56 protein-coding genes and 1 riboswitch (1 of these 57 cut by a window edge) are annotated in these 55,972 nt (G+C 75.0%); of the genes, 8 read left to right on the forward strand and 48 right to left on the reverse strand.

The annotated features are described in order from the left end of the window. Positions 1–677: 677 nt before the first annotated feature. Positions 678–1,964, reverse strand: a complete 1,287-nt coding sequence (gene tyrS / locus ACSNN9_RS02650; protein WP_436671081.1) for a tyrosine--tRNA ligase — start codon at positions 1,962–1,964, stop codon at positions 678–680. A gap of 82 nt (positions 1,965–2,046) precedes the next feature. On the opposite strand from tyrS, the gene ACSNN9_RS02655 reads away from it, so the two are divergent. Beyond that, positions 2,047–2,454, forward strand: a complete 408-nt coding sequence (locus ACSNN9_RS02655; RefSeq protein WP_358093899.1) for a PaaI family thioesterase — start codon at positions 2,047–2,049, stop codon at positions 2,452–2,454. Positions 2,455–2,458: 4 nt separating this feature from the next. On the opposite strand, the gene ACSNN9_RS02660 is transcribed toward ACSNN9_RS02655, so the two are convergent. From ACSNN9_RS02660 to ACSNN9_RS02670, 3 genes are all read right to left on the reverse strand, one after another. Continuing rightward, positions 2,459–3,778: a hemolysin family protein gene (locus ACSNN9_RS02660; RefSeq protein ID WP_436671017.1), complete on the reverse strand. Its 1,320-nt coding sequence runs from the start codon at positions 3,776–3,778 to the stop codon at positions 2,459–2,461. A gap of 131 nt (positions 3,779–3,909) precedes the next feature. Further along, positions 3,910–4,554, reverse strand: coding sequence for a hypothetical protein (locus ACSNN9_RS02665; RefSeq protein WP_436671018.1), 645 nt, complete (start codon positions 4,552–4,554; stop codon positions 3,910–3,912). A gap of 53 nt (positions 4,555–4,607) precedes the next feature. Next, the gene (locus tag ACSNN9_RS02670; protein ID WP_436671019.1) at positions 4,608–5,090 is read right to left on the reverse strand and encodes a GNAT family N-acetyltransferase; all 483 of its coding nucleotides are present in this window, start codon (positions 5,088–5,090) and stop codon (positions 4,608–4,610) included. Positions 5,091–5,285: 195 nt separating this feature from the next. Here ACSNN9_RS02670 and ACSNN9_RS02675 point away from each other — a divergent pair, with 195 nt between their 5' ends. Continuing rightward, entirely contained in the window at positions 5,286–5,555 is a 270-nt protein-coding gene (locus ACSNN9_RS02675; RefSeq protein ID WP_436671020.1) for a hypothetical protein, read from the forward strand. Here ACSNN9_RS02675 and ACSNN9_RS02680 read toward each other — a convergent pair. Continuing rightward, positions 5,525–6,001, reverse strand: a complete 477-nt coding sequence (locus ACSNN9_RS02680; RefSeq protein ID WP_436671021.1) for a cyclic nucleotide-binding domain-containing protein — start codon at positions 5,999–6,001, stop codon at positions 5,525–5,527. The two genes, ACSNN9_RS02675 and ACSNN9_RS02680, sit on opposite strands and share 31 nt — an antisense overlap. Before the next feature lie 210 nt (positions 6,002–6,211). On the opposite strand from ACSNN9_RS02680, the gene ACSNN9_RS02685 reads away from it, so the two are divergent. The 3 genes from ACSNN9_RS02685 (at position 6,212) to ACSNN9_RS02695 (ending at position 10,944) form a co-directional block, all read left to right on the forward strand. Further along, complete coding sequence (locus tag ACSNN9_RS02685; RefSeq protein WP_436671022.1) at positions 6,212–8,989, forward strand: cation-translocating P-type ATPase; 2,778 nt, start codon at positions 6,212–6,214, stop codon at positions 8,987–8,989. Between the two features lie 49 nt (positions 8,990–9,038). Beyond that, positions 9,039–9,935: a universal stress protein gene (locus ACSNN9_RS02690; protein WP_436671023.1), complete on the forward strand. Its 897-nt coding sequence runs from the start codon at positions 9,039–9,041 to the stop codon at positions 9,933–9,935. Positions 9,936–10,062: 127 nt separating this feature from the next. Continuing rightward, positions 10,063–10,944, forward strand: coding sequence for a universal stress protein (locus ACSNN9_RS02695; RefSeq protein ID WP_436671024.1), 882 nt, complete (start codon positions 10,063–10,065; stop codon positions 10,942–10,944). Between the two features lie 47 nt (positions 10,945–10,991). Here ACSNN9_RS02695 and ACSNN9_RS02700 read toward each other — a convergent pair whose 3' ends face one another. From ACSNN9_RS02700 to ACSNN9_RS02710, 3 genes are all read right to left on the reverse strand, one after another. Continuing rightward, complete coding sequence (locus tag ACSNN9_RS02700; RefSeq protein ID WP_436671025.1) at positions 10,992–11,615, reverse strand: FMN reductase; 624 nt, start codon at positions 11,613–11,615, stop codon at positions 10,992–10,994. After that, on the reverse strand, positions 11,612–12,709 hold the full coding sequence (locus ACSNN9_RS02705) for an LLM class flavin-dependent oxidoreductase (RefSeq protein ID WP_436671026.1): 1,098 nt from the start codon (positions 12,707–12,709) through the stop codon (positions 11,612–11,614). Before ACSNN9_RS02705 ends, ACSNN9_RS02700 begins: the two co-directional genes overlap by 4 nt. A gap of 190 nt (positions 12,710–12,899) precedes the next feature. After that, entirely contained in the window at positions 12,900–13,529 is a 630-nt protein-coding gene (locus tag ACSNN9_RS02710) for a DNA-3-methyladenine glycosylase (RefSeq protein WP_436671082.1), read from the reverse strand. 105 nt (positions 13,530–13,634) lie between these two features. On the opposite strand from ACSNN9_RS02710, the gene ACSNN9_RS02715 reads away from it, so the two are divergent. Both ACSNN9_RS02715 and ACSNN9_RS02720 read left to right on the forward strand, forming a co-directional pair. Then, positions 13,635–14,051 carry a DNA-binding protein gene (locus ACSNN9_RS02715; RefSeq protein WP_436671027.1) on the forward strand — a complete coding sequence of 139 codons (417 nt, stop codon included), beginning with the start codon at positions 13,635–13,637 and terminating at the stop codon, positions 14,049–14,051. Positions 14,052–14,101: 50 nt separating this feature from the next. Further along, complete coding sequence (locus tag ACSNN9_RS02720) at positions 14,102–14,458, forward strand: MmcQ/YjbR family DNA-binding protein (RefSeq protein WP_357872506.1); 357 nt, start codon at positions 14,102–14,104, stop codon at positions 14,456–14,458. 39 nt (positions 14,459–14,497) lie between these two features. Here the strand turns inward: ACSNN9_RS02720 and argH are convergent, their stop codons facing one another. From argH to rpe, 25 genes are all read right to left on the reverse strand, one after another. After that, complete coding sequence (gene argH, locus ACSNN9_RS02725) at positions 14,498–15,961, reverse strand: argininosuccinate lyase (protein WP_436671083.1); 1,464 nt, start codon at positions 15,959–15,961, stop codon at positions 14,498–14,500. 14 nt (positions 15,962–15,975) lie between these two features. Next, entirely contained in the window at positions 15,976–17,181 is a 1,206-nt protein-coding gene (locus ACSNN9_RS02730; RefSeq protein ID WP_436671028.1) for an argininosuccinate synthase, read from the reverse strand. Next, complete coding sequence (locus ACSNN9_RS02735) at positions 17,178–17,693, reverse strand: arginine repressor (RefSeq protein ID WP_436671029.1); 516 nt, start codon at positions 17,691–17,693, stop codon at positions 17,178–17,180. The genes ACSNN9_RS02730 and ACSNN9_RS02735 overlap by 4 nt, the downstream gene beginning before the upstream one ends. Further along, positions 17,690–18,667 (reverse strand): ornithine carbamoyltransferase, encoded by a 978-nt coding sequence (gene argF / locus ACSNN9_RS02740; protein WP_436671030.1) that lies wholly within the window; start codon positions 18,665–18,667, stop codon positions 17,690–17,692. The genes ACSNN9_RS02735 and argF overlap by 4 nt, the downstream gene beginning before the upstream one ends. Next, a complete protein-coding gene (locus ACSNN9_RS02745; RefSeq protein WP_436671031.1) occupies positions 18,664–19,923 on the reverse strand; it encodes an acetylornithine transaminase in 1,260 nt (419 codons plus the stop codon). The genes argF and ACSNN9_RS02745 overlap by 4 nt, the downstream gene beginning before the upstream one ends. Beyond that, the gene (argB, locus tag ACSNN9_RS02750) at positions 19,920–20,861 is read right to left on the reverse strand and encodes an acetylglutamate kinase (RefSeq protein ID WP_436671032.1); all 942 of its coding nucleotides are present in this window, start codon (positions 20,859–20,861) and stop codon (positions 19,920–19,922) included. Before argB ends, ACSNN9_RS02745 begins: the two co-directional genes overlap by 4 nt. After that, positions 20,858–22,030, reverse strand: a complete 1,173-nt coding sequence (gene argJ / locus ACSNN9_RS02755; protein WP_436671033.1) for a bifunctional glutamate N-acetyltransferase/amino-acid acetyltransferase ArgJ — start codon at positions 22,028–22,030, stop codon at positions 20,858–20,860. The genes argB and argJ overlap by 4 nt, the downstream gene beginning before the upstream one ends. Positions 22,031–22,136: 106 nt before the next feature. Continuing rightward, the gene (gene argC, locus ACSNN9_RS02760; protein ID WP_436671034.1) at positions 22,137–23,138 is read right to left on the reverse strand and encodes an N-acetyl-gamma-glutamyl-phosphate reductase; all 1,002 of its coding nucleotides are present in this window, start codon (positions 23,136–23,138) and stop codon (positions 22,137–22,139) included. A gap of 170 nt (positions 23,139–23,308) precedes the next feature. Then, positions 23,309–25,855: a phenylalanine--tRNA ligase subunit beta gene (gene pheT / locus ACSNN9_RS02765; RefSeq protein ID WP_436671035.1), complete on the reverse strand. Its 2,547-nt coding sequence runs from the start codon at positions 25,853–25,855 to the stop codon at positions 23,309–23,311. Positions 25,856–25,894: 39 nt separating this feature from the next. Continuing rightward, a complete protein-coding gene (pheS, locus tag ACSNN9_RS02770) occupies positions 25,895–26,983 on the reverse strand; it encodes a phenylalanine--tRNA ligase subunit alpha (protein WP_436671036.1) in 1,089 nt (362 codons plus the stop codon). Between the two features lie 212 nt (positions 26,984–27,195). Beyond that, entirely contained in the window at positions 27,196–28,041 is an 846-nt protein-coding gene (locus tag ACSNN9_RS02775; protein ID WP_436671037.1) for a TrmH family RNA methyltransferase, read from the reverse strand. Between the two features lie 32 nt (positions 28,042–28,073). After that, the gene (gene rplT, locus ACSNN9_RS02780; RefSeq protein WP_030335718.1) at positions 28,074–28,466 is read right to left on the reverse strand and encodes a 50S ribosomal protein L20; all 393 of its coding nucleotides are present in this window, start codon (positions 28,464–28,466) and stop codon (positions 28,074–28,076) included. 31 nt (positions 28,467–28,497) lie between these two features. After that, positions 28,498–28,692, reverse strand: a complete 195-nt coding sequence (gene rpmI, locus ACSNN9_RS02785) for a 50S ribosomal protein L35 (protein WP_007458415.1) — start codon at positions 28,690–28,692, stop codon at positions 28,498–28,500. A 19-nt stretch (positions 28,693–28,711) separates the two neighbouring features. Then, on the reverse strand, positions 28,712–29,335 hold the full coding sequence (gene infC, locus ACSNN9_RS02790; RefSeq protein WP_436671038.1) for a translation initiation factor IF-3: 624 nt from the start codon (positions 29,333–29,335) through the stop codon (positions 28,712–28,714). A gap of 336 nt (positions 29,336–29,671) precedes the next feature. Continuing rightward, a complete protein-coding gene (locus tag ACSNN9_RS02795) occupies positions 29,672–30,145 on the reverse strand; it encodes a PH domain-containing protein (RefSeq protein WP_436671039.1) in 474 nt (157 codons plus the stop codon). Next, on the reverse strand, positions 30,142–31,182 hold the full coding sequence (locus ACSNN9_RS02800; protein WP_436671040.1) for a DMT family transporter: 1,041 nt from the start codon (positions 31,180–31,182) through the stop codon (positions 30,142–30,144). Before ACSNN9_RS02800 ends, ACSNN9_RS02795 begins: the two co-directional genes overlap by 4 nt. Continuing rightward, complete coding sequence (gene hisG / locus ACSNN9_RS02805) at positions 31,179–32,024, reverse strand: ATP phosphoribosyltransferase (RefSeq protein ID WP_357872539.1); 846 nt, start codon at positions 32,022–32,024, stop codon at positions 31,179–31,181. The genes ACSNN9_RS02800 and hisG overlap by 4 nt, the downstream gene beginning before the upstream one ends. A gap of 45 nt (positions 32,025–32,069) precedes the next feature. Continuing rightward, positions 32,070–32,333 (reverse strand): phosphoribosyl-ATP diphosphatase, encoded by a 264-nt coding sequence (locus ACSNN9_RS02810; protein WP_088947482.1) that lies wholly within the window; start codon positions 32,331–32,333, stop codon positions 32,070–32,072. A 106-nt stretch (positions 32,334–32,439) separates the two neighbouring features. Beyond that, entirely contained in the window at positions 32,440–32,937 is a 498-nt protein-coding gene (gene ribH / locus ACSNN9_RS02815) for a 6,7-dimethyl-8-ribityllumazine synthase (RefSeq protein ID WP_436671041.1), read from the reverse strand. A 2-nt stretch (positions 32,938–32,939) separates the two neighbouring features. Next, positions 32,940–34,205 (reverse strand): bifunctional 3,4-dihydroxy-2-butanone-4-phosphate synthase/GTP cyclohydrolase II, encoded by a 1,266-nt coding sequence (locus ACSNN9_RS02820; protein ID WP_436671042.1) that lies wholly within the window; start codon positions 34,203–34,205, stop codon positions 32,940–32,942. Beyond that, positions 34,202–34,900: a nicotinamide riboside transporter PnuC gene (gene pnuC, locus ACSNN9_RS02825; protein ID WP_436671043.1), complete on the reverse strand. Its 699-nt coding sequence runs from the start codon at positions 34,898–34,900 to the stop codon at positions 34,202–34,204. The genes ACSNN9_RS02820 and pnuC overlap by 4 nt, the downstream gene beginning before the upstream one ends. Beyond that, the gene (locus tag ACSNN9_RS02830; protein WP_436671044.1) at positions 34,900–35,586 is read right to left on the reverse strand and encodes a riboflavin synthase; all 687 of its coding nucleotides are present in this window, start codon (positions 35,584–35,586) and stop codon (positions 34,900–34,902) included. Before ACSNN9_RS02830 ends, pnuC begins: the two co-directional genes overlap by 1 nt. A 1-nt stretch (position 35,587) precedes the next feature. Continuing rightward, on the reverse strand, positions 35,588–36,649 hold the full coding sequence (ribD, locus tag ACSNN9_RS02835; protein WP_436671045.1) for a bifunctional diaminohydroxyphosphoribosylaminopyrimidine deaminase/5-amino-6-(5-phosphoribosylamino)uracil reductase RibD: 1,062 nt from the start codon (positions 36,647–36,649) through the stop codon (positions 35,588–35,590). A gap of 159 nt (positions 36,650–36,808) precedes the next feature. Next, positions 36,809–36,983: riboswitch (FMN riboswitch) on the reverse strand. 81 nt (positions 36,984–37,064) lie between these two features. Further along, positions 37,065–38,021, reverse strand: coding sequence for a GGDEF domain-containing response regulator (locus ACSNN9_RS02840; RefSeq protein ID WP_436671046.1), 957 nt, complete (start codon positions 38,019–38,021; stop codon positions 37,065–37,067). Position 38,022: 1 nt separating this feature from the next. Then, the gene (rpe, locus tag ACSNN9_RS02845) at positions 38,023–38,703 is read right to left on the reverse strand and encodes a ribulose-phosphate 3-epimerase (protein WP_436671047.1); all 681 of its coding nucleotides are present in this window, start codon (positions 38,701–38,703) and stop codon (positions 38,023–38,025) included. 319 nt (positions 38,704–39,022) lie between these two features. Between rpe and ACSNN9_RS02850 the strand changes: the two genes are divergently transcribed. After that, positions 39,023–39,913 (forward strand): septum formation family protein, encoded by an 891-nt coding sequence (locus ACSNN9_RS02850; RefSeq protein ID WP_436671048.1) that lies wholly within the window; start codon positions 39,023–39,025, stop codon positions 39,911–39,913. Between the two features lie 40 nt (positions 39,914–39,953). Here the strand turns inward: ACSNN9_RS02850 and ACSNN9_RS02855 are convergent, their stop codons facing one another. The 15 genes from ACSNN9_RS02855 to carB all read right to left on the reverse strand — a co-directional run. Next, positions 39,954–41,702, reverse strand: a complete 1,749-nt coding sequence (locus tag ACSNN9_RS02855; RefSeq protein ID WP_436671049.1) for a M28 family peptidase — start codon at positions 41,700–41,702, stop codon at positions 39,954–39,956. A gap of 225 nt (positions 41,703–41,927) precedes the next feature. Then, on the reverse strand, positions 41,928–43,526 hold the full coding sequence (locus ACSNN9_RS02860) for a transcription antitermination factor NusB (RefSeq protein ID WP_436671050.1): 1,599 nt from the start codon (positions 43,524–43,526) through the stop codon (positions 41,928–41,930). Beyond that, entirely contained in the window at positions 43,523–44,449 is a 927-nt protein-coding gene (gene fmt / locus ACSNN9_RS02865) for a methionyl-tRNA formyltransferase (protein ID WP_436671051.1), read from the reverse strand. The genes ACSNN9_RS02860 and fmt overlap by 4 nt, the downstream gene beginning before the upstream one ends. A 4-nt stretch (positions 44,450–44,453) precedes the next feature. Continuing rightward, entirely contained in the window at positions 44,454–45,014 is a 561-nt protein-coding gene (gene def, locus ACSNN9_RS02870; protein ID WP_358090139.1) for a peptide deformylase, read from the reverse strand. Between the two features lie 220 nt (positions 45,015–45,234). Further along, positions 45,235–46,218, reverse strand: a complete 984-nt coding sequence (locus ACSNN9_RS02875; RefSeq protein WP_436671052.1) for an AAA family ATPase — start codon at positions 46,216–46,218, stop codon at positions 45,235–45,237. Between the two features lie 254 nt (positions 46,219–46,472). Next, entirely contained in the window at positions 46,473–48,656 is a 2,184-nt protein-coding gene (locus tag ACSNN9_RS02880; RefSeq protein WP_436671084.1) for a primosomal protein N', read from the reverse strand. A gap of 71 nt (positions 48,657–48,727) precedes the next feature. Beyond that, positions 48,728–49,921, reverse strand: a complete 1,194-nt coding sequence (metK, locus tag ACSNN9_RS02885; RefSeq protein WP_358090145.1) for a methionine adenosyltransferase — start codon at positions 49,919–49,921, stop codon at positions 48,728–48,730. An 88-nt stretch (positions 49,922–50,009) separates the two neighbouring features. Beyond that, positions 50,010–51,218: a bifunctional phosphopantothenoylcysteine decarboxylase/phosphopantothenate--cysteine ligase CoaBC gene (coaBC, locus tag ACSNN9_RS02890; protein ID WP_358090148.1), complete on the reverse strand. Its 1,209-nt coding sequence runs from the start codon at positions 51,216–51,218 to the stop codon at positions 50,010–50,012. 14 nt (positions 51,219–51,232) lie between these two features. Then, positions 51,233–51,496, reverse strand: coding sequence for a DNA-directed RNA polymerase subunit omega (rpoZ, locus tag ACSNN9_RS02895; RefSeq protein WP_007075826.1), 264 nt, complete (start codon positions 51,494–51,496; stop codon positions 51,233–51,235). A 16-nt stretch (positions 51,497–51,512) separates the two neighbouring features. After that, entirely contained in the window at positions 51,513–52,076 is a 564-nt protein-coding gene (locus ACSNN9_RS02900) for a guanylate kinase (protein WP_436671053.1), read from the reverse strand. Between the two features lie 25 nt (positions 52,077–52,101). Next, a complete protein-coding gene (mihF, locus tag ACSNN9_RS02905; protein ID WP_007458370.1) occupies positions 52,102–52,419 on the reverse strand; it encodes an integration host factor, actinobacterial type in 318 nt (105 codons plus the stop codon). 176 nt (positions 52,420–52,595) lie between these two features. Further along, positions 52,596–53,435: an orotidine-5'-phosphate decarboxylase gene (gene pyrF / locus ACSNN9_RS02910; protein ID WP_436671054.1), complete on the reverse strand. Its 840-nt coding sequence runs from the start codon at positions 53,433–53,435 to the stop codon at positions 52,596–52,598. Between the two features lie 108 nt (positions 53,436–53,543). After that, on the reverse strand, positions 53,544–54,818 hold the full coding sequence (locus ACSNN9_RS02915) for an adenosylmethionine--8-amino-7-oxononanoate transaminase (protein ID WP_436671055.1): 1,275 nt from the start codon (positions 54,816–54,818) through the stop codon (positions 53,544–53,546). Then, on the reverse strand, positions 54,815–55,834 hold the full coding sequence (locus ACSNN9_RS02920) for a quinone-dependent dihydroorotate dehydrogenase (protein WP_436671056.1): 1,020 nt from the start codon (positions 55,832–55,834) through the stop codon (positions 54,815–54,817). The genes ACSNN9_RS02915 and ACSNN9_RS02920 overlap by 4 nt, the downstream gene beginning before the upstream one ends. A 19-nt stretch (positions 55,835–55,853) precedes the next feature. Next, positions 55,854–55,972, reverse strand: partial view of a carbamoyl-phosphate synthase large subunit gene (gene carB / locus ACSNN9_RS02925; protein ID WP_436671057.1) — the final stretch only. Its footprint extends 3,283 nt past the window's final position; the window shows 119 of its 3,402 coding nt (coding positions 3,284–3,402); its start codon lies beyond the right edge, outside the window; it ends in the stop codon at positions 55,854–55,856.

Raw genomic sequence — 55,972 nt, forward strand, 5'->3', positions numbered from 1 at the left:
CGTTCGTCCTGAGCCAGGATCAAACTCTCCAACAAAAACTTGTTGAAAAACTGTCCCGACAACAAAAAGTGTTGCCAAAGGAATCCAAACCAGCCAAACCGAAGCCTGACCAGTCCGGGGTATAAATCAATTTGGCACTGGCTTATCAAGCACCCTGTTGAGTTCTCAAAGAACAACCACACACCGCCCAGAAACCCCACACCGTGGAGCCCCCGACCCGGGGCATTTCGTTCGCGTCCCCGCCGCTTCCCGCGCCGGGCACTTTTACTACGTTACCCGCTGGTTTCCGCCGTGTCAAACCGCTTCGCAGCGATCCGCACCACTTCAATCCCATTTCCGGGCACCACTCCACAACGGCTCACGCCGTCGTCAAAAGTGGCTTCCAGCAGGCCGGCCGCCGCGGTCACCCGCGAACTCGCCCGGTTCCCCACCGGCGATGAACCATACCCGGTCGGCTCCGCCCCACCAAATCCGCCTCGCGACAGACCCAGGGGCACCGCCCGGTCCAGGCACCGAAGAGCACAACCCCTCAGCCCCGAAGCTCATTCCCGCGCCCGGCCTCCGGGATCTTCGCCCCGATTCGTCCGTTCCGCGCTGGCAGAGAGAAAGTTACGCCCCCGGCGGATTGATCGTCAAATCCGCCGGGGGCGTCCCGCGTCACACGGGAGACGTACGGACTAGCCGCGCAGCTCGACCCCGGCGAAGGACCGCTTGCCGCGGCGCAGCACCAGGTACCGGCCGTGCAGCAGGTCCTCGGGGCCCACCGTGGCGTCGGTCGCCGTGACCCGGGTGTTGTTGACGTAGGCGCCGCCCTCGGCGATCACCCGACGCGCCTCCTTGAGGCTCGGCACCAACCCGGAGTCGCGCAGCAGCCCGGCGACGTCGGGCAGCTCGTCGACGTGGACGAGACCGGCCTCGGTCAGCGCCGCCCGCAGCGTCGCCGGCGCGAGCTCGTCCAGCGAGCCACGGCCGAAGAGCGCCTGGCTCGCGGCGACCACCTGCGCCATCTCCCGCTCGCCGTGCACCAGGGTGGTCAGCTCCTCGGCGAGCGCCCGCTGCGCCGCCCGGGCCGCCGGCCGCTCGGCGGTCTCCTTCTCCAGCGCCTCCAGCTCCTCGCGGGAACGGAAGCTGAAGTACCGCAGGTAGCGACCCACGTCCCGGTCGTCGACGTTGACCCAGAACTGGTAGAACGCGTACGGGCTGGTCATCTCGGGGTCGAGCCAGATCGCGCCGCCCTCGGTCTTGCCGAACTTCGTACCGTCGGATTTCGTCACCAGCGGCGTGGTGAACGCCTGCACCGGGCCGGCGCCGCGGCGGCGGATGTAGTCGACGCCGGCGGTGATGTTGCCCCACTGGTCCGAGCCGCCGAACTGGAGCTGGCAGCCGTGCCGGCGGTGCAGCTCGAAGTAGTCGTGCGCCTGGAGCAACTGGTAGCTGAACTCGGTGAAGCTGATGCCGCTCTCCAGCCGCGCCCTGACCACCTCCCGGGCCAGCATCTTGTTGACCGGGAAGTGCTTGCCGACGTCGCGGAGGAACTCGACCACCGACATCTCGCCGGTCCAGTCCAGGTTGTTGACCAGTCGCGCCGCGTTCTCCCCCTCGTACGAGACGAAGGGGGCGAGCTGGTCGCGGATCCGGGCCACCCAGCCGGCGACCACCTCGGGCGGGTTGAGGGTCCGCTCGGCGCTCTCCTTCGGGTCGCCGATCTGCCCGGTGGCGCCGCCGACGAGCAGCAGCGGCCGGTGCCCGGCGAGCTGGAGCCGACGTGCCGTGGCGACCTGCATGAGGTGGCCGACGTGCAGGCTCGGCGCGGTCGGATCGAAGCCCACATAGTAGGCGGTGGACCCGCCGTCGAGCAGCGTGCGCAGCTCGTCGAGGCCGGTGGAGTCCTGGATCAGGCCCCGCCACCGCAGGTCGTCGGTCAGGGAGTCCCGCCCGGGCGGCGGGAAGCTGCTGTCGGTCACGGTCACCGATTCTCCCCCATCAGCGGGGACGGAACGTACCGGGTTTACCGGGCGGTCGGCGGCGTACGCTGGCGGCGCCGTGATCGAGGAGGGGAACGCCGTGGAGATGCCGGATCTGACGGGCGGCTTCGTCGCCCTGCTCGGCCTCAAGCTCGACGAGGTCGACCGGGACCGGGTGGTGATCCGCTGGCAGGTCCGCCCCGAGCTGCACCAACCGTTCGGCATCCAGCACGGCGGCGTGTACTGCTCGGTGGTCGAGACGGCCGCCAGCATCGGCGGGTCGCTGTGGCTGGGCGAGCGGGGACGCGTGGTGGGCGTGTCGAACCAGACCGACTTCCTCCGCGCGGTGCGCGACGGCGAGCTGACCGCCGTGGGCACCCCCGTGCACCGGGGACGCAGCCAGCAGCTCTGGCTGGTGGAGATCACCGACGCCGACGCCCGGCTGGTGGCCCGCGGCCAGGTCCGGCTGCAGAACCTCTATCCGGCCTGACCGGTCAGCTTCGGACCTCGTCCAGCACGGCCCCGGCGTCGTCGGGTGCCGGCTCGGCCTGGCGCCGCAGTCGGACCCCGGTGATGGCGCGGTGGTCGATGTGGGCCACCTCCAGCGTCCAGCCGTCCACCACGACGCTCTCCCCCGCCACGGTGGGGATGTGGCCGAGGCAGGTGAGCACCAGGCCCGCGATGGTGGTGTAGTCGCCGCCGGGGCGGCCGGGCAGCTCGACGCCGAGGTCGGCGAGGTCGTGCACGGGGAAGGTGCCGGGCAGCCACATCGCGCCGTCCGGCTCCGTGCGCACGGAGTGCACGTCCCGGTCGGTCTCGTCGTAGATCTCCCCGACGATCTCCTCGAGGATGTCCTCCAGGGTGACGATCCCGTCGACGGCGCCTCCCTCGTCGACCACCAGGGCGATGTGCTGGCGTTCGGCCTTGAACTGCCGCAGCGCGTCCACCACCGGCAGGGAGTCCGGCAGCAGCATCGGCGGGCGGGCGCACTCGTCGACCGGCCGGTCCTCCGGGACGCCGACGAGGTCACGCAGGTGGATCACGCCGACGGCGTCGTCGAGCCCGCCGTGCCGCACCACCGGCGCCCGGGAGTGGCCGGTGGCGGCCAGCAGCAGCCGCGCCGCCTCCGCCGTGGTGCCGCTGTCGAGCGTGAAGACCTGCAACCGGGGTACGAGCACCGCCCGTAGCTTGCGGTCGGCGATCTCCACGGCGCCGGCGATGATGGTCCGCTGTTCCTTGGTGAAGCCGTGGTTGCCGGAGACGATGTCGCGCAGCTCGTCCGGGCCGATCTCGTCGGGCTCGTGCTTCGGGTTGAGCCCGACGAGGCGTACCACCAGGTCGCTGGTGGCGCCGAGGGCCCAGACCGCCGGCCGGGTCACGGAGGCCAGCAGGTCGAGCGGGCGGGCCACCAGCAGCGCCCACCGCTCCGCCGCCTGCATGGCGATCCGCTTCGGGGCCAGCTCGCCGAAGACCAGGGTGACGAAGGTCAACGCGAGGGTGACCACCACGATCGCGACGGTCTCGGCGGCGCCCCCGAGCGCGCTGAGCAGCGGCACGAGGGGCTTGGCCAGCGACACCGCCGCCGCGGCCGACGCCAGGAAGCCGGCGAGGGTGATCCCGATCTGGATGGTGGCCAGGAAGCGGTTCGGGTCCTTGGCGAGGCGGGCCAGCACGCGGCCGGCGCGGCTGGTGCGTTCCAGCCGCTGGATCTGGCTGTCGCGCAGCGAGACCAGCGCCATCTCGCTGCCGGCGAAGACCGCGTTGAGGACGACCAGGACACCGACCAGGGCCAGTTGGGTCCAGATGCTCTGCACGCCCGGCTCTCCTCACGCGGGACCGGTGCCCGCCGGCACGACGGGCACCGCCGGCCGAAGGTCACGGCCGGCGTAGGCCAGTCTGTGCCCACCGGACCGGCCGGCGAATCCTCCTGCGGCCGGGGATGTGATCAGGCACGCCCGGCCACCGGCGGGGCGGGCAGGTCGAGGACGTACGAGCGGCCCTCGGGGCGGAAGCCGAGCCGGTGGTAGTACGGGGCGACCATGCCGGGCGGGGTGACGACCCGGCGGAAGCCCCGGTCGGTGAAGAGGCTGCTGCGCCGGTAGACGAACTCGCCCGGGGTGAAGTCCCGGAACCGCCGGGTGACGTAGTCGAGGTCGACCTGCGCCACGCCGTCCGCCGCGGCGTGCGACAGCACCACGCCGACCACCTCGTCGGCCCGGACGACCAGGAACGCCGAGCGTTCGGCGGCGGTGCCGGGGGGCCAGCGGAAGCCGGGGTTGAACCGGGCGATGTCGGCGGCGTGCACGTTCAGCGTGTGGGCCAGGAACTGGTCGTCGACCCCGACCTCGACCACCTGGTAGGTGTCCTCGTCGTGGCGGGTGGCGAGCATGCTCCGCAGGTACCAGACGTTGATCACGGCGAGCACGACGTTCAGCCCGACCATGGGCCAGACCTGCACGGCGGCGTTGTAGCCGATCAAAATCAGGCAGCCGACCAGGTTCAGGGCGCGCAGCCGGAGGATGCGCGTCTGCAGCAGCGACCAGACCAGCAGCGCCGAGCCGGTCCAGCCCATCAGTTCCAGCCAGTTCACCCCGCGAGAGTAGTGGGCGCGCGGAGGCGGTGACCGGGCGGGCGGCGGCGGGGTCAGTCGCCGGCGAGCTCCAGCACCCACTCCTCCACCTCGGCGCCCCGGCCGTTGGCGTACCCCCGGTCCTCGCCGATGACGACGAAGCCGCACTTGCGCAACACGGCGAGCGAGGCCCGGTTGTCCTTGGCGGCGCGAGCGTGCACGGGCCGCTGGGGCAGCTCGCGCAGCAGGGCGGCGAGCGCCGCCGTGGCGTGCCCCCGGCCCCAGCGTCGCGGGTCGATCCAGTAGCTGACCTCGGTCCGCTCGCCGACGGGGAAGGCGACCACGTGGCCGACGACCTCGCCGTCGACGACCGCCGTGCGGGAGACGATCCGCTCGTCGGCGCGCACGCGGCGCCAGTGGGCGTCGAACCGCTCCCGGTCGGCCGGGTCCTCCGGCCCGAAGGCCGCCATCCAGTTGGCCTCCGCGTCCTGCTCGTTCGCGAAGAAGGAGGGCAGGTCGTCGTCGCGGACGGGACGCAGGCGCAGCTCGGCGGTCACGGACCCGAGGATAGGGCCGGCCACCGACGACCGGGGCCCAACCTGGCCCCGGTGCGCTCCCGTCTGGCCGCGGCGCCGTCGCGCGGGCGGACCGCCCGACCCGGGCTGGCGACGCGGCCGAGGCGGGACCCGGTCGCGGGTCGGGGTACGCGGGATCTGGGCCCGCGCCGCCGGCGGTACCCGGACAATTGCCGGATGGGACGAGCGGTACGGAACGCGGTGGTCAGAACGAGCGCCACCGGTGCGGTGGCGACGGGCGCGCGGGCGGCGGGGGCGGTGTCGCTGCGTGCGCTGGCCGTGGGGGCGCTGGCCTGCGGCGCCGCCGCCGTGGGGGCGCTGGCGATCGGGCGGCTGGCGATCCGCCGGGCGGTCGTCCGGGAGCTGCGCATCGGCAGGCTGGAGGTCGATGAACTGGTGCTGCGCGGCCGGCCGGATCAGCCGGCGGGCGGGACGTCCACCGGGTAGCCGTAGAGGTCGAGCAGCCGGCCCCGGGCGGCGTGCAGCCGATCCACCACCACGCTCATGAAGCGGGTGGTCAGCTGCCGGCCGAGCGCGTCGTCGGACTCCATCAACCGGCGCACCCCCTCGGCGGTGAACTCCACCGCCGTGCTGCGCTGCGCGGCCACCGCCCCGAACTGCCAGCGGTACGGCGGGAACAGCCACGACCAGCCCAGCACCCCGCCCGGGCCGATGGTCTCGATCTCCACGTCGCCCCGCCCGGGCACCGCGAAGTCGAGCGCCACCCGACCGGAGCGGACCAGCCAGAAGCGCTCGGCCGGCCGGTCGGCCCGGAACAGCCGGTGCCCGGGGTGCCAGACCACCGGCCGGGCGTGGCCGGCGAGCCGGGGCAGCCACGGCTCGGGCAGCCCGGCGAGGAACGGATGCGCGCGCAACACGTCCAGCGTGGTCATGCGGTGCCCCTTTCGTCGGGCGGGGCCGGTGGTGGCCGGGTGCCTGCGACGGGTCGTCCGGCTTCCATTGCAGCGCGCGGCGGGGCGTGGGCGGCAGGGCCGTTGGTCCCGGATCGCGCGGGCGGACTGCCCTGGCGGGCGCCGTCCGGCGGGGCGAGGGTGGGACCGGGACGGTGCGCCGCGGCGGCGCCCACGGCAGGGCGGAGGGTGATGTGGGACGGTCCGGAGCACGGCGGCCCCGGGGGCGTACCGGTGGCCGCTGACCTGTCGACCGGGCCGGCCGGGCTCGCTTCGGCGGAGGCCGCCGCCCGGCTGCGCGCGGACGGGCCGAACGCGGCGGTCGTGCCGGCCCGCCGCCACCTGGGCGGGCGCGTCCTGCACCAGCTCACCGACCCGCTGGTGGCGCTGCTGCTGGCCGCCGCCGTGGTCACCGCCGTGCTGCGCGACTACCCGGACACCGCGGTGATCGTGCTGGTGGTGCTGGTGAACACCGCCATCGGCGTGGCGCAGGAGGTCCGCGCCGACCGGGCGATCGCCGCGTTGGACCAGCTCGCCGCGCCCACGGCCCGGGTCGTGCGGGACGGCCGGGACGTCGTCCTGCCCGCCGCCGACCTCGTCCGGGGCGACCTGGTACGGGTCGAGGCCGGCGACGTCGTCCCCGCCGACCTGCTGCTCGCCGAGGCGGCCCGGCTGAGCGTCGACGAGTCGGCGCTGACCGGCGAGTCGGTGCCGGTCACCCGGGCCGTGGGCGGGGAGGCCAGCGCGGGGACGGTGGTCACCACCGGGCGGGCCACCGGCACGGTGGTACGCACCGGCGCGGCCAGCGCGCTCGGCCGGATCACCGCCCTGGTGGCGTCCACCCGGCCCGCCGCCACCCCGTTGCAGCGCCGCCTCGCGGGGCTCGGCCGGATGCTCGGCTTCGCCGCGGTGGTGCTCTCGGGGCTGGTCTTCGTCATCGGCGTCGTCGGCGGGCGGCCGGTGGTCGACATGGCGGTCACCGCGGTGAGCCTGGTGGTGGCGGCCGTGCCCGAGTCGCTGCCGGCGGTCGTCACCCTCGCCCTCGCCCTCGGTGCCCGCCGGATGGCCGGGGCGCGGGCCATCCCCCGCCGGCTGCACGCGGTCGAGACGCTGGGCTCCGTCACCGTCATCGCCTCGGACAAGACGGGCACGCTCACCGAGGGCCGGATGGCGGTGCAGCACGCCGTCACCGGCGACGGTTCCCGCTACGGCGTCACCGGCAGCGGCTACGCGCCGCACGGCGCGGTGCACCAGCGGGGCGAGCCGGTGGCCGTACCGGACGGCCTGCGCAGCCTGGCGCGCGCCGGGCTGCTCTGCAACGACGCGACCCTGACCCCGCCCACCGACGAGCGGCCGGAGTGGGCCGCCGTCGGCGACCCGCTGGAGGCGGCGCTGGTCGCCTTCGCCGCCCGGTGCGGGCTCGACCCGGAGCTCACCCGCGCGGCGTGGCCGCGGGTCGCGGAGCACCCCTTCGACCAGGAGCTGCGCCGGATGACCACCGTGCACCGCTCCTGCGACCGGCGGTACCTGGTGGTGTGCAAGGGCGCGCCGGAGAACGTGCTGGCCGCGCCGCTGGTCGACGCCTCCGCCGAGGAGCTCGCCGGGCTGACCGCCGCCGCGCACCGGCTGGCCGCCGAGGGGCTGCGGGTGCTGGCGGTCGCGTCCGCCGTGGTGGACGCCCCGCCGGCCGACCCCGCCCGGCCGGTCGGGCTGCGACCCGTCGGGCTGGTCGCCGTCGGCGACCCGCTGCGCCCGGGCGCGGCCGACATCGCGGGCAGCTTCGACGACGCCGGGGTGCGGCTGCTGCTGATCACCGGCGACCATCCCGCGACCGCCGCGGCGATCGGCGGCCAGCTGGGACTCTGGCACGAGGGCGACCCGGTGGTACGCGGGGACGACGGCGACCCGGCGCGGGCGCACCCGCGGGCGCGGGTGTTCGCGCGGACCCAGCCGGAACAGAAGCTCGACATCATCGCCGGCCTCCAGTCGCGGGGGCACGTGGTGGCGATGACCGGCGACGGGGTGAACGACGCCCCGGCGCTGCGCCGGGCCGACATCGGGGTGGCGATGGGCGGCGGCACGGAGGTCGCCCGGCAGGCCGCCGACCTGGTGCTCGTCGACGACGACCTCTCCACGGTGGCCACGGCGATCGGCGAGGGCCGCCGCATCTACGACAACATCCGACGGTTCCTGCGCTACGCGCTCTCCGGCGGGGTCGCCGAGATCGCGGTGATGCTGCTCGGTCCGCTGTTCGGGCTGGCCGTACCGCTGCTGCCGGCGCAGATCCTCTGGGTGAACCTGCTCACGCACGGGGTGCCGGGGGTGGCGCTGGGGGCGGAGCCGGCGGAGCCGGGCACGCTGCGCCGGGCGCCGCGCTCGCCGTCGGAGTCGGTGCTCGGGGCCGGCCTGGGCCGGGACGTGCTGGTCACCGGCGGACTGATCGCCGCCGTGGTGCTCGGCGCCGGCGTGCTCGCCGCGCGCTGGGACCGGCCCTGGCAGTCGGTGGTCTTCGTGGTGCTCGGCCTGGCCCAGCTCGGGGTGGCGCTCGCGGTCCGCGCGCCGCGAGCGCGCGGCGCCGGGCGCGGCAACCGCGCGCTGCCGGTCGCGGTGGCGGTCTCCGCGCTGCTCCAGGTCGCCGGGGTGCTGCTGCCCCCGCTGCGCGAGCTGCTGGGCACCGAGCCGCTCGGCGCGGCGGAGCTGCTGGCCTGCGCCGCCGTCAGCGTGCTGCCCGGGCTGGTGCTGCGGCTGGCCCGCCGGCCGGCCGGCCCCGCCACCTTCGCGGACGCCGCACCGGGAGACGCCGCGCCCGCGGCCACGGCCCCGCCGGACGGCACCGCGGCCGACGCCGCCTCGCCGGGCGTGGGCGCTGCGGCCGGGGCGGGCCGGAGCGGGCGGCGCGCGCCGGGGTCGGACGACCGTCGACCTGCGACTCGGGACCAAGGTCCCACATCTCGGGACGCCCGCCCCTGACCGGTAGCGTGCGGATGGAGCAGGCTGGAGACGGACGAAGGAGGAGTCGATGACCACCAGTACCGGTGTCCCCGTCGTGGTGGGTGTGGACGGTTCGGCCGCCGCACTGGACGCGGTCCGGGTGGCGGCGCGGGAGGCGGCCGACCGGCAGCGCCCGCTGCGGGTCGTGCACGCCTTCATCTGGCCCCTGACGCGCGCCCCGCTCGGGGCCGCGGAGGGCGCGCCGGCCGGTGCCGGGCTGCGCAACCAGGCCGAGCGGTACGTCGCCGAGGCGATCGCCGAGGCCACCAGGACCGCCCCGGACGTGCCGGTGACCGGCTTGGTGGTCGACGGTGCGGCGACCCCCGTCCTGCTCGAGCAGTCCCGGGACGCCGCCCTGCTGGTGCTGGGCCACCGGGGCCTGGGCGGGTTCGCCGGGCTGCTGCTCGGCTCGGTCACCGTGCAGGTCTCCGCCCACGCGCAGGTCCCCGTCCTGGTGGTGCGCGGCGAGCAGCGCGCCGACGGCCCGGTGGTGGTGGGCGTCGACGGCTCCGAGTGTTCCCTCGAGGCCGTCGCGTTCGCCTACGAGGAGGCGAGCCGGCGGGGCGCCCCGCTGGTCGCGGTGCAGGCCTGGCTCTATCCCACGCCGGTCGGCCCGGGCGACGTCCTGCCCCTGGCGTACGACTTGGACGCCTTCGCCGCGGACGAGGAGCGCGCCCTCGCGGAGTCCCTCGCCGGCTTCGCCGAGCGCTACCCCGACGTGTCGGCGCGGCACCGGCTGGTCCGGGGCTCCCCGGGCGGGGTGCTGGTCGAGGAGTCGAAGTCGGCTCAGCTGGTGGTCGTGGGGGCGCGCGGCCGGGGCGCGCTGGGCGGGCTGCTGCTCGGCTCGGTCAGCCACGCGGTGCTGCACCACGCGCACTGCCCGCTGGTGATCGTGCGGCACCCGAAGCGGGCCGACGCGTCCTGACCCGGTCGCCACACCGCGACGCCGTCGCGTCGGCCGCTCCCCCGGCCGGCGCGGCGGCGTCGGCGCAAATGCGGGCGGGTCGGCGGCGCCGCGTCGACAATGACCTGATCGATCTCTGGGAGGGCTGATGAACCGACCCGTGGTGGTGGGTGTGGACGGATCGCCGGCGAGCCTGCTGGCGGCGGAGCACGCCGCGCGGGCCGCCGTGCTGCGGTCCCGCCCCCTGCACCTGGTGCACGGCTACCTGCACCCGCTCGGTTACGGCGTGCCGCTCAACCCGTACGACGTGGGGTTGCCGGCGCCGACCGAGGAGGCGCAGAAGATGTTGGAACGCACGGCCGCCGACCTCGCCGGGCGCTGTCCGGGGCTGACCGTCGAGGTGCGCCAGGTGGCGGGCGGGCCGGGGGCGACGCTGGTCGAGGAGTCCCGGCGGGCCGAGCTGGTGGTGGTCGGCAGCCGGGGGCTGGGCGGCTTCGCCGGGCTGCTGCTCGGCTCGGTCGGCACGCAGGTGGCCGCCCACGCGCACTGCCCGGTGCTGGTGGTGCGGCCCGCCGAGGAGCCCGTCCCGGTCGCCGGGCCGGTGCTGGTCGGGGTGGACGGGTCGGAGCCGGCCGAGCTGGCGGTCGGGTACGCGGCCGACGAGGCGGCGCGCCGCGGCGACGGGCTGGTGCTGGTGCACGTCGAGCCGCCGGACGGGGACCGCCCGGCGCCGGACGAGGTGATCCAGACGCCGGCCGCCGCGCACGCGGGTTCCGCCGAGCTGCTGGCCACCGCCGCGGCGGCCGTCCGCGGCAGCCACCCGGGGCTGGCCGTCGAGGGGCGGCTGCTCCGGGCGCCGAAGGCCGAGCAGGCGCTCGTCGAGGCCAGCGGGGACGCGGCGCTGGTGGTGGTCGGCTCCCGGGGCCGGGGCGGCTTCGCCGGGCTGCTGCTCGGCTCGGTCAGCCAGGCCCTCGTGCAGCACGCGCACTGCCCGGTGCTGGTGGCCCGCCCGTACGCTCACGCCCGCTGACGGGCCCCGACCCGCCGGCCCCGGGCGGGGCCGGCGGGTCGGCGGCCTCAGCGGTCCCGACCGCCGAGGAGCTCGTCGAAGCTCGTGGTGAGGGCGAACGGGTCGGCGGGGCCGGTGGACGGCGGCCGCCGGTGGATCTGCTCGGCCAGCTCGCCGCCGGCGCGGACGATCCGCGCCCGCAGCGCGCCGTCGGCGGCCCCGGCGGACCAGTCCTCCGGAGCGGCGAAGACCGCGGTGGGCACCACGACCGACCGCAGGTGGGCGAACATCGGACGGACGGCGTGCTCCAGCGCCAGCGAGTGCCGGGCCGTTCCGCCGGTGGCGCCGGCCAGCACCGGTCGGTCCGCCAGCGCGCCGGACCCGACCAGGTCGAAGAACGACTTGAACAGCCCGTTGTACGAGGCGTGGAAGATCGGCGTGACGGCGATCAGCCCGTCCGCGCCGGTGACCGTGTCGAGCACCTCCCGCAGCGCGGGCGACGGGAAGCCGGTCAGCAGGTGGTTGACGATGTCGTGGGCGTGCTCGCGCAGCTCGACGGGACGCACGTCGACGTCGTCGCCGCGCCGGGCCAGCTCGTCGCGGGTGGCCGCGGCGAGCTGGTCGGCGAGCAGCCGGGTCGACGAGGGCTGCCCCAGCCCGGCCGAGACCAGGGCGAGGGTGCGGCGGGTCATCGGCCCGCCTCCGCCCCGGCACGGTCCGCGGCGTCCCGCAGCGACGCGTGGGTGGGCGCGGCGGGCACGTGCGCCGGGCGCAGCGACTCGAACTCCTTGCGCAGCACCGGGACGACCTCCTCGCCGAGCAGGTCGAGCTGCTCCAGCACCGTCTTGAGCGGCAGGCCGGCGTGGTCCATGAGGAACAGCTGGCGCTGGTAGTCGCCGACGTAGTCGCGGAAGCCCAGCGTGCGGTCGATGACCTGCTGCGGGCTGCCCACGGTCAGCGGGGTCTGGGCGGTGAACTCCTCCAGCGACGGGCCGTGCCCGTAGACCGGCGCGTTGTCGAAGTACGGCCGGAACTCCCGCACCGCGTCCTGCGAGTTGCGCCGCATGAACACCTGCCCGCCGAGGCCCACGATGGCCTGGTCGGCGGAGCCGTGGCCGTAGTGCGCGTACCGCTGCCGGTAGAGCCCGACCATCCGCTGGGTGTGCTCCTTGGGCCAGAAGATGTGGTTGGCGAAGAAGCCGTCACCGTAGTAGGCGGCCTGCTCGGCGATCTCGGGGCTGCGGATCGAGCCGTGCCAGACGAACGGCGGCACGCCGTCGAGCGGACGCGGCGTCGACGTGAACGACTGCAACGGGGTGCGGAAGCGACCCTTCCAGTCGACCACGTCCTCGCGCCAGAGCCGGTGCAGCAGGTCGTAGTTCTCGATGGCGAGCGGGATGCCGTTGCGGATGTCCTGGCCGAACCACGGGTAGACCGGCCCGGTGTTGCCGCGCCCCATCATCAGGTCCACCCGGCCGTCCGCCAGGTGCTGGAGCATCGCGTAGTCCTCGGCGATCTTCACCGGGTCGTTGGTGGTGATCAGCGTGGTGGAGGTGGAGAGCAGCAGGCGCTCGGTGCGGGCCGCGATGAAGCCGAGCATGGTGGTCGGCGACGACGGCACGAACGGCGGGTTGTGGTGCTCGCCGGTGGCGAAGACGTCCAGGCCGACCTCCTCGGCCTTGAGCGCGATGGCGACCATCGCCTTGATCCGCTCATGCTCGGTCGGCTCGCGACCGGTGGTCGGGTCGACCGTGACGTCGCCGACGGTGAAGACTCCGAACTGCATGACCAGCTCCTCGCGTTGTCCCGGCCGGGGCCGCTGCGGCTCCCGGACGCCCGGCACAACACTATTTGACGAGTCAACTATTCCGCGGCGGGCGGCGACGCCGGTGGCCGGCCTCACGCCGTCCGCGCCGATCGCGCAGCGGCCGGCCCGGGCCGCCGCGCGGGGGCCGCGCGGCGGGCCCGACCGCAGGTCAGCGGCTGCGCGGCACGTGCCGGCGGTAGGCGCTCACGGTCGGGTCGCCGGCGATCCAGAACCGCCACGGCACGTCGTGCGCCCCGGTCACGCCCACCCGCGGCCCGGCGGCGACCGCGTCGGCGGGCACCGGGGCGCCGGCCGGGCGCAGGCGGACGGGGCCGTCGCCGAGCAGCCAGGAGCCGTAGGCGCTCCGGTCGATGCCCAGCGCCGCGCAGAGCCGGGCGGGCCCGCGCGCGAGGTCGACGTCCCGGCGTACGGCGGGGCGCCTGGCCCGGGCCGCCTCGACGCCGTCGACCACCTCGCCGGCGCGCAGCAGCACCGCCGAGGCCTCCCCGTCGGGCCCGGTCACCACGTTCATGCACCAGTGCATGCCGTAGGTGAAGTAGACGTAGGCGTGCCCCGCCGGCCCGAACATGACCGCGTTGCGCGGCGTGCGCCCCCGGTGCGCGTGCGACGCCGGGTCGCCGGCCGTCCCGGCGTACGCCTCGACCTCGGTGATCCGGACGGTGACGTCGCCGGCGGTGAGCCGGCAGCCGAGCAGGCCCCGGGCGGCCGGCACCACCGGGCCGGCGAGCAGGTCGGTCAGCCCCGCGAGGTCGGCGGGGCGACGGTCGGAGTACGCCACCACGGCACCGACCCTATCCGCCCGGGCGGCCGGCCGCCGGACTCGGGCGGCGCGGATCATCAACAAGCCGTTGACAACGCGTTGTTGACATGAGGGGGTGCTGGCATGACCGACTCCTTCACCGCCCCCGACGCCGGCGCGTCCCGGGCGCACCGCACCTACTCGGCGCTGCACCGCATCACCGAACGGCACGCCGGCACCGAGGCGCGGCGACGCCGGCACACCAACCCCTACGTGCCGGACGCCTACGAGGCGGTCGCGCTGGTCACCGCCCTGGCCGCAGGCGGGGCCGAGGTCGAGCCCGGCGAGGAGCCGGTCGACGACGCGGACCTCGTCGCGGCGCTCACCCTCGTCCCACACCTGCGCGCCGAGATCGACGCGATGGAGGCGGGGCTGCTCACGCTGGCCCGGGGCTGCGGGCTGACCTGGCAGCAGATCGCGTTCGGGCTCGGGCTGGGCAGCGCGCAGGCCGCCAAGCAGCGCTTCGAACGGCTCTCCGCCCGCACCGCCGCCACCGACTGACGCCGGCGATGGGCGAGACTGGGCGCGGGATCGGTGTCGAGGAGGACGCGATGACGCGCGAGGAGATGCTGGCGTACTGCCTGGCGAAGCCGGGGGCCCGGCTCGACCAGCCGTGGGAGGGCGACGAGGTGGTCAAGGTCGGCAGCCGGATCTTCGCCTTCCTCGGCTCCGCCGGCGCCGACGACCCGACCGTCGGGGTGAAGTGCGGCCCGAGCCGGGACGTGGCCGACGAGTGGCTGCACCGGCACCCGGGCGACGCGCGGCCGTCGCCGTACATCGGGCGCTCCGGCTGGAACACGCTGCGCCTGGCCGGCGGGATCGACGAGGAGGAGCTGATCGAGGCGGTCGACGCCTCGTACGACGCGGTGGTGGCGAAGCTGCCGAAGCGGGAACGCCCGGCGGGCTGACCCCGCGCGACGCCGGCGGCGTCGCGGGGGGTCGACGGCTCAGCGGGGCACGACCCGCTCGGCGGCCCACTCCCGCCAGCCGGCGAGCTGGTCGGCGGCGGTGGCGAGCTGGTCGGCGACCGGCCCGGGACCGGTCGAGCCGGGCGTGATCCGGGCGGCGAGCGCCGAGCGGACGGAGAGCACGTCGCGCACCGACGGGTCGAGGTGCTCGCTGACGGCCGCCAGGTCGGCGTCGGAGACCTCGTCCAGCGCGCAGTCGCGGGCCACGCAGAGCGCCACCAGCCGGCCGGTGATCTCGTGCGCGTCGCGGAACGGCACGTTGCGGCGGACCAGCCAGTCGGCGACCTCCGTGGCGAGGGAGAAGCCGACCGGCGCGGCGGCGACGAGGCGGTCGGCGCGCACGGTCATCGTGGAGATCATCCCGGCGAGCGCCGGCAGCAGCAGCTCCAGGGTGTCGACCGCGTCGAAGGCCGGCTCCTTGTCCTCCTGCATGTCCCGGTCGTAGGTCATCGGCAGGCCCTTGAGCATGGTGAGCACGCTCATCAGCCCGCCGACGAGCCGGCCGGACTTGCCTCGGGCCAGCTCGGCGATGTCCGCGTTCTTCTTCTGCGGCATGATCGACGAACCGGTGGCGAACGCGTCGTCCAGCTCCACCCAGCCGAACTCCTGCGAGGTCCAGAGCACCACCTCCTCGCCGAGGCGGGACAGGTGCACCCCGATCATCGCGGTGACGAAGAGGAACTCGGCGACGAAGTCCCGGTCGGCGACGGCGTCCATCGAGTTGGCGAAGGACGTGCGGAAGCCCAGCTCCTTGGAGACGGCCACCGGGTCCAGCGGCAGGCCGGAGCCGGCGAGCGCGCCCGCGCCGAGCGGACTGACCGCCGTGCGGTGGTCCCAGTCGCTGAGCCGCTCCAGGTCGCGCAGCAGCGGCTGCACGTGGGCCAGCAGCCAGTGCCCGAAGGTGACCGGCTGGGCGTGCTGAAGGTGCGTCATGCCGGGCGCGGCGGTCTCCACGTGCCGCTCGGCCTGCTCGACCAGGGCCTCGGCCAGCTCGACCAGCCGGCCGGCCACGCCCCGGGCGTGGTCGCGCAGGTAGAGCCGCAGGTCGGTGGCGACCTGGTCGTTGCGGGACCGGCCGGCGCGCAGCTTGCCGCCGAGACTGCCGAGCCGCTCCAGCAGGCCGCGCTCCAGGGCGGTGTGCACGTCCTCGTCGTCGATCGTCGGGCGGAACTGCCCCGAGGCGCAGGCGGCCTCCAGGTCGTCCAGGGCGGCGAGGATCCGGCCCAGTTCCTCCGGGTCGAGCAGGCCGGCCCCGGCGAGCACCCGGGCGTGCGCCCGGGACGCCGCGATGTCGTACGGGGCCAGCCGCCAGTCGAACTGCACGCTCACCGACAGTCGGGCCAGGGCCTCGGCGGGACCGCCGGCGAAGCGGCCGCCCCAGAGGCTCGTGCGGTTGGTGGCGGCGCTGTTCTCGGTCAGGCTCTTGTCGTCCACGCCGCCCATTGTGGTGCCCATGCTCAGCAGCCGCCCAGCCGGGCGTCCCGCGCGGCGGCCATCTTGCTGGGCAGGCCCCAGAGCTGCACGAAGCCCTTCGCCAGGGACTGGTCGAAGGTGTCCCCGGTGTCGTAGGTGGCCATGCCGAAGTCGTAGAGGCTGGCCTCGGAGCGGCGCCCGGTGACGGTGGCCCGGCCGCCGTGCAGGGTCAGCCGCACCTCGCCGGTGACGTGCCGCTGCGCGTCGTCGATGAACGCGTCGAGCGAGGACTTCAGCGGCGAGTACCAGAGTCCGTCGTAGACCAGCTCGCCCCAGCGCTGGTCGACGCCGCGCTTGAACCGGGCCAGGTCCCGCTCCACGGTCACCGCCTCCAGCTCCTGGTGGGCGGTGATCAGCGCGATCGCGCCGGGCGCCTCGTACACCTCGCGGCTCTTGATGCCCACGAGGCGGTCCTCGACCATGTCGAGCCGGCCCACGCCCTGGGCGCCCGCGCGCCGGTTGAGTTCCAGGATCGCCTGGTACGGGGTGACGGTCTCCCCGTCGATCGCCACCGGCACACCGGCGTCGAAGGTGATCACGACCTCGTCGGGGTCGCGTTCCTGCGTCGGGTCGGCGGTGTACGAGTACAGGTCCTCGACGGGGCCGTTCCAGATGTCCTCCAGGAAGCCCGTCTCGACGGCCCGGCCCCACAGGTTCTGGTCGATGGAGTACGGCGACTTCGCCGACACGTCGATCGGCAGCCCCTTCTCCTCGGCGAAGGCGATCGCCTTGTCCCGGGTCCAGGCGTAGTCCCGGGCCGGCGCGACGATCCTCAGGTCGGGCGCGAGCGCGCCGAGGCCGACCTCGAAGCGGACCTGGTCGTTGCCCTTGCCGGTGCAGCCGTGCGACACGATGGTGCCGCCGTGCTTGCGGGCCGCGGCCACCAGGTGCTTGACGATCAGCGGCCGGGACAGCGCGGAGACCAGCGGGTAGCGGTCCATGTAGAGCGCGTTCGCGCGGATGGCCGGCAGGCAGTACCCGGCGGCGAACTCGTCGCGCGCGTCGACCACCTCCGACTCCACCGCGCCGCAGTCCAGGGCGCGCTGCCGGATGGCGTCGAGGTCCTCGCCGCCCTGCCCGACGTCGACCGCCACCGCGATCACCTCGGCGCCGGTCTCCTCGGCCAGGTACGGGATGGCGACGGAGGTGTCGAGCCCTCCGGAGTAGGCAAGTACGACCCGCTCGGTCACGGTGTGGTGCTCCCTTCGACGTTCTCTTCGCGGCGGGCCCAGCCGGCGAGCTTGTCGCCGAGCGCGGCCCCGCCGACGGCCTCGCGGGCCACGACGAGGATGGTGTCGTCGCCGGCGATGGTGCCGACGACCTCGGGCAGGCCCGCTCGGTCCAACGCGCTGGCCAGGTAGTGGGCTGCGCCCGGCGGGGTGCGCAGTACGGCGATGTTGCCGCTCGCGTCGACGCCGTTGAGCAGTTCGCGCAGCAGCCGGACCAGCCGGGCCGGCGCCGCCTCGGCGTCGCGCAGCGGCCGGTGGCCGTCCTCGGGGATCAGGTAGACGGCCCGCCCGTCGCCGCCGCGCGCGGTCACCGCGCCCAGTTCCTTGAGGTCCCGGGAGAGGGTGGCCTGGGTGACCTGGATGCCGTCGCCGGAAAGCAGGTCGGCCAGCTCGGTCTGCGAGTGGATCGCCTTGTCGCGGATCAGCTCGACGATGCGGGCGTGCCGGGCGGCGCGGTTCAGCGGGGCGGTCATGGTGTCTCCCTGGTCGCGGTGGCGCCCGGCGCCGCCGCGTCCGGGGCGGCGGGCGCGGCACCGAGGAGGAACGTCAGCAGCGCCTTCTGGGCGTGCAGCCGATTCTCCGCCTGGTCGAACACGACGCTCTGCGGGCCGTCGAGCACCTCGTCGGTGATCTCCTCGCCCCGGTGCGCGGGCAGGCAGTGCAGCACGACGGCGTCGGGCGCGGCGTGCCCGAGCAGCGCGGCGTTGACCTGGTACGGCAGGAACGGGGTGATCCGGTCCAGCCCGTCGTCCTCCTGGCCCATCGAGGTCCAGGTGTCCGTGGCGACCACGTCGGCCCCTGCCACCGCCGCGACCGGGTCGGTCAGCGCCCGCACCGAGCCCCCGGTGCCGGCGGCGATCTTCGCGGCCCGGGCGACCACCTCGGGGTCGGGGCCGAAGTTGGCCGGCCCGGCGACCCGGACGTGCATGCCGGCGCTCGCCCCGGCGAGCAGGTACGAATGGGACAGGTTGTTCGCGGCGTCGCCGACGTAGGCCAGCGTCCGCCCGGCGGTGCCCCCGCAGTGCTCGCGGACGGTGAGCAGGTCGGCCAGGAGCTGGCAGGGGTGGAAGCCGTCGGTGAGCGCGTTGACCACCGGCACGGAGGCGCCGTCGGCGACCTCGGCGATCCGGTCGTCGCCGTGGGTGCGCAGCACGATCGCCGCGACGTAGCGGGAGAGCACCCGGCCGGCGTCGGCGAGCGTCTCGCCCCGCCCGAAGTGGGTGACCTGGGTGTCCACCACGAGGGGGTGCCCACCCAGCTCGGCGATGCCGACGTCGAACGAGAACCGGGTACGCAGGCTCTGCTTGTCGAACAGCACCGCCACCGACCGGGGCCCGGCCAACGGCCGGTGGCCGAACCGGTCGGCCTTCATCCGCGCCGCGAGGTCGAGCACGGCCGACTGCTCGGCGGGGGTCAGGTCGTCGTCCCGCAGGAAGTGCCGGATCACGCGCCCGCCTCCGTCGTGCGCGGCATCGCCACGGTGGGCGTGGCGGGCGTAGGCGTGGTGGCAGCGGTCGGGACGGTGCCGGCGGCGGCCGGGGACGCCGCGTCGAGGGCGGCCGGGAGTGCGGCCAGGAAGTCGTCGACCTGGGCGGCGGTGAGGATCAGCGGCGGGGCGAGCCGTACGACGCCGGGCTGCACCGGGTTGACCAGGAAACCGGCCTCCCGCAGCGCCTCGGTGAGCACCTTCGCGACGGGCGCGGCGAGCACCACCCCGAGCAGCAGGCCCGCGCCGCGTACGCCGTCGACCAGCGGGTGGCCGAGCGCCTCGATCCCCCGGCGCAGCCGCTCGCCGACCCGCTTGACGTGGTCGAGCAGCCCTTCGCTGGCGATGGTCGACACCACCGCGAGGGCGGCGGCGCAGCTCACCGGGTTGCCGCCGAAGGTGGTGCCGTGCGAACCGGGGGCGAGCAGCTCGGCGGCGCGACCGAAGGCCAGGCAGGCGCCGATGGGCAGCCCGCCGCCGAGCCCCTTGGCGAGGGTCACCACGTCGGGCTCGACCCCCTCGGCCTGGTGCGCGAACCAGTGCCCCGTGCGGCCGACGCCGGTCTGCACCTCGTCGAGCACCAGCAGCGCGCCGTGCCGGGCGGTGATCCGGCGCGCGGCGGCCAGGTAGCCGGCCGGCGGGACGACCACGCCGTTCTCCCCCTGGACCGGCTCCAGGATCACCATGGCGGTGGCGTCGGTGACCGCCGCCTCCAGGGCCGCCACGTCGCCGTAGTCGACGTGGGTCACCTCGCCCGGCAGCGGGCGGAACGGGTCGGCCTTGGCCGGCTGGCCGGTGAGGGCGAGGGCGCCCATGGTCCGCCCGTGGAAGCCGCCCCGGGTGGCGACCACGTGCGAGCGGCCGGTGAGCCGGGAGAGCTTGAACGCCGCCTCGTTGGCCTCCGCGCCCGAGTTGGCGAAGAAGACGCGCCCGGGCCGCCCGGCCAGGGCCAGCAGCAGCTCGGCGAGGGCCACCGGCGGTTCGGCGACGTAGAGGTTGGAGACGTGCCCGAGGGTGGCGACCTGCTTCGACACGGCGGCCACCACGGCCGGGTGGGCGTGGCCGAGGGCGTTGACCGCGATGCCGCCGACGAGGTCGACGTACTCCCGGCCGGCGTCGTCGACCACGACGGCGCCGGAGCCGGAGACGAGGGCGAGCGGCGGCGTGCCGTAGTTGTCCATCATGGACTGCGCCCAACGCTCCACGAGCGTGCTCATGCCGGAACCGTGCCTTCCTTGTCGGCGACTGCCTGGGTGACGGGTTCGGTCCTGGCGCCGACGACCATGGTGCCGAACCCTTCGGAGGTGAAGACCTCCAGCAGCGTGGAGTGGGCGACCCGGCCGTCGACGACGTGCGCGGCGGGCACCCCCTGCCGCACCGCCCGCAGGCACGCCTCCATCTTGGGGACCATGCCGCTGGACAGGGACGGCAGCAGCGCCGCCAACTCGTCGACGGTGATCTCGCTGACCAGGCTGTCGGTGTCGGGCCAGTCGGCGTAGAGGCCCGGCACGTCGGTGAGGACGACCAGCTTGCGGGCGTCCAGGGCCACGGCGAGCGCGGCGGCGGCGGTGTCGGCGTTCAGGTTGTGCAGCACCCCGTCGGCGTCGGGTGCCACCGTGGAGATCACCGGGATGCGACCGGCCGCGATCAGGTCGGTGACCGCCGAGGCGTCGACCGACTCGACGTCGCCGACCTGCCCGACGTCGACCGGTTCGCCGTCCACGTACGCGGGCCGTCGCACGGCGGTGAACAGCCCGGCGTCCTCGCCGGAGAGGCCCACCGCGAACGGGCCGTGGGCGTTGATCAGGCCCACCAGTTCGCGGCCCACCTGGCCGACCAGCACCATCCGGACCACGTCCATCGCCTCGGGGGTGGTGACCCGCAGGCCGCCCCGGAACTCGCTGGCGATGCCCAGCCGGCCGAGCATGGCGGATATCTGCGGGCCGCCACCGTGCACCACGACCGGCCGGAGGCCGGCGTAGCGCAGGAAGACCATGTCGGCGGCGAAGGCCCGCTGCAGTTCGGGGTCGACCATGGCGTTGCCGCCGTACTTGACCACGACGGTCGAGCCGGAGAAGCGGGCCAGCCAGGGCAGCGCCTCGATCAGCGTGGCCGCCTTGACCTGGGCGCGGGCGAGATCGGTGGAGAGGCTCATGTCGAGTAGGCCGAGTTCTCGTGCACGTACGCGTGGGACAGGTCGTTGGTCCAGATCGTGGCGGCGGCGACACCGGCGTGCAGGTCGATCCGGATGGTGACGTCCCGCCCGGTCAGGTCGACCTTCGACCGGTCCTCGGCGGCGGCGCCGGAGCGGCACACCCAGACGCCGTTGACGGCGACGTCGACCCCGTCGGGCTCGAACGCGGCGGCGGTGGTGCCGACGGCGGCGAGGATCCGGCCCCAGTTCGGGTCGTTGCCGAACAGCGCGGTCTTGACCAGGTTGTTGCGCGCCACCGACCGCCCCACCTCGACGGCGTCGTCCTCGCTCGCCGCGCCGACCACGTCGATGGCGATCTGCTTGGTGGCGCCCTCGGCGTCGGCGATGAGCTGCTGGGCCAGGTCGTGGGCCGCGGCGGTGACCGCGGCCGTCAGCTCGGCCGGGGTCGGCGCGATGCCGCTCGCGCCGCTGGACAGCAGCAGGACCGTGTCGTTGGTCGACATGCAGCCGTCGGAGTCGATCCGGTCGAAGGTGACCCGGCACGCCTCCCGCAGGGCGGCGTCGAGGTCCTCGGGCCCGGCCACCGCGTCGGTGGTCAGCACGCAGAGCATGGTGGCCATCGCCGGCGCGAGCATGCCGGCGCCCTTGGCCATGCCGCCGACGGTCCAGCCGCTGCCCCGGGCCACCGTGGTCTTGGGGCGGGTGTCCGTGGTCATGATGGCCTCGGCGGCCGCCGGGCCGCCGTCGCGGGACAGCCGGCGGATCGCCGATCGTACGCCGGAAAGCAGCTTCTGCATCGGCAGCCGCTCCCCGATCAGGCCGGTCGAGCAGACCGCCACGTCGGCGGCGCCCAGCATCAGCCGCGGGCTGGCCGAGGTGATCGCGGCGGCGGTGTGCTCGGCGGTGGTGTGGGTGTCCTGGAAGCCGCCCGGGCCCGTGCAGGCGTTCGCGCCGCCGGAGTTGAGCACCACGACGCGGGCGACGCCGCCGCGCACCACCTGCTGGGTCCAGAGCACCGGCGCGGCCTTGACCCGGTTGGCGGTGAACACGCCGGCGACGCCGGCGTCCGGGCCGTCGTTGACGACCAGCGCGACGTCGCTCGCGCCGCTGGCCTTCAGCCCGGCGGCCACCCCGGCCGCCCGGAACCCCCGCGGGGTCGTGACACTCACGGTGCTACTCCTTCGTTCGCGACTGCGGGGCTCCGCTGCGCTGCACTCCTCGCGCTCACCGGTGCTACTCCTTCGTTCGCGACTGCGGGGCTCCGCCGCGCCGCGCTCACGGTGCGATCCCCCAGACGGACAGGCCCGTGGTCTCCGGCAGGCCGCACATGAGGTTGGCGTTCTGCACGGCCTGGCCGGCGGCGCCCTTGCCGAGGTTGTCCAGCGCGCTGAGCACGATCATCCGGCGGGAGTCGACGTCGACCGTGGCCTGCAGGTGGCAGGAGTTGGAGCCGAGGGTGGCGGCGGTGTGCGGCCAGGCCCCCTCCGGCAGGACGTGCACGAACGGCGCGTCCGCGTACGCCTCGGCGAGCACCGCCCGCGGGTCGACGCCCCGGGCCGGCACGGCGGTCACGGTGGCGAGGATGCCCCGGGGCATCGGCGCGAGCACCGGCGTGAACGACAGGCCGGTCGCGCCGGTGGCCTGCTTGATCTCGGGGACGTGCTGGTGGGTGCCCACGCGGTAGGGCGACAGGTCGCCCATCACCTCGCTGCCGAGCAGGTGCGGCTTGGCCGCCCTGCCGGCGCCGGAGGTGCCGGAGGCGGCCACGACCACCACGTCGGCCGGGGAGGCGGCGCCCGCGGCGACCAGCGGGGCCAGGGCCAGGATGATCGCGGCGGCGTAGCAGCCGGTGCTGGCGACCCGGGTGGCGCCGGCGATCAGCTCCCGCTGGCCGGGCAGCTCCGGCAGGCCGTAGGTCCACGGCCCGGCGTGCGTGCCGCCGTAGTAGTTCGCCCAGGCGTACGGGTCGGCGAGGCGATGGTCGGCGCCCAGGTCGACGACGCGGACCTCGGGCGGCAGCTGGGCCGCCAGGGCCGCCGACTGGCCGTGCGGCAGGGCCAGGAAGACCAGGTCCGCGTCGGCCAGCGTCGCCGCGTCCGTCTCGCCGAGGACCATGTCGAGGCCGGCGAGCTGCGGGTGTACGACGTCGAGCCGGTGCCCGGCCTGGCTGTGCGCCGTGGCGGCGACCAGGTCGAACTCGGGGTGCCCGGCGACCAGGCGGATCAGCTCGCCCCCGGCGTAGCCGCTCGCCCCGGCGACCGCAACTCGGATACCCATCCCCACCTCCGCATGACTATGCAGCGAAGGCTAGCAGTCGGCGATCCGGCACTGCAAGTTCATACGCTCCACTGCATGAGAATCGGATGCGGCACCGGTCACCCGCTGACGCCAGCCGGGCAGCGACGAGGGCCCCTTCCGCACCGGCGGAAAGGGGCCCTCGTCGTCGCTCAGGCGCCGCGCAGGGTGGCGCCGAAGCGCTCCGCGGCACGGGCGACCGCCGCGTCCCGGGCGGCCACCGCCTCCTCCACGGTCAGCGTCCGGTCCGGGGCCCGGAAGGTGAGCTTGTACGCCAGCGACCTGCGGCCCGCCCCCAGCTGCTCCGAGGCGTACACGTCGAACAGGCGCACCCCCTCCAGCAGCCCGCCGGCGCCCTCGACGAGGGCCTGCTGCACCTGCGCCGCGGGCACCGAGGAGTCGACGACCAGCGCCACGTCGATCAGCGCCGGGGGGAAGCCCGAGACGACCGGCGCGGACGCCACCGGGGCGGCCGGCAGCGCGTCCAGGTCGAGTTCCATGGCGCTGGTGCGCCGGGGCAGCTCCAGTGCCGCCACGACCGTCGGGTGCAGCTCGCCGGCGTGCCCGACCACCGTGCCGTCGACCAGCAGCTCGGCGCACCGGCCGGGGTGCCAGGGGGCGTACTCGGCGGCCCGGACCTCGATCCGCTCCGCGGGCACGTCGGCGGCGGCCAGCACCTCCCGGCCGGCCTCCACGGCGTCCGCCCAGCCGGCCGGGCGGCCCGCGCCCCACCAGCCGGCCGGCTCGACGTCGCCGGTCAGGACGACGGCGACGTGCCGGGGCTGGTCGGGCACCACCGCGTCGGCGGCGGCGAACTCCTCGTCGGTGGGTCGCCGGTCCACGCCCATCGCCGGCGGGCGGCCGGCGCCGGGGCGCGGGTGGAACACCGCGCCGATCTCGTAGAGGGCGAGGTCGCGCTGGCCCCGGCCGAGGTTGCGCTTGACGATCCCGAGCAGCGGGCCGAGCAGCATGGTGCGCAGCAGCGGCTCCTCCTCCGACAACGGGTTGGCCAGCCGCACCGCCCGCCGACGCGGGTCGTCGGCCGGCAGGCCGAGCTGGTCGGCCAGCCCGGGGGCGACGAACGGGTGCGCGAGCACCTCCACGTACCCCCGCTCGGCGAGCGACCGGGCCACGGCCCGGCGGCGCCGCTGCTGCCAGGTCAGGCCGCGGCCGGGCGGCGCGGTCGGCAGCACGGACGGCACCCGGTCGTACCCGTCGAGGCGGACCACCTCCTCGACCAGGTCGGCCGGGTCGGTCAGGTCGGGCCGCCAGCTCGGCGGGGTGACGCTGAGCGCGCCGCCGGTGCCGGCGGCCACGCCGACCTCGCCCGGGTCCTCGGCCAGCCGGTCCGCGCCCCGGGCGACCGTGCAGCCGACCTGCTCCAGCAGGGCGGCCACCCGCGCCGGCGGGTAGCTCACGCCGACCCGCCGGGTCGGCAGGTCGGCCGGCAGCACGACCGGGGTACGCGGCCGGACGTGGTCGATGTCGAGGATCTCGTCCCCGGCCGCGCCACCGGCGTGCTCGGTGAGCAGCCGGACCGCCCGCGCGACGGCGACCAGCGGCAGGGCCGGGTCCACGCCCCGCTCCCACCGCTTCGCCGCCTCGCTGAACAGCTTGTGCCGGCGGGCGGTGCGCCCGACCATCACCGGGTCCCAGTGGGCGGCCTCGAAGAGCACGTTCGTCGTCCCGGCGACGACCTCGCTGGTCTCGCCACCCATCACGGCGGCCAGCGAGATCGGGCCCGTGTCGTCGCAGATCACCATGTCCTCGGGCGCGAGGGCGCGGGTGACCCCGTCCAGGGTGGTGAGCTTCTCCCCCGCCTCGGCGCGGCGGACCACCAGCGGCCCGGCGATCCGGTCGGCGTCGAAGGCGTGCATCGGCTGGCCCAGCTCGAGCATCACGTAGTTGGTGATGTCGACCGGCAGCGAGATGTTGCGGATGCCGGCGACGGTGAGCCGCCGCTGCATCCACTCGGGGGTCGGCGCCGTCGGGTCGACGCCGCGCACGAGGCGGGCGGCGAACCGGTCGCAGCCGACCGTGTCGCGCACCTCGACCGGGTACGCCGGCGAGTCGGTGCCGCCGGGCGCGGGCGCCAGGCCCGGGTCGCGGAACGGCACGCCCAGGGCGTGCGACAGCTCCCGGGCCAGGCCGCGGACGCTCATCGCGTACCCCCGGTCGGGGGTGATCTCCACCTCGACCACGACGTCGTCGAGCCCGACGACGGGCCGCGCGTCGTCGCCCGGCTTGGCGGGGGTGTCCCCGGGCAGCACGATGATGCCGTCGTGGTCGTCACCCAGGCCCAGCTCCTTGGCCGAGCAGATCATGCCGTGGGAGTTGCGCCCGTACGTCTTGCGCGCGCCGATGGCGAAGCCGCCGGGCAGCACGCCGCCGGGGAGGATCACCACGACCCGGTCGCCGGGGACGAAGTTGCGCGCCCCGCAGACGATCTCCTGCGGCTCGCCGGTGCCGTTGGCGTCGCCGACGTCGACCCGGCAGAACCAGATCGGCTTCTTGAAGCCGGTCAGCTCCTCGATCTGGAGGACCTCGCCGACCACCAGCGCACCGGTGACGGTCTCCCGCAGGTCCACCACGGACTCGACCTCGATGCCGAGGTCGACCAGGGCCTGCTCCAGGTCCCCGGTGGGCAGGTCGGCGGGGAGGTCGACGTACTCCCGCAGCCAACTGACAGAAACTCGCATGACTCAGACCACCGTCTCCGTGACTCGTACCCGCATCGCCTACGCCCCGGTCCCGAACGCGCGGGTGAACCGCACGTCGCCCTCGGCCATGTCCCGCATGTCGCTGACCCCGTGCCGGAACATCACCGTCCGGTCGATGCCCATGCCGAACGCGAATCCGGAGTAGACCTCGGGGTCGATGCCGCAGGCGCGCAGCACCCGCGGGTTGACCATGCCGCAACCGCCCCACTCGACCCAGCGCGGGCCGTCGCGGTGCTCGGGGAACCACACGTCGAACTCGGCGGACGGCTCGGTGAACGGGAAGTAGTGCGGCCGGAAGCGGGTCTTCGCGCCCTCGCCGAACATCGCCCGGGCGAAGTGGTCCAGGGTGCCGCGCAGGTGCGCCATGGTGATGCCCCTGTCCACGACGAGGCCCTCCACCTGGTGGAAGACCGGCGCGTGGGTGGCGTCCAGCTCGTCCGTGCGGTAGACCCGGCCGGGCACGATCACGTAGATCGGCGGCGTGCGGGTCAGCATGGTGCGCGCCTGCACCGGCGAGGTGTGGGTCCGCAGGACGAGGCCCGACCCGCCCGCCCCGCCGGCGGCGTCGGCGGGGGCGACGTGGAAGGTGTCCATCAGGCCGCGCGCCGGGTGGTCGGCGGGGATGTTGAGCGCGTCGAAGTTGGTCCACTCCAGCTCGACCTCGGGCCCCTCGGCCACCTCGTAGCCCATGCCGACGAAGAGGTCGCTGATCTGCTCCATCAGGGTGCTGATCGGGTGCCGGGCACCCCGGGGCCGCCGGTCGTGGGGCAGCGTCACGTCGACGCGCTCCTCCACCAGCACCCGTTGCGCCTGCTCTCCCTCCAGGACCTCCTGGCGGGCGGCGTACGCGGCCTCGATGGCGCGGCGGGCCTCGTTGACCCGCTTGCCGGCGTCGGACTTGGCGGCCGGCGGTAGCGCGCCGATCTCGCGGCGGGCCAGCGAGACCGGGGACCGGTCGCCGAGGTGCGCCGGACGCAGCGCGGTCAGCGCGTCCGGGTCACCGGCCTCGGCGAACGCCTTCTCGGCGGCGGCGACGGCCTCGGCCAGGGCGGCCGGGTCGAGCAGGGCGACCTGCTTCGGGTCGTACGGATCGTTGCGGTAGCTCATGGCGTACGGGCACTCCCTCACGGCGGCGCCAGCCCTCACGGGCGGCGAAGCGAGTCTACGGACGCGCGGCTGTGCCGCAGCCCGCCGGTGGGAGTTGTGCGGAGAGCAGGTCAGGCCCGCCGCCCGCCGACACCGGCGGGCTGGCTAAACGAACGCCGTGGCGCGTTCATGGGCGGAGGCTCTCCCCTGGTCCGTGCCTTGGGGCGGCCGGGTCACGGCCGCCGCTGTGCTCTCGCTGAAGCGTACAGGCAGACCGCGGCGGCCGCAGCCAGGTTCAGGCTCTCGGCACGCCCGTGCAGGGGCACCCGGACCCGGGCGTCGGCGGCGGCGGTGAGGGCCTCGGGCAGGCCGTGCGCCTCCGAGCCGAAGAGCCAGGCGGTGGGGGCGGCGAGCCGCCCGGCGTCGGCGAGGTCGTCGAGGTCGTCCTCGCCGTAGCCGGTGGTGGCGAGCACGGCGAGCCCGGCGGCGCGCAGCGCCGCGACCACGTCCACCGGATCGGGCGCGCGGACCACGTCGACGTGGAAGAGGCTGCCGGCCGACGCCCGCACGCACTTGCCGTTGTACGGGTCGACGGCCTCGCCCGCGAAGACCACCGCGCCGGCGCCCGCCGCGTCGGCGGTGCGCAGCACGGTGCCGGCGTTGCCCGGGTCGCGGATCTCGGCGAGCACGGCCACCAGGCGGGGCCCGCCGGCCAGGGCCTGGTCCAGGGGCACGTCGAGGTGGCGGCAGACGGCGACGAGGCCCTGCGGGGCGACGGTCTCGGCCAGCGCGGCGAGCGCCTCGTCGGTCGCCTCGGAGACGGGCACGTCGGCGCGGGCCGCGACGGCGGCCAGGTCGGCGTGCCGGTCCAGGGCGGCGGGCGTACCGAAGAGCTCGGCGACCACCCCCGGGCGGGCCAGGGCCTCCCGGACCGCCTGCGGCCCCTCGGCCAGGAAACGCCCGGCGGCCTCGCGGTCCCGGCGGCGCTGCAACCGGCGGGCGGCGACCACCCGGGGCGTACGCGGGGTGAAGGGGCCGGAGACAGCGTCGAGGCGTCTCCCGCGCGATGGTGACTGCATGGGAGACGCCTCGATCTGCTGGTGCGCGGGGATCAGGCGGCCTGGGCCGCCGCGCCGCCGGTGCCCTCGGCCGCGACCGCGGCCCGGGCCAGCTCGACGATCGCCGCGAAGGCGGCGGCGTCGTTGACGGCCAGGTCGGCCAGGATCTTGCGGTCGACCTCGATGCCGGCCAGGCGCAGGCCCTGGATCAGGCGGTTGTAGGTCATCCCGTTGGCGCGGGCGCCCGCGTTGATCCGCTGGATCCACAGCTGCCGGAAGTCGCCCTTGCGGTCGCGACGGTCCCGGTAGGCGTACTGCATCGAGTGCAGCACCTGCTCCTTGGCCTTGCGGTACAGGCGGGAGCGCTGACCGCGGTAGCCGCTCGCGGTCTCCAGCAGGGTACGGCGCTTCTTCTGGGCGTTCACAGCCCGCTTGACGCGTGCCATCTCAACTCCTAGTTACGTAAGGTGGCGCGCGTCAGCGGCCGAGCAGCTTCTTGATGCGCTTGACATCGGCCTTGGCCAGCACCACGGTGCCGGTCAGCCGACGGGTCTGGGTGGAGGGCTTCTTCTCCAGGTTGTGCCGGAGGCCGGCCTGCTGGGCAACGATCTTGCCCTTGCCGGTCACCTTGACCCGCTTGCCCATCCCCGTGTGGCTCTTCATCTTCGGCATGTGGAACGTCTCTCCCCTGTTACTCGCCGCTGTTGTCGGCGACTGTGCCGGTGTCACCGGCCGCTGCGGGCTCGCCGGTCGGGGCGCCCTCGGCGTCCCGCTCCCTCGGCCCGCCCCGGGTGGCCGTGGCGGCGACCGCGGCGGCCTTCGTGGCGCGGTGCGGCGCGAGCACCATGATCATGTTTCGACCGTCCTGCTTGGGAGCGGCCTCGACGTACCCCAGCTCCGAGATCTCCGACTCGAGCCGGCGCAGGAGCCGGTAGCCCAGCTCCGGACGGCTCTGCTCGCGACCGCGGAACATGATCGTCACCTTGACCTTGTCGCCGGCCTTCAGGAACCGCACCACGTGACCCTTCTTGGTCTCGTAGTCGTGCGGGTCGATCTTCGGCCGGAGCTTCATCTCCTTGATGACGGTCTGTTGCTGGTTACGCCGCGCTTCGCGCGCCTTGAGTGCGCTCTCGTACTTGAACTTGCCGAAGTCCATGAGCTTGCACACCGGCGGGCGCGCCATCGGCGCAACCTCGACCAGGTCCAGGTCGACGTCCGCGGCCAGCTGAAGGGCGCGCTCCAGCGGGACGATGCCCACCTGCTCACCCTCGGGGCCGACCAGTCGGACCTCACGTGCCCGGATCTGCTCGTTCACGCGTGGTTCGACGCTGATGGGGCCTCCTCGAGTCAAGATCTCTGCGTGGCCGACCCCGCGGCTCCCGGGTGGGAGCCGACCTGGAAAGCAGAAGGCCCCGGCGCATGCCAGGGCCCGCTCGACCGGTCGGCACGATCACATGATCGCGCATCCGGCGCCGGGACGTGCCCGGAACCGGTGACCGGACCCGGCCGCCGTGGTGGCGACTCGGGTGGGAGCAGGCGCTCCTCTTTCAAGGCTGTGTACATGGGCGCGACTGCGCACACGCGGAGACAGCCTGGTCGACTCGACCACACTACACCCTCGCCCGGGCGTCGTCCCAACCGGGCACCCGGGTCAGCGGCCGGCGGCGCCCTCGGCGAGCCGGGCCAGGTGCGCCTGGTGCAGCCGGCGCAGGGCGCGGACCCCCTCGACGGCCCGCTCCTTGTCGGCGGCCTGGAGGGCGACCATCGGCAGCAGGTCGTCGTCGTGCAGCTCCAGGCTGGCCCAGGGCGCGCCCCGGTCGAAGCGGATCCCCCGGACGACCTCCCACGGCAGCTCGTACGAGCCGACGACGTTGCGCACCCGTACCCCCGACGCGTTCGCGTCGACCCGGGGGCGGGTGAAGATCAGCAAGGCGAGCGCGCCGAGGACGCCGAGGCCGACCATCGCGATCTGGTCGCCCCGCTGGAAGCTGCCGTAGCCGTTGCCGGTCGCACCGCTCAGCGAGGTGGCCACCAGGCTGAACACCACGAGCAGCACGGCCGCGGAGATCCAGCAGACCAGTCGGATGCGGCGCGGGCGGAGCTGGACGGACTCGGTTTCGCTCACCCCACCAGTTTGCCACCCGACCCCGGCCGCTCCCGCGTCGCCACACGTCTCGGGGGCGGGACGACCTTCCCGGAGCCCCGCCGGGCGGTCCCCCGGCCGGCAACCAGGGCGGCCAGCAGGGTGAGCAGCGCCCCGGCGAGCACCGGCAGCCGCAGGCCGGGACCGCCCGGCAGCAGCGCGTCCAGCAGCAGCGCGCCGCCCAGCTGGCCGGCGACCAGGGCCAGCCCGGTCCGCAGCACGCCGACCACCGGCACCCCGACCAGCAGGGCGGCCACGATGACGACGCCGAGCAGGCCGCCGGTGTAGAGGTACCAGTCGCCCGGCCAGGTCGGGCCCGGCCCGGTGAGGGCGCCGGCCAGCGCCGCGACCAGCAGGACGACGGGCGTGGCCGTGGCGAAGTTGACCACCATCCCGGCGGCGGCCGAGCTGGCGGCGGAGACCCGCGCGTTCAGCGCGGACTGGAGCGCGACCCCCAGCCCGCCGGCCACGGCGAGCAGGACCAGACCGAGGGCGAGGTCGCCGACGGGCTGGCCGAGCTGGGCCAGCGTCACGGCGGCCACGCCGAGCAGCGCCCCGGCGACCCGTGGCCGGGTGAGCGCCAGCCGCCCCACGGGCGCCAGCCCGGCCCGGTCGACGGCCAGCCCGCCGATGCTGCCACCGGCGACCTGGGCGATGGTGAAGATCGCCACCCCGAGCACCGGCACGATGTACGCGCCGGCCAGCACGATGCCCGCGCCGCCGAGCCCACCCAGGTACGCCCACCAGGGCAGCCGGGCCCGGCGCAGCGCGACCAGGCCGGTGCGGGCCGACGGCAGCGCCAGGACCCCGAGGCCGACCAGCAGCGCCCCGCCGAGGTTGTTGACCACCGCGCCCAGGGTGGGGTTGCCGGCCCGCACGCCCAACTCGGCGTTGACCGCGCCCTGGGCCGCCGAGGCGACGCCGGCCAGGGCGACCAGGGTCAGCGCCGCCCACGGCGGCAGGGCGCGCGACGCCGGGGACGGTGCCGGGGCGTCCGCCGCCGTGGGCGGGCGTGTCACAGCCGGCAGGCGTGGATGTTGGTGACCAGGATGGCGCGGGCGCCGAGCTCGTACAGCTCGTCCATGATCCGGTGCACGTCGTCGCGGAGCACCATCGCCTGCACCGCCACCCAGCCCTCGCGGTGCAGCGGGGAGACGGTCGGCGACTCGATGCCCGGGGTCAGCGAGCTGGCCCGGTCGAGCAGGCCGGCCGGCACGTCGTAGGCGAGCATCACGTAGCGGCGGGCGACCAGCACCCCGTGCAGCCGGCGCAGCAGCTGCGCGGACTGCGGGTGGGTCGGGGCGGCGGCGCGGCGGACCAGCACCGCCGACGAGCGCAGCAGCGGCTCGCCGAAGACGACCAGGCCGGCCTGGCGCAGCGTGGCGCCGGTCTCCACCACGTCGGCGACCACGTCGGCGACGCCGAGCCGTACGGCGTTCTCCACGGCGCCGTCGAGGCGGATCACCTCGGCCTTGACGCCCAGCTCCCCGAGGTGCCGCTCGACGAGTCCCGGGTACGCGGTGGCGATCCGGTGCCCGCCCAGCTCCTGTACGGAGGCGATGTCGTCGGGGCGGGCTGCGAAGCGGAAGGTGGCCCGGCCGAAGGCGAGGTCGACGACCTCCTCGGCGGGGGCGCCGGAGTCGATCAGCAGGTCCCGGCCGGTGATGCCCAGGTCCAGGTCACCGGAGCCGACGTAGGTGGCGATGTCCTTCGGGCGCAGGTAGAAGAATTCGACGTCGTTGGCCTCGTCCCGGCAGACGAGGTCCTTCGGGTCGGTGCGCTGGCGGTAGCCCGCCTCGCGCAGCATCTGGGCGGCCGGCTCGGCCAGGGTGCCCTTGTTGGGAATGGCGACACGCAGCATGACGGAGTGCTCCTTCGATCGAAACTGATCAACGACGGGGCGCACTCACAGATGTCGGTAGACGTCCTTCAGGTCGAGACCGCTGGCCAGCATCAGCACCTGGACCTGGTAGAGCAGCTGGGAGATCTCCTCGGCGGTGCGCTCGGGCCCCTCGTGCTCGGCGGCCATCCACGACTCGGCCGCCTCCTCGACGACCTTCTTGCCGATGAAGTGCACGCCCTTCTCGAGCGCGGCGACCGTGCCCGAGCCGGGGGTGCCCGCGGCGGCCTTGGCCTGCAGCTCGGCGAACAACTCCTCGAACGTCTTCACGCCGCGATTCTTCCAGCCGTCCCGACGGCCCCGGCGCGCCGGGTCAGGCCCCGCTCACCGACCGGGACCGCCCCGCACGACGGGGGCGTCCCCGCGCCGGGAAAGGTCAGCCGCCGAAGCCGACCCGCTGGCCGTTGCTGGCGAGGGCGCGGATGGCCAGGGCGGCGTCGAGGGCGGCGACGGTGGCCGACCAGCCCTTGTCCTCCGCGGAGCCGGGCAACCCGGCCCGGTCCCGGGCCTGCGCGAGGGTGTCGACGGTGAGGACGCCGTGCGCGACGGGCCTGCCCTCGTCCAGCGCCACCCGGGTCAGCCCATCCGTGACGGAGCGGCAGACGTAGTCGAAGTGGGCGGTGGCGCCGCGGACCACCACGCCGAGCGCGACCACCACGTCGCAGCGCCGCGCGAGGGCCTGGGCCACCACGGGCAGCTCGACCGAGCCGGCCACCCGGGCGGTGACCGCCCGGGCCCCGCACGCCTCGGCCGCGGCGACCGCCCGCTCCAGCATGTGGTCGGTCAGCTCGCCGTGCCACCGCGCGGCGACCACGCCGACGGTCATCCCGGCGGCGTCCACCGCCGTCACGCCCGGTTCACCGAAACCCGCCATGCCTACGCTCCGATCTCGTCGCCGAGGACGGGGCGGCCCATCGGGGCCTCGGTCACCTCGTCCAACTCGTCCAGCAGGTGCCCCATCCGGTCCCGCTTGGTGCGCAGGTAACGCACGTTCTCCGGATGCGGCCGCACCGGCAGCCCCTCGCGGCCGGTGACGGTCAGCCCGTAGCCCTCCAGGCCGGCGCGCTTGGCCGGGTTGTTGGTGAGCAGCCGCATCGAGCGCACCCCGATGTCGTAGAGGATCTGCGCGCCGGTGCCGTAGTCGCGGGCGTCGGCCGGCAGGCCCAGGTCGAGGTTGGCGTCCACCGTGTCCCGGCCCTCGTCCTGGAGCTGGTACGCCTGGAGCTTGTGCAGCAGCCCGATGCCGCGCCCCTCGTGCCCGCGCACGTAGAGCACCACGCCCCGCCCCTCCCGGGCGACCCGGCCCAGCGCGGCGTCGAGCTGCGGGCCGCAGTCGCAGCGCACCGAGCCGAACACGTCCCCGGTGAGGCACTCGGAGTGCACCCGCACCAGCACGTCCCGCCCGTCGCCGATCTCACCCATGACCAGGGCGACGTGCTCGGCCGAGTCGTGCTCGCTGCGGTAGCCCAGGGCCCGGAACACACCGTGCCGGGTGGGCATTCGGGCGTCGGCGACCCGCTCGACCTGCTTCTCGGTCCGCCGCCGGTACGCGACCAGGTCGGCGATGGTGATCAGGGTCAGGGAGTGCTCGGCGCAGAACTTCTCCAGGTCCGGCACCCGCATCATGGTGCCGTCGTCGTTGACCAGCTCGCAGAGCACGCCGGCGGGCCGCAGCCCGGCCAGCCGGGTCAGGTCGACGGCGGCCTCGGTGTGGCCGGGCCGGCGCAGCACGCCGCCCTCGCGGGCCCGCAGCGGCACCACGTGCCCGGGGCGGGCCAGGTCGGCCGGGCCGGTGCCGGGGTCGGCGAGCAGCCGGATGGTGTGCGCCCGGTCGGCGGCGGAGATGCCGGTGCTGACGCCCTCCCGGGCGTCCACGGTCACCGTGTACGCGGTGCCGCGCCGGTCCTGGTTGGTGTGGTGCTGCGGCGGCAGGTCCAGCCGGTCGCACTCGCTCTCGGTCAGCGGCGCGCAGATGTAGCCGGACGTGTGGCGCACCATGAACGCGAGCAGCTCCGGCGTCGCCAGCTCGGCGGCGAAGATCAGGTCGCCCTCGTTCTCCCGGTCGGCGTCGTCGACCACGACGACGGGCCGGCCGGCGGCGATGTCCGCCACCGCCTGCTCGATGCTCGCAAAGGTGGTCATGCCACGGCCTCCGAGTAGGTCGACGGGATCGGGGCGGGCACCGGGCGGGCGGCCCGCGAGGTGCGCCACCAGGTCACCAGGCCCCAGGCGCAGAAGGCGCCGTAGACGAGGTACATGGCGGCCGAGGGATAGAAGCCGCCGCGCAGCAGCAGCGGCACGCCGACCGCGTCGACGGCGATCCAGATGAGCCAGAAGTCCACCCAGCCGCGGGCCATGCCGTAGGTGGCGAGCAGGCTGCCGGTGAGGATCCAGGCGTCCGGCAGCGGCCCCCAGGAGCCCAGGGCGGCGAGCACCGGGTACGCCGCGGCGGTGCCGATCACGGCCGCGACCAGCAGGCCCAGCCGCTCCCGGCCGGTGGCCCAGCGGGGGGCCACCGCGGCCCCGTCGCCGTCGCCGCCCCGGCGGCGGTGGCGCGACCACCGCCACCAGCCGTAGACGCTGACCGAGAAGAAGAAGACCTGCCGGCCGGCCTGCCCGTAGAGGTCGTGCGCCTGTGGGGTGGCGAAGACCCCGCCCAGGAAGACGGTGAAGAGCAACGCGTTGCCGATCATGCCGACGGGCCAGGCCCAGACCAGCCGGCGCAGGCCGAACAGCGCGGACGCCAGCCCGAAGCCGTTGCCGACGATCTCCCGGACCAGCATCGGCGAGCCCGCGATGTCGACCTGCGCGTCGAGCAGCCACCCGAGCGGGCCCATCAGGCCACTCCGCCCGGCGCGGCGACCCCCGGCAGGCCGGCGACCGGCGGGCCGGCGACCGGCGGGCCGGCGACCGGGAGGGCGGGATCGGCCAGCCGGGCGTCGAGCAGCCGCTCGACGTACTTGGCGAGCACGTCCACCTCGAGGTTGACCGGGTCGCCGACGCGCCGGACGCCGAGCGTGGTCAGCTTCAGCGTGGTGGGGATCAGCCCGACCGCGAACCAGTCCGGGCCCACCCCGGCGACGGTCAGCGAGACGCCGTCGACCGTGATCGAGCCCTTCTCCACCACGTACCGGGTCAGGGCGGCGGGCAGCCGGAACCGGACGGTCTCCCACTGCGCGGCCGGCTCGCGGGCGACCACCTCGCCGACGCCGTCGACGTGCCCCTGCACGAGGTGCCCGCCGAGGCGGCTGCCCAGCGTGGCGGCCCGCTCCAGGTTGACCGGGTCGCCGGCCCGCAGCGCGCCGAGCGCGGAGCGGCGCAGCGTCTCCCCCATCACGTCCGCGGTGAAGGTCCCGTCGGAGACGTCGACCACGGTCAGGCAGACGCCGTTGACCGCGATCGAGTCGCCGTGCCGGGCGTCCGAGGTGACCAGCGGGCCGCGGACCGCGACCAGTGCCGAGTCACCCGCCGTCTCGGTGATCCGGACGACCTCACCCAACTCCTCGACGATGCCGGTGAACATGTCAGCCCTCCCTCTTCCGGGGCAGCGCGGTGATCCGCAGGTCGGGTCCGACCTGCGTGACGTCGACGTACTCCAGGTCGATGGCCTCGGCGATGGTGTTCACACCGGCGTCGACCAGGGCGGTCGGGCCGGCGCCGAGCAGCCGGGGCGCGACGTAGCCGACGATCTTGTCGACCAGGCCGGCGGCCAGGAAGGCGCCGGCCAGCTTCGGGCCGCCCTCCAGCAGCGCGGCGCGGACCCCGCGCCCGTGCAGCGCGGCGAGCAGCGCCGGCAGGTCGACCCGACCGTCGGGCCCGGCGCCGACCTCCGCCGCGGCGGCGATCCACGTGCGGGCCGCGCCGTCGCGGACCCGGGCGTCGGCCGGCGTACGCCCGTCGGTGTCCACGACCACCCGCAGCGGCTGCCGGATGGCGAGCGTGCCGTCGCGCAGGTTGCGGGCGGTGAGCCGGGGGTCGTCGGCGAGGACCGTGCCCACCCCGGCGAGGACCGCGTCGACGGTGCCGCGCAGCGCGTGCACGTCCATCCGGGCGGCCTCGGAGGTGATCCACATGCTGGTGCCGTCGGCCGCCGCCGACCGGCCGTCCAGCGTCGCGGCGAACTTCCAGATGACGTACGGCCAGCCCCGGCGCATCGAGGTCAGCCAGGCGACGTTGCCGGCCTCCGCCTCGTACGCGCGTACCCCCGTGTCCACCTGGATCCCGGCGGCGCGCAGCGTGGCGGCGCCCCCGGTGGCGAGCGGGTTGGGGTCGGGCACGGCGATGACGACGCGGGCGACGCCGGCGCGCACCAGCGCGGTGCTGCAGGGGCCGGTGCGGCCGGTGTGGTCGCAGGGTTCCAGGGTGACCACGGCGGTGCCGCCGCGGGCCCGCTCCCCCGCCTGGGCCAGCGCGACGATCTCGGCGTGCGGCCCGCCGGCGTAGGCGTGGAACCCCTCGCCGACCACCTGCCCGTCGGCGTCGAGCAGCACGCAGCCGACCACCGGGTTGGGGCTGGTCGTGCCGAGACCGCGCGCGGCGAGTTCCACCGCGCGACGCATCGCCTCGTCGACGGAGACGCCGGCCATGCCCTGCCCTCTCACTCGCGGTCGACGCGCGGGCGGTGACGGGAGGCAACGGCATGGGGCCGCGAGCGTGCGGCGGCGGAGGTCCGGGTACGGCGGAGCCGCCCCGGGGGGCGCGCACGGCACGCTGAAGTCAGCGGCCGGGCAGGGCCCGTCCGTCCCGCGCGCTGTCTCCCATCCGGACTGTCTGGGGGCGGGGTCTGCCCGCTCCCAACCGTCGGCCCCGGATTCTCACCAGGTCCACCGGGCGGCACGAGGCCGACCGGGTCGCGGGCTTACCACGGTCACGCCGTGGATCACCGCCGGTTCGGAATTACACCGAGTCCCGCCAGCGCGTGGTGGGTACACGGGAAGTGTTACACGCCGGACGGGGGGTCGCGCCACCCGGGCGTGGTAGTTCACAGCAACAGCGCACGAATCAGGTAACCCCGCGCCGCCGGTCCACCGCCACGTACGAGCCGGGCTGGCTCTTGGCCACCGTCTTCATCTCGGAGGCGACCGCGATCGCCTCCAACGGGTCGGTGAACCGCTTGCCGGAGTCGGAGAGGGAGACGCCGATCGAGAGGGTGACCAGGGCGGCGCGCCGGATGTTGCCCCGGCGGTCCTTCAGCTCCACGTAGCCGCGCGCGGCGTCGACCGGGTCGTAGAGCGAGTCGGCGGCCTTCTCGAAGTCGGCGGAGACCCGGGAGGTGAGCGGCCGGACCTGCTCCGGGGCGCAGACGATGACGAAGTCGTCCCCGCCGACGTGGCCCAGGAAGGCCGGCGGCAGCCCCACCGAGACCACCGCCCGGTGCAGGCTGCGGGCTAGGGCGGAGATGAAGTCGTCGCCGCGGACGAAGCCGTACCGGTCGTTGACGCTCTTGAACCGGTCGATGTCGATGTAGCCGACGGCGTAGTCGACCCCGCTGCGGACGCGGTCGGAGATCTCCCGGCGGATCCGGCTGTTGCCGGGCAGCCCGGTAAGCGGCGAGACCTCGCGGAACTCCTTGTTGCGGCGCAGCGTGGAGCTGACCCGGGCGACCAGCTCGGCGGTGTCGAAGGGCTTGACGAGGTAGTCGTCGGCGCCGGCGCTGAGCCCGTGCACCTTGTCCACCGTCATGCCCTTGGCGGTCAGCATGATCACCGGCAGGGCCGAGGTCATCGGGTCGGCGCGCAGCCGCCGGGTCAGCTCCAGCCCGTCGATCCGCGGCATCATCAGGTCGACCACGGCCAGGTCGGGGCGCTGGCGCTCGATGACCTCGAGCGCCTCCTGCCCGTCGCTGGCGTGCAGCACCTCGAAGCCGTGCAGCCGGAGGTTGAACTCGACGAAGCGCGCGATGTCCTCGTCGTCGTCGACGACGAGGATGACGTCCTGGTGGTCGGCGCCCGGTTCCACGTCAGGCCCCGGGGGCGGCGCGCTCCGCGAGTGCCCGCAGCTTCCGCACGGCCTCGGCGGGGTCGTCGGCGCCGTAGACGGCGGTGCCGGCGACGAACGCGTCGGCCCCCGCCTCGGACGCCTGGGCGATGGTGTCGGCGGCGATGCCCCCGTCGACCTCGATGCGCAGTTCGAGGTGCCCGGCGTCGACGTGCCGGCGGGCCGCCCGCACCTTGTCGAGCAGCTGCGGGATGAACCGCTGCCCGCCGAAGCCGGCCTTGATGGTCATGATCAGCAGCGTGTCGAAGCTCGGCAGCAGCTCGAGGTACGGCTCGATCGGGGTGTCCCGGTCGATCGCCAGCCCGGCCTTGGCACCCGCGGAGCGCAGGTCCTTGGCCAGGGCCACCGGGTCGTCGCACGCCTCGGCGTGGAAGGTGACGTTGTACGCCCCGGCGTCGGCGTAACCGGGTGCCCACCGGCGCGGGTCCTCGATCATCAGGTGCACGTCGAAGGGCAGCTCGGTGGCGGCCCGCAGGCTCTGCACCACGGGCAGCCCGATGGTCAGGTTGGGCACGAAGTGGTTGTCCATGACATCCACGTGCAGCCAGTCCGCGGCGTTCTCGACGGCGCGGACCTCCTCGGCGAGGCGGGCGAAATCGGCGGCGAGGATGCTGGGCGCGACGATCGGCGGCGGTACGGTCACCGGGCCAGTGTACGAACGTGGCCGATCGCCGCCCGCAGCGCGCCACCCACCGGGACACCCGGTGACCCGGCGGTGACCACTGGTGCGGAACTGGCCCTCCCGGCGCGGCGGAACCGGACGAAGGGCCGTCCGTGACCCGCCGGACGGCGGCGACGCGGCGAGACTCCATCAGGGACGGTGACGTCGGCCGCAGGCCCCGCGAGCCGAGCGCGGGTGCCGTATGCTGCCGCACCGTGGCGTTGTCCGGCCCGCCCCCGCGCCGGCGGGACCGCCGCGCTGGCCGCCGCCGGGTGCGGCCCACGAACGGCGGGAGGTCGGGATGCGACGGTGGTGGACGGCGGCCACGGTGGGCGCGGTGGCGGCCCTGGCGCTCGCCGGTTGCGGAGCCCCGGCCGGCACCGACCGTGACCTGACCGACGACTGGCCGGCGCCCACCGCGCCGCAGGCGTTCGTCCCCGCCGCCGGGGTGTGCCACGCCGGCGTGCAGGACGTCGGCTACCTCACCGCCTACCACCCCCTCGACTGCGCCCTGTCGCACCGCACCGAGACGGTGCACGTCGGCACGCTGACCGGGGCGGCGGCGGACCGCGCGACGCCCCCGCCGGCCGGCTCGGCCGGCATGCGCGTCGCCCGCGCCGAGTGCGACACGAAGGTCGGCGAGGTGGTCGGCGGCGACTGGCGTTCCGGCCGGCTCGGGCTGAGCGTCGTGCTGCCGTCGCCGCAGGCGTGGGGCGGCGGCGCCCGCTGGTTCCGCTGCGACCTGAGCGAGCAGACCAGCCTCGACGAGGCCAGCCCGAAGGCCCGGACGGGCAGCCTCAAGGGCGCGCTGACCGGCGCCGCCCCGCTCGCGCACCGCTGCTTCAACCCGAAGGTGCGGGCCGACGACGTGCGGGAGATGGTGCCGGTGCCCTGCACCAGCAGGCACCGCGCCGAGTTCGTCGGCGTCTGGCAGGCCCCCGACACCACCTACGACGCCTTCAGGCGGGACAACCTGAAGGTGCACCGGGCGTGCCGGACGCTGATCGCGAAGTACGCCAGGGTGCCGGACAACGGCGACCTGCAGTACCGGGCCGGCTCGATCTACTACCACCCCTTCGAGCGGGAGTGGCGCAACGGCAACCGGGGCGTGCAGTGCTTCCTGTGGGTCAGCGACCGCAGCCTCACCAGGTCGATGAAGGGCGCCGGCACGAAGGGCCTGCCGGTCACCTGAGCGGGGCGGCCACCGCGGTGACCGCCCCGCCCCTGGCGGCCTAGCTGGCCTGGAGCGTCACGTCGTCGACGACGAAGCTGGTCTGCAACGAGGAGTCCTCCGTGCCGGTGAACTTCAGCGTCACCGTCTGCCCCGCGTACCCGGCCACGTTGAACGACCGCTGCACGTAACCCGCCGCCGCGTTCAGGTTCGAGTACGTCGCCAGCATCGCGGTTCCCACCTGCACCACCAACCGGTCGTACGCCGTGCTCGACGACGTCTCCGCCGTGTCGACGTGCAGCCAGAACGACAGCGTGTAGCTGGAGCAGCCCGCCGGGATCGTCACCGACTGGGACAGCGTGTCCGTGCGCGTCGAGCCGTACCCCAGCAGCCACGCCTTGTACGAACCCGAGCGCGCCGGCTGGCCGGCGTCGTTGGTGATGACGCCCGACGTCGCCGTCCACGGCGACGTCCCGCTCTCGAACCCGCCGTTGCCGATCACCTGCCCACCGGCACAACCGCCACCCCCACCGACGGTCAGGGTGTAGCTGGCGGAGCGCGAGACGCCGCCCGAGCCGGCGCCGGTGACCGTGACGGTGTACGTGCCCACCGGGGCCGAGGCCGACGCGCTGAGCGTCATGGTGGCGGAGCCGCCGGAGGTGACCGACGACGGGCTGAACGACACGGTGACGCCCGCCGGGGCGCCGGTCGCCGAGAGGCCGACCGTCTGGGCGGCGCCGGCGGTGGTGGCCGTGGAGATCGTCGCCGTGGTCGACGCGCCGCGCTGCACCGAACCCGACGTCGGGGCCACCGCGAGGGAGAAGTCGTTGGTCGCCGTGCCCACGGCGAGCTGCCAGATGGCGTACGCGACCCCGTCGGCGCTGCGGTTGAGCACCGTGGCGCTGACGTTCGAGGTGGTGTCGCAGGACCGGTGGTAGCACGGGTCGTACGCCGAGCCGGACGTGCCGCCCCACTTGGCGGCCTGCGCCGAGGTCTTGCGGGCGCTGGCCCCCGAGGCGTACCCGGAGGTCTGGATGCCGGCCTGCTGGAACGAGTAGTCGTCGGAGCGGCCCTGACCCTCGACGTTCTCCTCGGGCTGGATGTTCAGCGAGTCCCAGTACGCCTTCAGCGGCGCGGCGGTGGCGGAGGTGATCCGGTTGATGAAGTAGCCGCCGTTGGTGGAGCCCACCATGTCGAAGTTGTAGTAGCCCTTGATGTAGCCCCGCTGGGTGGCGCTGAGGGAACGGACGTAGAAGTCCGAGCCGTTGAGGCCCTGCTCCTCGTCGGTCCACCAGGCGAACCGGACCCGCTTGGTCATCGTCGGGTTCTGCTGGGCCAGCACCAGCGCGTTCTCCAGCAGCACCGACGAGCCGGAGGCGTTGTCGTTGATGCCCGGGCCGGCGGAGACGCCGTCGAGGTGCGCGCCGAACATGACGACCTGGTCGGCGGGGCCGCCCGGCCACTCGGCGATCAGGTTGTTCGACCGGTACGTGCAGTCGGTGCAGACCTGCTCGGTCACCGTGTACCCGGCGGCCTGGAGCCTCGTCTTGACGTACGTGAGGGAGGCCGTGTAGCCGGCGGTGCCGGCGCGCCGGTTGCCGCCGTTCTGGGTGGCGATGGTCTGGAACTGCGTGAGGTGGCCCTGGACGTTGGCCACGGCGACGTCCGGCGCGGCCAGGGACTGCGCGGCGGGCGCGAGCACTCCGGCGGCCGGCGCCGGGGCCGCCGACGCGGGCGCGACGGTCAGCGTCGCCACGCCGCCGGTGAGGACGGCGAGCGCGAGACCAGCGGTCAGGATTCTTCGTTTCATGGACGCTCCTCGATAGGTGACGACATGATGCCACCTCGGAGCGGGTTGTGGGGACAGCGGAAAGACGCGCGCCCGGGCCGGCCCCGGCGCGTCGTGCGCCGGGGCGGACCCGGGCGTCGCCGGACCGGCCCCCGGTCGGGGCCGGTGTTCTTCTCGCCGGTGGTCTCCGGCGCGCCCACCTCGATGTTCCCCGAGCAGGACTGGGCAGTGCGTCCCGTGCCCCGCTCAGGTGCGGCGGAGCATCGCGAGGAACATCGCGTCGGTGCCGTGCCGGTGCGGCCAGAGCTGCACCGTCGGCCCGTCGCCGAGACCGGGCATGCCCGCCGGCAGCAGCGGCCGGGCGTCGACGAAGTCGACCGGCACCCCGGAGCGGCGCGCCGCCTCGGTGACCGTCACGTGCGTCTCCACGGTGTGCGGAGAGCACGTCACGTAGGCGACCAGCCCGCCCGGGCGGGTCGCGCGCAGCGCCGCGGCGAGCAGCTCGCGCTGCAACCGGGTCAGCGGCGGCAGGTCCGAGGGCTGGCGCCGCCAGCGGGACTCCGGCCGGCGGCGCAACGATCCCAGCCCCGTGCAGGGCGCGTCGACGAGCACCCGGTCGAAGTGCGCCTCCGGCAGCTTCGGGTCCGCGCCGACGGTCCGGCCGTCGATGTTCAGCACGGTCACCGGCAGGCCCCGGGTGGCCTGCTCGACCAGCCGGGCCCGATGCTCGGAGACCTCGACCGCGGTCAGCCGCGCCTCCCGCTGGGCGGCGAGGGCGCCGAGCAGGCCGGACTTGCCGCCCGGGCCGGCGCACAGGTCCAGCCAGCGCCCGTCCGGGCCGTCGAGCGGAGCCACCGCCAGGGCGTTGGCCACCAACTGGGAACCCTCGTCCTGCACGTGGGCCCGCCCCTGCGCGAGCGCCGGCAGGTCGCCGGGCGCCCCGCCGGAGAGATAGACCGCGTACGGGGAGAAAGCCCCCGGCGCACCGCCGACCTGGTCGGCCAGTTCCGCCGCGTCGGCCAGCCCCGGCCGGGCGCACAGGTGCACCGGCGGGCGCTCGTTGTCCTCGATGAGCAGCCGGGTGGTCTCGCCGAGGTCGCCGCCGAGCGCCTCGGCGAAGGCCCGCACGATCCACTGCGGATGGCTGTACGCCAGGGCGAGGTGCCCGATCGGGTCGCTCTCCGCCGACGGGGCCAGCTTGGCGACCCAGGCGTCGGCGTCCCGGCCGGCGACCTCGCGCAGCACCGCGTTGGCGAAGCCCGTCGCGCCGGGACCCACCGCCCGGACCAGGTCGACGGTCGAGGAGACCGCGGCGTGCGCCGGCACCCGCGTGTGCAGGAGCTGGTACGCCCCGAGCCGCAGCGCGTCGCGCACCGGCGGATCGATGCGCTGCACGTCCCGCCCGGCGGCGTCGCTCAGGATCGCGTCGAGGGTGCCGAGGTGGCGCAGCGTGCCGTAGGTCAGCTCGGTGGCGAAGGCGGCGTCCCGGCCGACCAGCCCCGCGTCGCGCAGCAGCGACGGGAGCACCAGGTTCGCGTACGCGTCATCGCGGTGCACCGCCGCGACCGCCTCGTAGGCCGCCTGGCGGGGCAGGTCCACCGCCGGACGGGCCGGACGCCGGCCGCCGTCGCGGCGGTCACCGCCACCCCGCGCACCCCACTGGCCGCCCCGCGCCGGCCGCTCGCCGCGCTGACCGCCCGAGGGACGCTCGCCGCGCCCGCCGAACCGGTCGCCGCCGGACCGGTCGCTGCTGAACCTGTCACCGCCGGACCGGTCACCGCCGGCCCGGTCGTCGCGTTCGGTGGAGAAGCGGTCGCCCGAGGGTCGTTCCGAAGGGCCGGTCACGCGAGTTCCTCCCCTGCGGCGACCCGGACGCCCCGCGCCCAGTCGGTCGCGGGCATCGCCCGCTTGCCCGCCGCCCGGACCTCGCCGAGCCGGACCGGGGTGGTGGCCGTGCCGGCCAGCACCCGGGACTTCTCCACCAGCAGCTCGCCCGGCTTCAACTCCGGGCCGTCGGGCACCGGGGTGAGCGGGCCCAGCTTGACGCGCTCCCCCCGGAACGTCGTCCAGGGGCCGGGCGCCGGGGTGCAGGCCCGGATCCGCCGGTCCACGGCGAAGGCGGGATCGGACCAGCGCACCCGGGCGTCCTCCACGGTCAGCTTCGGCGCCAGCGACACCCCGTCGGCGGGCTGCGGCTCGGCGCGGGCGGTGCCGTCGTCGATCGCGTCGAGGACGGCCACCAGCAGGCCGGCGCCGGAGTGGGCCAGCCGCTCCAGCAGGTCGCCGGACGTGTCCGCCGGCCGGATCTCGTCGGTCAGGGTGCCGTAGACCGGGCCGGTGTCCAGCCCTTCCTCCAGTTGGAACACGCTCGCTCCGGTCAGCTCGTCGCCGTGCAGCACGGCGTGCTGCACGGGCGCGGCGCCGCGCCAGGCGGGCAGCAGCGAGAAGTGCAGGTTGACCCACCCGTGGCGGGGGATCTCCAGGGCGGCCGGCGGCACCAGCGCGCCGTAGGCGACCACGGGGACGCAGTCGGGGGCCAGCTCGCGCAGCCGGTCCTGGAACTCCGGCTCACGCGGTCGGGCGGGGGTGAGCACCTCGATCCCGTGCTCGTCGGCCCACGCCCCCACCGGGGAGCGGACCAGCCCGCGACCGCGCCCCGCGGGGGCGTCCGGCCGGGTGACCACGGCGACCAGCTCGTGGCGGGAGGCCGCCACGGCGGCCAGGGCGGGAACGGCGACGGCCGGCGTGCCGGCGAAGATCACGCGCACGGGCTCACCGACCCAGACCGAAAGGGCTGCCGGAGACGTGCGGGTTGACCTTGACCGTCGGCGGGGCGGCCGGGTCGTACCACTCCGCCTGGCGGATCGCCTTCATCGCCTCCTTGCGCCCGGCCGGGTCCAGCCGGTCCAGGAAGAGCACCCCGTCGAGGTGGTCGGTCTCGTGCTGCACGCAGCGCGCCATCAGCCCGGTGCCGACGATCTGCATCGGGTCGCCGTAGCCGTTGAAGCCCTTGGCGATCACGTTCTGCCGACGCTTGGTGTCGAAGTAGAGGCCCGGGATCGACAGGCACCCCTCGGGGCCGTCCTGTTCCTCCTCGTCGGGGAACTCCAGCACCGGGTTGACCAGATGGCCGACCACGTCGTCGACGTCGAAGGTGAACACCCGCAGGCCCACACCGAGCTGTGGCGCGGCGAGGCCGGCGCCGTTCTGCTCACGCATCGTGTCGGTCAGGTCGGCGATGAGCTTGCGCAGCTCGACGTCGAAGTCGACCACCGGATCGGCCGGCGTGCGCAGCACCGGATCCCCGAACAGACGGATGGGCTGGACGGTCACTCGGCATGGCTCCTTCGGCGGGCGGACTGGTGCCGTACCAGTCTACGGAGTGCCGCCGGCCGCCCCGGCCGGCGTACCGCGACGCGACGCCGGCGGTTCCGTGTCGATGGTCACGGAAGGCTCCCGTAGCCGCGCAGGACCGGCCGGGCCCGGTGCCGCGGCGGGGCGGCCAGGACCGGCCCGGGCGGCGTGCCGTGCCCGGCGGTGCGGGGCGGGCGGCTCAGACGCCGGTGCCCGGCTCCCCGGCCAGGACCGCGTCGCCGCCGAGCAGGGCGTGCTCGGGCAGCGGCAGCTCGATGGAGTGGGCGGCCTCCCAGTCGTGGATCAGGCCGGGCCGGGCCTGGGCGGCGAAGTAGTCCACCGCGCTCATCCCGCCGACCACCGGCTCGTCCACCTCGGCGACGAGCCGGGCCGGCACCAGGCGGAAACCGTTCTGCAGGGCGGCGCTGAGGCGGCGGTGCCCGTCGACGACGAAGAAGTACTCGCCGGTGTAGCCGATCCGCAGGGGTTCCAGCGCCTCGTCGCCAGTTGCGGCCACCTCGCCGACGAACTCCGAGTCCCACAGGTCGCGCAGGTGGGCGATGTCCTCGGTCGGGTAGACCCGCGCGGGGTCGAGCAGCAGCAGCGGGGGCGCGTCGCGCAGCACGTCCGCGCAGAGCCGGCCCTCGTACGCGTCGATGATGTGCTCGATGACCTCGGCCGCCGGGGCGCGGGTGGTGTCGCAGATCAGGTCGTAGTTGCGCAGCCGGGCCTTGTCCACCCCGTACCGGACGATGAACCGGCCCCGCTCGCTCTCGCTGCGCTCCCGCAGCTTGGCCTTGGCCTCCTCCATGGAGGCGTAGCTCTCGGCCGGGCCGGAGGGGCGGGCGAGCACCCGTCGGGCCGCCTCGCCCGGCTCGGTGATCATGTGCACCTTGAGCGCGTCGGTGAAGAAGTGCCAGGCCAGCCGGGAGTCCATGACCAGGCTCTCACCCGAGGCGGCGATGTCCCGCTGGAGCTGGTCGACGTAGCCGTCGACGGCCTGGTCCAGCTCCGCGTGCAGGTTGAGCTGGAGCGCGGTCATCTGCCGCTCCTGCGCCATCTGGCGGTAGAGGTCACCGACGCTGACCCGGCGCAGGCCGAGCCGCTCGGCGATCTCCACGGAGACGGTGCTCTTGCCGCTGCCGAGGTCACCATTGAAGACGATCGACTGACGAACGGTCACGACTGGTCCACCCCTGATCACCGGCTGTTTGACATCATCGACATCGCGCCGAACCGACGCGCTCCCGCCATCGTCGCGCGATCCTGCGCCTCCAGCCCGGCGCTGTCTGGCGCCGCGCTGTGACCTGGAGCCGTCGTACGCCCCGGCATGACGGGCGATGCTATCACCCGCCTGGCGACGCACCGCCGGACACGGCGTGCGACGACGGGCCGGGCCGGGCGGTGGGACCGGCCCCGGAGCACCCGGGCCGCCGGTCAGAAGAGAGCCAGCGGGTCGACCTGGAGGCGGACCGGGTCGGCGGCCTTGCGGGCGGCGCGCACCCCGGCCGCCGAGTGCAGCGCGCCGGCCAGCGCGGCGGCCCGGGCCCGGGGGACCCGGACCAGCATCCGCTCCCGCTCCCCGTCGGCCGGCACCGGCCCGAGCAGCTCGGCCTCCGCCGGCAGCCGGGCCTCGGCCAGCAGGTCGGCGACCGCGGCCGGCACGCCGGTGACGCTGGCCATCCGCACCGCCGGCGGGAAGCCCAGCTCCCGCCGCTCGGCCAACTCCCGGGCCGCGAACCAGCCGGCGTCCCAGCGCAGCAGGGCCTGCACGGGGGCGAGGGCCCCGTCGGCGACCACCACCACCCGACCGCCGGCGGCGGCGGGCCGGGCCAGCGCGGCGGCCGCCAGCCAGCGGCGCAGCGCCTCCTCCCCCGCCCGCAGGTCGGCCCGGGTGAGCAGGGCCCACGAGTCGAGCAGCAGCACGGCCCCGAAGCCGCCCTCGGCGACCGGCTCGGCGCCAGGGGTGGCGATGACCAGGCCGGCGCCGCCCGGGACCGCGGCCAGCACCTCCTCCCGCCCGGAGGTGCGCACCGGCACGCCGGGAAAGGCCCGGCCCAGCTCCTCGGCGGTGCGCCGGGCGCCGGTGACGGAGGCGCGCAGCCGTCGTCCGCCGCACTCCGGGCAGGCGTACGCGGCGGCGACCCGGCCGCACCAGCGGCAGGCGGGGGTGCCCTCGGCGGAGGGCAGCGCGAGCGGCCCGGCGCAGTGCGCGCACCGGGCCGGGGTGCGGCACTCGGCGCAGGCCACCGAGGGCAGGTAGCCGCGGCGGGGCACCTGGACCAGCACCGGCAGGTCGGCCCGGAGCGCCTCCCGGGCGGTGGTCCAGGCGAGGCTGGGCAGCCGGGCGGTGGCCGCCCCGGGGTCCCGGGCCAGCTGCGGATCGTCGCCGGTGGGCGCGATGGCCGGCATCCGGGCCCGGACGGTGGCCCGGTCGGCCACCACCTCGCGGGCCCACCCGGTCTCCACCAGCAGCTGCGCCTCGGCGGTGCGGGTGTATCCGCCCACCAGGGCCGCGGCGTCTCCGAGCTGGGCGCGGGTGAGCAGCACCTCCCGGGCGTGCGGGTAGGGGGCGCGGGGCTCGGCGTGCAGGTCGTCGCCGTCGTCCCAGATCGCCACCAGCCCGAGGCGGGCGACCGGGGCGAACATCGCGGCCCTGGTGCCGACCACCACCGCCACGTCGCCGCGCCGGGCCGCCAGGAACGCCCGGTAGCGCCGGGCGGGGCCGAGCGCGGCGGAGAGGCAGACGTGCCGGCCCGGGCCCAGGGCGTCGCGCAGGGCGGCGTCGAGGCGGTCCAGGTCGCGGTTGTCGGCGACGACCACCACCGCGCCCCGGCCGCCGGCCACGGTGGCGGCGACGGCCTCGGCGTAGCGGGCGGGCCAGTCCTCCCCGGGCAGCGCGGACCAGACCGCCCGAGGGGACCGCCCGTCGGCGAGCGCCCGGAGCATGGCGGGCCCGGCCGGGTAGTCCCGCCACGCGTCGGGACCGGGCCCGGCCGGCGGGGCGCCCGGGGTCCGGTCGGACGGCTGTCCGCCGGGGGCCCCCGCCGGTGCGGCGACGCCCGGCCCGGCGGGGTCTCCGCCCGGCCCGGCGGGGCCCGCGTCCGACAGGGCGGGGTCCGCGTGGACGGGCCGGTCCTCGTCGGGGGCGGCGGAGGCACCGTCCCACGCGACGGGCTCCCCGCCCGGTCCGGCGGACGCCGCGTCCGGCATGCCAGAGGCACCGGCCGGCACGGCGAGAGCTTCGGCCGGGCCGGCGGTGGGACCGGCCGGCGCGGCGAGGGCTTCGGCGGGGGCGGCGGCGCGGGCGCGGACGTCCTTCTCGACCCGGGCGTGCCGGGGCGGAACGGCGAGGCGGAGCACGTCGGCGAGGCTGCCGGCGTAGCGGTCCGCGACCGCCCGGGCCAGCCGGGCGACCTCCGGCGCGAGCACCGGCTCGGGCGAGACGACCTTCTCCAGGTACGCCAGCCGGCCGGTGTGCCCCGAGTCGTCGGCCCGCTCCAGCAGCCAGCCGTCGACGAGCTGCCCCGCGAAGCGGACCTTCACGCGCACGCCGGGGACGGCGTCGGCGTCCAGCTCGGCCGGGACGAGGTAGTCGAACGGGCGGTCCAGGTGGGCCAGGGGGACGTCGACGCAGACGCGAGCGACCGGCGACCCGTCCGCGGGTCGCCGGTCGCTGCGCCTGGTGCCGGTCAGGCTCCCGCGGCCGACTTGAGGTCGGCGGCCCGGTCGGTGCTCTCCCAGGTCAGGTCCGGCAGCTCCCGGCCGAAGTGGCCGTAGGCGGCGGTCTGCTGGTAGATCGGGCGGAGCAGGTTGAGGTCCCGGATGATGGCGGCCGGGCGCAGGTCGAAGACCTCGGAGACGGCCTTCTCGATCGAGGCGACCGGCACGGTCTCGGTGCCGAACGTCTCGACGAAGAGGCTGACCGGGTGGGCCTTGCCGATCGCGTACGCGACCTGGACCTCGCACCGCTCGGCCAGGCCGGCGGCGACCACGTTCTTGGCCACCCAGCGCGTCGCGTACGCCGCCGAGCGGTCCACCTTCGACGGGTCCTTGCCGGAGAACGCGCCGCCGCCGTGGCGGGCGTAGCCGCCGTACGTGTCGACGATGATCTTGCGTCCGGTCAGGCCGGCGTCGCCCATCGGCCCACCGATCTCGAACCGGCCGGTCGGGTTGACCAGCAGCCGGTAGCCGTCGGTGTCCAGCCCGAGGCTCTCCAGCTCCGGGGCGATGACGTGCTCGCGCACGTCGGGGGTGAGCAACGAGTCCAGCGAGATGTCCGCGGCGTGCTGGCTGGAGACGACCACCGTGTTGAGCCGGACGGGGCGCAGCCCCTCGTACTCGATGGTGACCTGGGTCTTGCCGTCGGGCCGCAGGTACGGGATCGTGCCGTCCTTGCGGACCTGGGAGAGCCGCCGGGCCAGCCGGTGCGCCAGGGCGATGGGCAGCGGCATCAGCTCCGGCGTCTCGGAGCAGGCGAAGCCGAACATCATGCCCTGGTCGCCGGCGCCCTGCGCGTCCAGCGCGCTCTCCGACGCCCCGGTACGCAGCTCGAAGGCGTTGTCGACGCCCTGCGCGATGTCCTCGGACTGGGCACCGATGGAGACGCTGACGCCGCAGGAGGCGCCGTCGAAGCCCTTCTTGGACGAGTCGTAGCCGATGTCGAGGATGGTCCGGCGGACGATGGTCGGGATGTCGGCGTACGCCTTGGTGGTCACCTCGCCCGCGATGTGCACCTGACCGGTGGTGATCAGGGTCTCCACGGCGACGCGGCTGCGTGGGTCCTCGGCGAGCAGGGCGTCGAGAATGCCATCGCTGATCTGGTCGGCGATCTTGTCCGGGTGGCCTTCCGTGACCGATTCGGAAGTGAAGAGGCGGCGTGTCACGGCACTCCTAAATTGTGGAAGTCGTTCCGCGGCAGTGTAGTCATCCGCGGCAGAGCCTGGCCCCTTCGGTCGTGCCCCTTTCCAGCCGTCAGGAACGGCCGGGCAACCGGGCAACCACGAGATCCCAGACGCCGTCGGCGAGGTCCTCCTTGGACCGTTCGGGCATCCGGCTGACCGAACCGTCCGCGCCGATGACCGTCGCCGCGTTGGTCTCGGCGCCGAAGACCTTGTCCGGCCCGACCTCGTTGATCACGACGAGGTCCGCCCGCTTGCGGGCGAGCTTGGCCCGGCCGTTGGCCTCGGCGTCGCCCGTCTCCGCGGCGAACACCACCAGCACCTGCTCCGGGCGACGACGCCGGCCCAGCTCGGCCGCGATGTCCGGGTTGGTGACGAGCTCGATGGTGGGCGCGCTGCCGTCGTCCGACTTCTTGATTTTGCCAGGCGCGTAGGTCGCGGGACGGAAATCGGCCGGAGCCGCCGCCATCACCACCGCGTCGGCCTCGGCGGCCGCCGCCAGCGTGGCGTCGCGCAGCTCGCCCGTGGTGCCGACCCGGACCAGGTCGACGCCGGCGGGATCGGGCAGCGAGACGTTGGCCGAGATCAGGGTGACCCGGGCACCCCGGGCCACCGCGCAGCGGGCGAAGGCGTAGCCCTGCTTGCCCGAGGAGCGGTTGCCCAGGAAGCGGACCGGGTCGAGGGGCTCGCGGGTGCCGCCGGCGGTCACCACCACGTGCCGCCCGGCCAGGTCGGCGGGGGCCCCGACGCCCCGGGCCAGCGCCCGGCGGGCGACCGCGAAGATCTCCGCCGGGTCGGGCAGCCGGCCCTTGCCGGTGTCCGCCCCGGTGAGCCGGCCGACGGCGGGCTCGACGACGCGCACGCCCCGGGAGCGCAGCGTCGCGACGTTGGCGACGGTGGCCGGGTGCTCCCACATCTCGGTGTGCATGGCCGGGGCCAGCACCACCGGGCAGCGGGCGGTCAGCAGCGTGTTGGTGAGCAGGTCGTCGGCGAGGCCGTGGGCGGCCTTGGCCAGCAGGTCGGCGGTGGCCGGCGCGACCACCACCAGGTCGGCCTGCTGGCCGAGCCGGACGTGCGGCACCTCGTGCACGTCCGACCAGACGTCGTCGGCGACGGGCTGGCCGGAGAGCGCGGCCCAGGTCGGGGCCCCGACGAAGCGCAACGCCGACGCGGTCGGCACGACCCGGACCTGGTGGCCCGACTCGGTGAAGAGTCGCAGCAGCTCGCACGCCTTGTAGGCGGCGATGCCACCGCCGACCCCGAGGACGATCCGGGGGGACATCGACGCGCGGCGGGTTACGGCTGGTCGGTCGGCTCGGCGGTGAGCAGGCCCGCGTTGATCTCGCGCATGGCGATGGAGAGCGGCTTCTCCTGGGGCGTGGTCTCGACCAGGGGGCCGACGTATTCCAGCAGACCCTCACCGAGCTGGCTGTAGTAGGCGTTGACCTGGCGTGCGCGCTTGGCGGCGAAGATCACCAGCGCGTACTTCGAGGTCGTCTTCTCGAGAAGCTCGTCGATCGGCGGGTTGGTGATGCCTTCGGGGTTTGCGATGGATCCCACGAATTAACCTCTGCGTCTATCGCACCGCGCGCGGCGGTGCTGGCGGTCCACCGCGCACGTGCGGTGGCGCCGGAGCCAGGAAAGAAGAACCGGACAAGCCTACCAGCTCGTCGACGACCCGCCCGGTGAGGTCGTGCGCGAGGGTGTGTTCGAAGGCGGCCGGCGTGACCTGCGGGGGGAGGGTCCCCGGCGGGTGCAGCAGCACCAGCCGGGCGTCGGGCAGCACCGCCCGGACGAGCAGCGCGCCGGCAAGGTCGAGGCCGATCAGCACCGGCTGGCCGGCGGCGAGCCGGGACCGCAGCGGTTCGAGGGGGGTACCGCGCCGGTGGGGCCCGGCCCGGCTCCACTCCAGCAGCTCCCCGGCGGCGACCATCCGGTCGAACTCGGCGGGGGTCAGGAAGAGCCGGTCGAGGCCGTCCAGCTCGCGCTCCCGGCGCGGGCGGGTGGTGGCCGGCACCGGGACCCAGACGGACGGAGAACGCGCCCGGACGCGCTCGACGACACTCTCCGTGCCGGAGCCCGAAGGCCCCGTCAGGACAGTGAGCCGAGCCGCCGGGCGCGCCTCGTCATCCGTGCTCACTGCTTGTTTCTACACGCAGCCAGCCTCAGTTGGCGGCGAACTCTCCAAGCAGTGCCTTGCGCTGCTGCTCGCCGAGGCCACGCAGGCGACGGCTGTCGGCGATCTTGAGCTTCTCCATGATCTGGGTGGCCCGGATCTTGCCGATACCCGGCATCGCCTGCAGCACGGCGGAGACCTTGAGCTTGCCGACGACGTCGTCGGACTCGGCACGCTCGAGGACGGCTCCGAGGGTGGTCTTGCCCTGCTTGAGCTGCTCCTTCAGCTCAGCACGGGCCTTGCGGATCTCCGCGGCCTTCTCCAGCGCGGCAGCGCGCTGTTCGGGGGTCAGTGACGGGAGCGGCACCAGTTCTCCTCAGGTCCCTATCGCGACGGGCGGGACGCACCGCCGCATCTGTGAAACGTGGTGTCGCTGTGAACCAAGGGGTCCGTGGTTCCCAGCGCGGGGAAAACTAGCGGGAGACGGAGCATTCGGCAACGTGGGCGCGCGATGATCTTCGCAAAAGGTGACCGAGCCGTCAGTCAGGCTCCAGCGGCGAGGGCGGCCCGGCAGTCCGTCAGGGCCCGGTCGGCGGCGGCCCGCAGCGCGTCCGGATCAGGGCCCGCGCCCAGCACCTCGCGGGAGTACGAGGGCAGCACCGCGGGCAGGGCGGAGCCGAAGACGACGCGCAGATCCGCCGCGGTGGCGCCCTGCGCCCCGAGGCCCGGGGCGAGCAGCGGACCGTTCACCGCGGACAGGTCGTGACCGGTGTCACCGATGGTCGCGCCGACCACCAGCCCGACGCTGCCGAGCGGCTGCGCACCCGCATTGAGCTGGGAAATCTCGTCGATGACCACCTGCGCCACGGTGCGCCCGTCGGCGGTGCGGGCGCGCTGCACGGCGGCGCCCTCGGGGTTGGAGGTGAGCGCCAGCACGAAGACCCCGCCGCCGTGCTCGGCGGCCAGTTCGAACATCGGCGCGAGCGCGCCGACGCCGAGGTACGGGCTCGCCGTCACCGCGTCCACATGGACCGGGCTGGATGGGTCGAGGTACGCCGAGGCGTACGCGGCGACGGTCGAGCCGATGTCGCCACGCTTGACGTCCAACAGAACGAGCGAGCCGGCATCGCGCAACTGTCGGATAGTTGACTCAAGAATCGCCATACCTTTCGAGCCGAACCGCTCGAAAAAGGCCGACTGGGGCTTGACCACCGCGACCCGGTCACCGAGGGCTTCCGCGACCGTCCGGGCGAACCGGTCAAGCCCCCGGACGTCGTCGTCGAGCCCCCAGCGGGCCAGCAGCCCCGGGTGCGGGTCGATGCCGACGCAGAGCGGCCCCCGCTCGGTGACGGCCCGGTGCAGGCGGGCGCCGAAGCTCTCCATCCGGTTCTCTCCCTCTCCTCGGCGCCCCGGGGCGTCCACCGCCGGGCGCGCTCCTGTCGCGGGCGGCGCGCGCCGCCCGCGTACTCCCGCCGGAGCGTGACCGGCGGCTCAGCCGGCCCGCACCGCGGCGGCGACCCCGGCGGCGATCCGGGCCAGGTCGGCGTCGTCGGTGACGTACGGCGGCATGGTGTAGACCAGGTCGCGGAACGGCCGCAGCCAGACCCCCTCGGCGACCGCGGCGGCGGTGGCGGCGGGCAGGTCCACCTCGCGGTCGAGCTGGACCACGCCGATCGCGCCGAGCACCCGCACGTCCGTCACCCCCGGCGCGCCGCGCAACGGCTCCAGGCCGGCCCGCAGGCCCGCCTGCACCCTCGCCACCTGCCCCGCCCAGTCCCCCGCCCGCAGCAGGTCGAGGGAGGCGTTGGCGACCGCGCAGGCCAGCGGATTGCCCATGAACGTCGGCCCGTGCGCCAGCACCCCGCCGGCGGAGATGCCCCGGGCCACCTCCGCCGTGCAGAGCGTGGCGGCCAGGGTGAGGTACCCGCCGGTGAGCGCCTTGCCCACGCACATCACGTCGGGCGTCACCCCGGCGTGCTCGGCGGCGAACATGGCGCCCGTCCGGCCGAAGCCGGTGGCGATCTCGTCGAAGATCAGCAGCACCCCGTGGGCCCGGGTCACCTCGCGCAGCACCCGCAGGTAGTGCGGGTGGTGGAAGCGCATCCCGCCGGCGCCCTGGACCACCGGCTCCACGACGACCGCGGCCAACTCGTGGGCGTGCCGCTCGACCGTCTCGACCAGGGCCGCCTCGTAGGCCGGCTCGGGCGGGGTGGCGAAGCCGCCGGGCGGCACGGGGGCGAAGACCTGCCGGGGCAGCACGTCGCCCCAGAGGTGGTGCATGCCGCCCTCGGGGTCGCAGACGCTCATCGGGTGGAACGTGTCGCCGTGGTAGCCGCCCCGCCAGGTGCCCAGCCGGCGGCGCTCCGGCCGGCCGGTGGCCCGCTGGTACTGCAGGCACATCTTGACCGCGACCTCGACGCCGACCGAGCCGGAGTCGGCCAGGAAGACGTGCTCCAGCCCGTCCGGGGCCAGCTCGACCAGGGTGGTGGCCAGGCGGACCGCCGGGGCGTGGGTGAGCCCGCCGAACATCACGTGGCTCATCCGGCCGAGCTGGTCGGTCACCGCCGCGTCGAGCACCGGGTGCCGGTAGCCGTGGATCGCCGCCCACCACGACGACATCCCGTCGACCAGTTCCCGGCCGTCGGCCAGCCGCAGCCGTACGCCCGCCGCGCTCTGCACCACGTAGGGCGCGCTGGCCGGCGGCAGGGCCGCGTACGGGTGCCAGACGTGCGCCCGGTCGGCGGCCAGGATCTCCTCGGGGGTCACCCGCCCGTCCTCGCGGCGCGGGCGGCGGCGCGGACCAGGGCCGGCCCACGGTAGATGAAGCCGGTGTAGAGCTGGACCAGGGCGGCGCCGGCGTCGAACATGCGGGCCGCGGCGTCCGGGTCCACGATGCCCCCGACGCCGATCACCGGCAGCCGGCCGCCGGCCTCCCGGTGCACGAAGGCGACCACCTCGCGGGCGCGGTCGGCGAGCGGGCGGCCCGAGAGGCCGCCGGTCTCCGCGCCGCGTGCCCGGTCGGCGGGGGCGATGCCGTCGCGGGCGAGCGTGGTGTTGGTGGCGATCACCCCGGCGGCGCCCCGGGCCAGGCAGACCTCCAGCAGCTCGGCGATCGCCGGCTCGGTGAGGTCCGGCGCGATCTTCACCAGCACCGGCTTCTCCCCCACCAGCGCCGCCAGGATGGCGTCCAGGTGCGCCCTGTCCTGCAGGGAGCGCAGGCCCGGGGTGTTCGGCGAGGAGACGTTGACCGCGAAGTAGTCGCCGTGCGCGCGCAGCGCGCGGTACGAGGTCAGGTAGTCCGCCACCGCCTCGTCCAGCGGGGTCACCTTGGACTTGCCCAGCGAGATGCCCAGCGGCACCCCGATCGGGCGGGGCAGCGCGGCGAGCCGTGCCGCGAGGGCCCCGGCGCCGGCGTTGTTGAAGCCCATCCGGTTCACCACGGCCTCGCTGTCGCGCAGCCGGAACAGCCGGGGCCGGGGGTTGCCCGGCTGCGGGTGGGCGGTGACCGTGCCGACCTCGACGAAGCCGAAGCCCAGCGCGGGCCAGGCGGGCAGCGCCGCGCCGTCCTTGTCCATGCCGGCGGCGAGCCCGACCGGGTTGGGGAACTCGACGCCGAACACGGTGCGCGGCGCGCGGACGGCGTAGCGGGCCCGCAGCACGGCCAGGGCCGCCGGCCGGCGGGAGAGCCCCGCCAGCCGGCGCAGCGTCCACTCGTGCGCGGCCTCGGCGTCCCCGCCCCCGATCCGGAACAGCCCGGGCCGCACGACCCGTTCGAACATCACCGCGCGCTCGCCGGGGCGGTCACTCGGCGGCCCGCAGGGCGGCGTGCAGCTCCTGGAGCGGGCGGACCTGCATGTCGCCCCGGATCCGCGCCTCGATGCCCATCACCGCCGCCGCCGCGCCCGGCACCGTGGTGATGC

This window comes from Micromonospora sp. URMC 107 (assembly GCF_051386315.1).
Lineage (GTDB): Bacteria > Actinomycetota > Actinomycetes > Mycobacteriales > Micromonosporaceae > Micromonospora.

Bases quoted from the DNA above. Each gene is read 5' to 3' on its own strand.
- ACSNN9_RS02830 (WP_436671044.1), bottom strand. From the start codon at position 35,586: ATGTTCACCGGCATCGTCGAGGAGTTGGGTGAGGTCGTCCGGATCACC.
- ACSNN9_RS02705 (WP_436671026.1), bottom strand. From the start codon at position 12,709: ATGCAGTTCGGAGTCTTCACCGTCGGCGACGTCACGGTCGACCCGACC.
- ACSNN9_RS02690 (WP_436671023.1), top strand. From the start codon at position 9,039: ATGACCACCAGTACCGGTGTCCCCGTCGTGGTGGGTGTGGACGGTTCG.
- pyrF (WP_436671054.1), bottom strand. From the start codon at position 53,435: ATGGAGAGCTTCGGCGCCCGCCTGCACCGGGCCGTCACCGAGCGGGGG.
- ACSNN9_RS02745 (WP_436671031.1), bottom strand. From the start codon at position 19,923: ATGAGCACGCTCGTGGAGCGTTGGGCGCAGTCCATGATGGACAACTAC.
- hisG (WP_357872539.1), bottom strand. From the start codon at position 32,024: ATGCTGCGTGTCGCCATTCCCAACAAGGGCACCCTGGCCGAGCCGGCC.
- rpmI (WP_007458415.1), bottom strand. From the start codon at position 28,692: ATGCCGAAGATGAAGAGCCACACGGGGATGGGCAAGCGGGTCAAGGTG.
- argC (WP_436671034.1), bottom strand. From the start codon at position 23,138: ATGGGTATCCGAGTTGCGGTCGCCGGGGCGAGCGGCTACGCCGGGGGC.
- ACSNN9_RS02735 (WP_436671029.1), bottom strand. From the start codon at position 17,693: ATGACCGCCCCGCTGAACCGCGCCGCCCGGCACGCCCGCATCGTCGAG.
- ribD (WP_436671045.1), bottom strand. From the start codon at position 36,649: ATGGCCGGCGTCTCCGTCGACGAGGCGATGCGTCGCGCGGTGGAACTC.
- ACSNN9_RS02685 (WP_436671022.1), top strand. From the start codon at position 6,212: ATGTGGGACGGTCCGGAGCACGGCGGCCCCGGGGGCGTACCGGTGGCC.
- ACSNN9_RS02695 (WP_436671024.1), top strand. From the start codon at position 10,063: ATGAACCGACCCGTGGTGGTGGGTGTGGACGGATCGCCGGCGAGCCTG.
- ACSNN9_RS02720 (WP_357872506.1), top strand. From the start codon at position 14,102: ATGACGCGCGAGGAGATGCTGGCGTACTGCCTGGCGAAGCCGGGGGCC.
- rplT (WP_030335718.1), bottom strand. From the start codon at position 28,466: ATGGCACGCGTCAAGCGGGCTGTGAACGCCCAGAAGAAGCGCCGTACC.
- ACSNN9_RS02820 (WP_436671042.1), bottom strand. From the start codon at position 34,205: ATGACCACCTTTGCGAGCATCGAGCAGGCGGTGGCGGACATCGCCGCC.
- ACSNN9_RS02680 (WP_436671021.1), bottom strand. From the start codon at position 6,001: ATGACCACGCTGGACGTGTTGCGCGCGCATCCGTTCCTCGCCGGGCTG.
- pheT (WP_436671035.1), bottom strand. From the start codon at position 25,855: ATGCGAGTTTCTGTCAGTTGGCTGCGGGAGTACGTCGACCTCCCCGCC.
- ACSNN9_RS02855 (WP_436671049.1), bottom strand. From the start codon at position 41,702: ATGAAACGAAGAATCCTGACCGCTGGTCTCGCGCTCGCCGTCCTCACC.
- ACSNN9_RS02775 (WP_436671037.1), bottom strand. From the start codon at position 28,041: ATGCAGTCACCATCGCGCGGGAGACGCCTCGACGCTGTCTCCGGCCCC.
- ACSNN9_RS02675 (WP_436671020.1), top strand. From the start codon at position 5,286: ATGGGACGAGCGGTACGGAACGCGGTGGTCAGAACGAGCGCCACCGGT.
- argH (WP_436671083.1), bottom strand. From the start codon at position 15,961: ATGGGCGGCGTGGACGACAAGAGCCTGACCGAGAACAGCGCCGCCACC.
- ACSNN9_RS02700 (WP_436671025.1), bottom strand. From the start codon at position 11,615: ATGACCCGCCGCACCCTCGCCCTGGTCTCGGCCGGGCTGGGGCAGCCC.
- coaBC (WP_358090148.1), bottom strand. From the start codon at position 51,218: ATGTCCCCCCGGATCGTCCTCGGGGTCGGCGGTGGCATCGCCGCCTAC.
- ACSNN9_RS02715 (WP_436671027.1), top strand. From the start codon at position 13,635: ATGACCGACTCCTTCACCGCCCCCGACGCCGGCGCGTCCCGGGCGCAC.
- argB (WP_436671032.1), bottom strand. From the start codon at position 20,861: ATGAGCCTCTCCACCGATCTCGCCCGCGCCCAGGTCAAGGCGGCCACG.
- ribH (WP_436671041.1), bottom strand. From the start codon at position 32,937: ATGGCGGGTTTCGGTGAACCGGGCGTGACGGCGGTGGACGCCGCCGGG.
- ACSNN9_RS02850 (WP_436671048.1), top strand. From the start codon at position 39,023: ATGCGACGGTGGTGGACGGCGGCCACGGTGGGCGCGGTGGCGGCCCTG.
- pheS (WP_436671036.1), bottom strand. From the start codon at position 26,983: ATGAGCTACCGCAACGATCCGTACGACCCGAAGCAGGTCGCCCTGCTC.
- pnuC (WP_436671043.1), bottom strand. From the start codon at position 34,900: ATGGGCCCGCTCGGGTGGCTGCTCGACGCGCAGGTCGACATCGCGGGC.